Origin of the sequence: Rhodococcus sp. NCIMB 12038, from assembly GCF_002165735.1 — a bacterium.
Classification (GTDB): domain Bacteria; phylum Actinomycetota; class Actinomycetes; order Mycobacteriales; family Mycobacteriaceae; genus Rhodococcus_F.
In genome coordinates this window covers 227,502-284,576 of the sequence record NZ_NHML01000009.1, presented here as the reverse complement: position 1 = coordinate 284,576, position 57,075 = coordinate 227,502, and the positions used below count along the sequence as shown (strand labels likewise).

Annotated in this window: 52 protein-coding genes (2 of these 52 running past the window's edge); 34 read left to right on the top strand and 18 right to left on the bottom strand. The window is 69.0% G+C overall.

Annotation, left to right across the window (positions count from 1 at the left end; genetic code table 11):
• On the top strand, positions 1-693 hold the end of the coding sequence (locus CA951_RS16350) for a branched-chain amino acid ABC transporter permease/ATP-binding protein (protein ID WP_087557815.1). 2,019 nt of this gene lie to the left of the window's left edge; only the last 693 of its 2,712 coding nucleotides appear in the window; the start codon falls outside the window, past its left edge; the stop codon is at positions 691-693.
• A complete protein-coding gene (locus tag CA951_RS16345; protein WP_087557814.1) occupies positions 690-1,448 on the top strand; it encodes an ABC transporter ATP-binding protein in 759 nt (252 codons plus the stop codon). The genes CA951_RS16350 and CA951_RS16345 overlap by 4 nt, the downstream gene beginning before the upstream one ends.
• Before the next feature lie 706 nt (positions 1,449-2,154).
• On the opposite strand, the gene CA951_RS16340 is transcribed toward CA951_RS16345, so the two are convergent.
• Positions 2,155-3,411 (bottom strand): ABC transporter substrate-binding protein, encoded by a 1,257-nt coding sequence (locus CA951_RS16340; RefSeq protein WP_179220211.1) that lies wholly within the window; start codon positions 3,409-3,411, stop codon positions 2,155-2,157.
• Positions 3,412-3,688: 277 nt separating this feature from the next.
• Between CA951_RS16340 and CA951_RS16335 the strand changes: the two genes are divergently transcribed.
• Positions 3,689-4,225, top strand: a complete 537-nt coding sequence (locus CA951_RS16335) for a nuclear transport factor 2 family protein (RefSeq protein ID WP_087557812.1) — start codon at positions 3,689-3,691, stop codon at positions 4,223-4,225.
• A gap of 52 nt (positions 4,226-4,277) precedes the next feature.
• Here CA951_RS16335 and CA951_RS16330 read toward each other — a convergent pair whose 3' ends face one another.
• The 3 genes from CA951_RS16330 to CA951_RS16320 all read right to left on the bottom strand — a co-directional run bounded on the left by CA951_RS16330 (position 4,278) and on the right by CA951_RS16320 (position 6,709).
• Entirely contained in the window at positions 4,278-5,054 is a 777-nt protein-coding gene (locus CA951_RS16330; protein WP_179220210.1) for an SDR family NAD(P)-dependent oxidoreductase, read from the bottom strand.
• Positions 5,051-5,266, bottom strand: a complete 216-nt coding sequence (locus CA951_RS16325; RefSeq protein ID WP_087557810.1) for a ferredoxin — start codon at positions 5,264-5,266, stop codon at positions 5,051-5,053. Before CA951_RS16325 ends, CA951_RS16330 begins: the two co-directional genes overlap by 4 nt.
• A gap of 90 nt (positions 5,267-5,356) precedes the next feature.
• Positions 5,357-6,709 (bottom strand): epoxyqueuosine reductase, encoded by a 1,353-nt coding sequence (locus CA951_RS16320; protein ID WP_143543061.1) that lies wholly within the window; start codon positions 6,707-6,709, stop codon positions 5,357-5,359.
• A 56-nt stretch (positions 6,710-6,765) separates the two neighbouring features.
• Between CA951_RS16320 and CA951_RS16315 the strand changes: the two genes are divergently transcribed.
• The gene (locus CA951_RS16315; RefSeq protein WP_087557808.1) at positions 6,766-7,752 is read left to right on the top strand and encodes a PDR/VanB family oxidoreductase; all 987 of its coding nucleotides are present in this window, start codon (positions 6,766-6,768) and stop codon (positions 7,750-7,752) included.
• Between the two features lie 28 nt (positions 7,753-7,780).
• Positions 7,781-9,049, top strand: coding sequence for a cytochrome P450 (locus CA951_RS16310; protein ID WP_087557807.1), 1,269 nt, complete (start codon positions 7,781-7,783; stop codon positions 9,047-9,049).
• Positions 9,050-9,115: 66 nt separating this feature from the next.
• Here CA951_RS16310 and CA951_RS16305 read toward each other — a convergent pair whose 3' ends face one another.
• Positions 9,116-10,228 carry an amidohydrolase family protein gene (locus tag CA951_RS16305; protein WP_087557806.1) on the bottom strand — a complete coding sequence of 371 codons (1,113 nt, stop codon included), beginning with the start codon at positions 10,226-10,228 and terminating at the stop codon, positions 9,116-9,118.
• Positions 10,225-10,701, bottom strand: coding sequence for a Rieske (2Fe-2S) protein (locus CA951_RS16300; protein ID WP_256973795.1), 477 nt, complete (start codon positions 10,699-10,701; stop codon positions 10,225-10,227). The genes CA951_RS16305 and CA951_RS16300 overlap by 4 nt, the downstream gene beginning before the upstream one ends.
• A gap of 92 nt (positions 10,702-10,793) precedes the next feature.
• Between CA951_RS16300 and CA951_RS16295 the strand changes: the two genes are divergently transcribed.
• Positions 10,794-13,217: a CoA transferase gene (locus CA951_RS16295; protein ID WP_087557805.1), complete on the top strand. Its 2,424-nt coding sequence runs from the start codon at positions 10,794-10,796 to the stop codon at positions 13,215-13,217.
• A 15-nt stretch (positions 13,218-13,232) separates the two neighbouring features.
• Here CA951_RS16295 and CA951_RS16290 read toward each other — a convergent pair whose 3' ends face one another.
• Entirely contained in the window at positions 13,233-14,525 is a 1,293-nt protein-coding gene (locus CA951_RS16290) for an ABC transporter substrate-binding protein (RefSeq protein WP_143543060.1), read from the bottom strand.
• 132 nt (positions 14,526-14,657) lie between these two features.
• Positions 14,658-15,827, bottom strand: a complete 1,170-nt coding sequence (locus CA951_RS16285) for an amidohydrolase family protein (protein ID WP_179220209.1) — start codon at positions 15,825-15,827, stop codon at positions 14,658-14,660.
• A 102-nt stretch (positions 15,828-15,929) separates the two neighbouring features.
• Between CA951_RS16285 and CA951_RS16280 the strand changes: the two genes are divergently transcribed.
• The 9 genes from CA951_RS16280 (at position 15,930) to CA951_RS16240 (ending at position 23,645) form a co-directional block, all read left to right on the top strand.
• Positions 15,930-16,424, top strand: coding sequence for a VOC family protein (locus CA951_RS16280; protein WP_087557802.1), 495 nt, complete (start codon positions 15,930-15,932; stop codon positions 16,422-16,424).
• A 101-nt stretch (positions 16,425-16,525) separates the two neighbouring features.
• Positions 16,526-17,026 (top strand): nuclear transport factor 2 family protein, encoded by a 501-nt coding sequence (locus CA951_RS16275; RefSeq protein ID WP_087557801.1) that lies wholly within the window; start codon positions 16,526-16,528, stop codon positions 17,024-17,026.
• Positions 17,023-18,267, top strand: a complete 1,245-nt coding sequence (locus tag CA951_RS16270) for a CaiB/BaiF CoA-transferase family protein (protein ID WP_087557800.1) — start codon at positions 17,023-17,025, stop codon at positions 18,265-18,267. Before CA951_RS16275 ends, CA951_RS16270 begins: the two co-directional genes overlap by 4 nt.
• On the top strand, positions 18,267-19,124 hold the full coding sequence (locus CA951_RS16265) for an enoyl-CoA hydratase-related protein (RefSeq protein ID WP_218780495.1): 858 nt from the start codon (positions 18,267-18,269) through the stop codon (positions 19,122-19,124). The genes CA951_RS16270 and CA951_RS16265 overlap by 1 nt, the downstream gene beginning before the upstream one ends.
• Positions 19,121-19,666, top strand: a complete 546-nt coding sequence (locus tag CA951_RS16260; RefSeq protein ID WP_087557798.1) for a VOC family protein — start codon at positions 19,121-19,123, stop codon at positions 19,664-19,666. Before CA951_RS16265 ends, CA951_RS16260 begins: the two co-directional genes overlap by 4 nt.
• Entirely contained in the window at positions 19,666-21,489 is a 1,824-nt protein-coding gene (locus CA951_RS16255) for an NAD(P)/FAD-dependent oxidoreductase (protein WP_087557797.1), read from the top strand. The genes CA951_RS16260 and CA951_RS16255 overlap by 1 nt, the downstream gene beginning before the upstream one ends.
• A gap of 54 nt (positions 21,490-21,543) precedes the next feature.
• Positions 21,544-22,683: an NAD-dependent epimerase/dehydratase family protein gene (locus CA951_RS16250; RefSeq protein WP_087557796.1), complete on the top strand. Its 1,140-nt coding sequence runs from the start codon at positions 21,544-21,546 to the stop codon at positions 22,681-22,683.
• Positions 22,680-23,174, top strand: coding sequence for a MaoC family dehydratase N-terminal domain-containing protein (locus CA951_RS16245; RefSeq protein ID WP_256973793.1), 495 nt, complete (start codon positions 22,680-22,682; stop codon positions 23,172-23,174). The genes CA951_RS16250 and CA951_RS16245 overlap by 4 nt, the downstream gene beginning before the upstream one ends.
• 15 nt (positions 23,175-23,189) lie before the next feature.
• Positions 23,190-23,645 (top strand): MaoC/PaaZ C-terminal domain-containing protein, encoded by a 456-nt coding sequence (locus tag CA951_RS16240; RefSeq protein WP_087557795.1) that lies wholly within the window; start codon positions 23,190-23,192, stop codon positions 23,643-23,645.
• On the opposite strand, the gene CA951_RS16235 is transcribed toward CA951_RS16240, so the two are convergent.
• Positions 23,636-25,945 carry a CoA transferase gene (locus tag CA951_RS16235; protein WP_087557794.1) on the bottom strand — a complete coding sequence of 770 codons (2,310 nt, stop codon included), beginning with the start codon at positions 25,943-25,945 and terminating at the stop codon, positions 23,636-23,638. The genes CA951_RS16240 and CA951_RS16235 overlap by 10 nt on opposite strands.
• Before the next feature lie 70 nt (positions 25,946-26,015).
• Between CA951_RS16235 and CA951_RS16230 the strand changes: the two genes are divergently transcribed.
• From CA951_RS16230 to CA951_RS16220, 3 genes are all read left to right on the top strand, one after another.
• Positions 26,016-27,473, top strand: coding sequence for an aldehyde dehydrogenase (locus CA951_RS16230; protein WP_218780494.1), 1,458 nt, complete (start codon positions 26,016-26,018; stop codon positions 27,471-27,473).
• 49 nt (positions 27,474-27,522) lie between these two features.
• Complete coding sequence (locus tag CA951_RS16225; RefSeq protein WP_087557793.1) at positions 27,523-27,993, top strand: MarR family winged helix-turn-helix transcriptional regulator; 471 nt, start codon at positions 27,523-27,525, stop codon at positions 27,991-27,993.
• Positions 27,994-28,096: 103 nt separating this feature from the next.
• Positions 28,097-29,821 (top strand): amidohydrolase family protein, encoded by a 1,725-nt coding sequence (locus tag CA951_RS16220; RefSeq protein ID WP_087557792.1) that lies wholly within the window; start codon positions 28,097-28,099, stop codon positions 29,819-29,821.
• 80 nt (positions 29,822-29,901) lie between these two features.
• Here the strand turns inward: CA951_RS16220 and CA951_RS16215 are convergent, their stop codons facing one another.
• Positions 29,902-30,465 carry a nuclear transport factor 2 family protein gene (locus tag CA951_RS16215; RefSeq protein WP_087557857.1) on the bottom strand — a complete coding sequence of 188 codons (564 nt, stop codon included), beginning with the start codon at positions 30,463-30,465 and terminating at the stop codon, positions 29,902-29,904.
• Between the two features lie 62 nt (positions 30,466-30,527).
• On the opposite strand from CA951_RS16215, the gene CA951_RS16210 reads away from it, so the two are divergent.
• The 3 genes from CA951_RS16210 (at position 30,528) to CA951_RS16200 (ending at position 33,159) form a co-directional block, all read left to right on the top strand.
• Positions 30,528-31,595 (top strand): aldo/keto reductase, encoded by a 1,068-nt coding sequence (locus CA951_RS16210; protein ID WP_218780493.1) that lies wholly within the window; start codon positions 30,528-30,530, stop codon positions 31,593-31,595.
• Positions 31,596-31,679: 84 nt separating this feature from the next.
• Entirely contained in the window at positions 31,680-32,885 is a 1,206-nt protein-coding gene (locus CA951_RS16205; RefSeq protein ID WP_087557790.1) for a cytochrome P450, read from the top strand.
• A 46-nt stretch (positions 32,886-32,931) separates the two neighbouring features.
• Positions 32,932-33,159 carry a ferredoxin gene (locus tag CA951_RS16200; protein ID WP_236581220.1) on the top strand — a complete coding sequence of 76 codons (228 nt, stop codon included), beginning with the start codon at positions 32,932-32,934 and terminating at the stop codon, positions 33,157-33,159.
• Between the two features lie 118 nt (positions 33,160-33,277).
• On the opposite strand, the gene CA951_RS16195 is transcribed toward CA951_RS16200, so the two are convergent.
• From CA951_RS16195 to CA951_RS16185, 3 genes are all read right to left on the bottom strand, one after another.
• The gene (locus CA951_RS16195) at positions 33,278-34,903 is read right to left on the bottom strand and encodes a GMC family oxidoreductase (RefSeq protein WP_087557789.1); all 1,626 of its coding nucleotides are present in this window, start codon (positions 34,901-34,903) and stop codon (positions 33,278-33,280) included.
• 20 nt (positions 34,904-34,923) lie between these two features.
• Positions 34,924-36,108: an epoxide hydrolase family protein gene (locus CA951_RS16190; RefSeq protein ID WP_087557788.1), complete on the bottom strand. Its 1,185-nt coding sequence runs from the start codon at positions 36,106-36,108 to the stop codon at positions 34,924-34,926.
• A 95-nt stretch (positions 36,109-36,203) separates the two neighbouring features.
• Positions 36,204-37,856, bottom strand: a complete 1,653-nt coding sequence (locus tag CA951_RS16185; protein WP_087557787.1) for an NAD(P)/FAD-dependent oxidoreductase — start codon at positions 37,854-37,856, stop codon at positions 36,204-36,206.
• Positions 37,857-38,111: 255 nt separating this feature from the next.
• Between CA951_RS16185 and CA951_RS16180 the strand changes: the two genes are divergently transcribed.
• Genes CA951_RS16180 through CA951_RS16165 form a run of 4 tightly spaced genes read left to right on the top strand, consistent with a single transcriptional unit; the run spans position 38,112 to position 43,731 of the window.
• Positions 38,112-39,572 carry an NAD(P)/FAD-dependent oxidoreductase gene (locus CA951_RS16180; protein WP_179220208.1) on the top strand — a complete coding sequence of 487 codons (1,461 nt, stop codon included), beginning with the start codon at positions 38,112-38,114 and terminating at the stop codon, positions 39,570-39,572.
• A 42-nt stretch (positions 39,573-39,614) separates the two neighbouring features.
• Positions 39,615-42,185: a CoA transferase gene (locus CA951_RS16175; RefSeq protein WP_087557785.1), complete on the top strand. Its 2,571-nt coding sequence runs from the start codon at positions 39,615-39,617 to the stop codon at positions 42,183-42,185.
• Positions 42,185-43,336, top strand: a complete 1,152-nt coding sequence (locus CA951_RS16170; RefSeq protein WP_087557784.1) for a thiolase family protein — start codon at positions 42,185-42,187, stop codon at positions 43,334-43,336. Before CA951_RS16175 ends, CA951_RS16170 begins: the two co-directional genes overlap by 1 nt.
• Positions 43,333-43,731 carry a Zn-ribbon domain-containing OB-fold protein gene (locus CA951_RS16165; RefSeq protein ID WP_179220207.1) on the top strand — a complete coding sequence of 133 codons (399 nt, stop codon included), beginning with the start codon at positions 43,333-43,335 and terminating at the stop codon, positions 43,729-43,731. The genes CA951_RS16170 and CA951_RS16165 overlap by 4 nt, the downstream gene beginning before the upstream one ends.
• 61 nt (positions 43,732-43,792) lie before the next feature.
• Here the strand turns inward: CA951_RS16165 and CA951_RS16160 are convergent, their stop codons facing one another.
• The 3 genes from CA951_RS16160 to CA951_RS16150 are packed head-to-tail and all read right to left on the bottom strand — an operon-like array spanning position 43,793 to position 46,437.
• On the bottom strand, positions 43,793-44,989 hold the full coding sequence (locus tag CA951_RS16160; RefSeq protein ID WP_087557782.1) for a cytochrome P450: 1,197 nt from the start codon (positions 44,987-44,989) through the stop codon (positions 43,793-43,795).
• A gap of 21 nt (positions 44,990-45,010) precedes the next feature.
• Positions 45,011-45,226, bottom strand: a complete 216-nt coding sequence (locus CA951_RS16155) for a ferredoxin (RefSeq protein ID WP_087557781.1) — start codon at positions 45,224-45,226, stop codon at positions 45,011-45,013.
• A 2-nt stretch (positions 45,227-45,228) separates the two neighbouring features.
• Positions 45,229-46,437, bottom strand: a complete 1,209-nt coding sequence (locus CA951_RS16150) for a cytochrome P450 (protein WP_087557780.1) — start codon at positions 46,435-46,437, stop codon at positions 45,229-45,231.
• A gap of 205 nt (positions 46,438-46,642) precedes the next feature.
• Between CA951_RS16150 and CA951_RS16145 the strand changes: the two genes are divergently transcribed.
• The 7 genes from CA951_RS16145 to CA951_RS16115 all read left to right on the top strand — a co-directional run bounded on the left by CA951_RS16145 (position 46,643) and on the right by CA951_RS16115 (position 54,481).
• Positions 46,643-48,238, top strand: a complete 1,596-nt coding sequence (locus CA951_RS16145) for an FAD-dependent oxidoreductase (protein WP_087557779.1) — start codon at positions 46,643-46,645, stop codon at positions 48,236-48,238.
• A complete protein-coding gene (locus CA951_RS16140) occupies positions 48,235-49,080 on the top strand; it encodes an alpha/beta fold hydrolase (RefSeq protein WP_087557778.1) in 846 nt (281 codons plus the stop codon). Before CA951_RS16145 ends, CA951_RS16140 begins: the two co-directional genes overlap by 4 nt.
• The gene (locus tag CA951_RS16135; protein ID WP_087557777.1) at positions 49,077-49,490 is read left to right on the top strand and encodes a hypothetical protein; all 414 of its coding nucleotides are present in this window, start codon (positions 49,077-49,079) and stop codon (positions 49,488-49,490) included. The genes CA951_RS16140 and CA951_RS16135 overlap by 4 nt, the downstream gene beginning before the upstream one ends.
• A 3-nt stretch (positions 49,491-49,493) precedes the next feature.
• On the top strand, positions 49,494-50,639 hold the full coding sequence (locus tag CA951_RS16130; protein ID WP_087557776.1) for an epoxide hydrolase family protein: 1,146 nt from the start codon (positions 49,494-49,496) through the stop codon (positions 50,637-50,639).
• 140 nt (positions 50,640-50,779) lie between these two features.
• Entirely contained in the window at positions 50,780-50,983 is a 204-nt protein-coding gene (locus tag CA951_RS16125) for a hypothetical protein (protein ID WP_143543059.1), read from the top strand.
• 109 nt (positions 50,984-51,092) lie between these two features.
• Entirely contained in the window at positions 51,093-52,346 is a 1,254-nt protein-coding gene (locus CA951_RS16120) for a bifunctional glycosyltransferase family 2/GtrA family protein (RefSeq protein WP_087557774.1), read from the top strand.
• Entirely contained in the window at positions 52,343-54,481 is a 2,139-nt protein-coding gene (locus tag CA951_RS16115; RefSeq protein ID WP_087557773.1) for a glycosyltransferase family 39 protein, read from the top strand. The genes CA951_RS16120 and CA951_RS16115 overlap by 4 nt, the downstream gene beginning before the upstream one ends.
• Before the next feature lie 59 nt (positions 54,482-54,540).
• Here the strand turns inward: CA951_RS16115 and CA951_RS16110 are convergent, their stop codons facing one another.
• Together CA951_RS16110 and CA951_RS16105 are read right to left on the bottom strand one after the other, a co-directional pair.
• Positions 54,541-54,939 (bottom strand): hypothetical protein, encoded by a 399-nt coding sequence (locus tag CA951_RS16110; protein ID WP_087557772.1) that lies wholly within the window; start codon positions 54,937-54,939, stop codon positions 54,541-54,543.
• Entirely contained in the window at positions 54,923-55,309 is a 387-nt protein-coding gene (locus CA951_RS16105; RefSeq protein ID WP_087557771.1) for a hypothetical protein, read from the bottom strand. Before CA951_RS16105 ends, CA951_RS16110 begins: the two co-directional genes overlap by 17 nt.
• Before the next feature lie 99 nt (positions 55,310-55,408).
• On the opposite strand from CA951_RS16105, the gene CA951_RS16100 reads away from it, so the two are divergent.
• The gene (locus CA951_RS16100; protein ID WP_179220206.1) at positions 55,409-56,548 is read left to right on the top strand and encodes an acyl-CoA dehydrogenase family protein; all 1,140 of its coding nucleotides are present in this window, start codon (positions 55,409-55,411) and stop codon (positions 56,546-56,548) included.
• 122 nt (positions 56,549-56,670) lie between these two features.
• Positions 56,671-57,075, top strand: the 5' portion of a protein-coding gene (locus CA951_RS16095) for an enoyl-CoA hydratase/isomerase family protein (protein WP_087557770.1). 384 nt of this gene lie beyond the right edge of the window; the window shows 405 of its 789 coding nt (coding positions 1-405); the start codon lies at positions 56,671-56,673; its stop codon lies beyond the right edge, outside the window.

The following is a 57,075-nucleotide window of genomic DNA, read 5'->3' as shown; positions in this document are numbered from 1 at the left end:
GGTGCGGGAAAGACCACGCTGTTCAACGCGGCGAGTGGCCTGCTCACCCCGACCACCGGCCAGGTCATGCTGCACGGCCAGGACGTCACCGGCCTCGGCGCCGCCGCCCGAGGCCGCCGCGGTCTCGGCCGGACCTTCCAGCTCATGCAGTTGGCGGATTCGCTCACGGTGGCGCAGAACGTCGCGCTCGGCGTCGAGTCCGGCATGGCCGGCTCCAGCCTGCGTGGTCAACTGATGGCGACCCGGAAGGAACGCAGGGCGACCCTGGAAGCGGCCGAGTACGCGATGGAGCTGTGTGGGATCGCAGACCTGCGTGACGTGAACGCGGGCGAGCTCTCCACCGGACAGCGGCGCCTCGTCGAGCTGGCCCGCTGCCTCAGCGGCCCCTTCGACGTCCTGCTGTTGGACGAGCCGTCCTCCGGCCTGGATCCGGTCGAGACGGAGAAATTCGGCGAGACCCTGACCCAGATCGTCAAGACGCGCGGCTGCGGCATCCTGCTGGTCGAGCACGACATGGCTCTCGTGCTCAGGATCTGCGCCCAGATCCATGTCCTCGACTTCGGCAAGATGCTCTTCCACGGCACACCGAGCGAGGTCCGCAACAGCCCCGTCGTCCAGGCGGCGTATCTCGGCTCCGAGGCGGACGCCGAGATCGAGATCGCCGACGACCTCATCGAGGAGATGGTCCGATGACCGAACGAACGACAACGATCGAGGCCGCAGGGGGAATCGCTCTCACCGGAAAGCCGGCCCTCGAACTGCGCAACGTCAACGCCAGCTACGGGACCACCTCGGTGCTGCGGGATGTGTCCCTGCGGGTGGAGCCGGGTTCGGTGACGGCCCTGATCGGCCCGAACGGTGCCGGCAAGACCACGTCGCTGCGCGTCGCCTCGGGGCTGATTCGACCCTCGTCGGGCCAGGTGCTCATCGACGGTGACGAGGTCACCCGGACCTCGGCGGCGCGGCGCTCGCGCGCGGGCCTGTGCCACGTGCCCGAGGGCCGGGGCGTCTACCGCAACCTCACCGTGCGGGAGAACTTGTTGATGCAGTCCAACGCATTCAACGCCCAGGAGAGCATCGAGATCGCGACCGGCGTCTTCCCGCGTCTGGGGGAGCGGCTGAACCAGAAGGCCGGCACCATGTCTGGCGGTGAGCAGCAGATGCTCGCGCTGTCGGCCGCCTACGTCGCCAACCCGCGTCTGGTTCTCGTCGACGAGCCCTCGCTCGGACTGGCGCCGATCATCGTGGACCTGGTCTTCGACTTCCTCCGCACCCTGCGAGAGAAGGGCGTCGCGCTACTCCTCGTCGACCAGTACGCGCTGCGCACCCTGTCGATCGCCGACCACGCCTACGTGCTGCGCCGCGGCGAGATCGCCTACGACGGCAGCGCTGAGACCCTGCTTCAGGGCAACGTGCTCGAGCAGTACATCGGCGACGGCGCTGCCTGAGTCCCTCCCACGGACGCAAGTGAGCCCGCCCCCTGATCGGGGGGCGGGCTCAGTTGCGTTGAGCCTCATCGTGGTCCAGGTCGTTCGAGCTACGCCACGGGAACGGAGCCGCGGCGGGCATGCACCGGCACGCCACCCTGAGCCGTACGTAGGAAACGGTCGAAGGCCCGCGGCCCACCGGAGGAGATAGGAAAAGGCCCGCGCCCCCCGGATGGAGGACGCGGGCCTTCGGTGATGCGTGTGCGGTGGATCAGATAGCGAGGCCGGGCAGCTACCCCCCGCAGGTGCTGGCGAGGTCGCCCGTCGCACTGTTGCCGGATGTTGCCGGCGCGATGCCCTTGGGGCCGTCGTCGCCGGCGTTGAAAGTGAACCGAGCGTGGACGGGGACCAATCGACCCCGACCGCGACGGTCGCCGATCCCGGGGTCGACGGTGGCCGATCCCGGGTCACAGTCGGCGACGAGTTCAGTCTGGCCGCGAGGACGTCAAACGTGACCGGCTGCCACAGCCGCGCCGTCAACTCGGTGCCGGCCGCCGCGATCAGGTCGAGCGGGTTATTTTGTGGCGCTGAATGATCCGGTTGGCGAAATGTGGAGATGAGTGCGGCTATGCGCCCGCACACACCCTGTGTCCTACGGTGGAAATAGGCAAAGGCCCACGCCCTCCGGATGGAGGACGCGGGCCTTCGGTGATGCGTGTGCGGTGGATCAGATGCCGAGGCCGGGCAGGTAGCCCCCGCAGGTGCTGGCGAGGTCGCCCGTCGCACTGTTGCCGGACGTTGCCGGCGCGATGCCCTTGGGGTTGTCGTCGCCGGCGTTGAAAGTGAACAGCCAGTTGCAGCCGACCGGCTTGGAGGCCTGGCCCTTGGTGTAGGTGATCGGCTCGGGCAGCAGGCCGTCGAGGGTCTCGTCCTTGATGGTGTACATCGCGTCCATCACCGTCGACCGGTTGATCTCGGCCGGCTTGGCGTTCTCCAGTGCCTTCTGAAGCAGTTCGAAGCTGGACCAGATGGAGGTGGAGTTGCCCGAGGTGTAGACGCCGTCGGGCGAGTACTTGTTCATGGCGTCGCGGTAGGCCACGACCTTCGCGTCGTCGGACCACCACGGGAAGCCTTGCGTGCCGCCGGCCGACTTGAAGCCCGAGACCTTGCTGAACGCCTCCTGGTCGAAACCTGAGTTGATGACCGAGAAGATGCCGTCGTAGCCCTGCTGCAGGCAGTCGGTCGCGACACGGGCGCCGACGGCATAGCCGATGTTGAAGGCGATCGCATCGGTGTCCTTGCCGGTGAAGGCCAGGCACTGGGCGGTGTAGTCGCTGGCCGTCGCCGAGAACTGCTGCACGCCGGTCGCGTCCATGCCGATGGACTTGACGTAGTCCTCGGCCTTTTCACCGTTGGTCGCGCAGACGGCGACCTCGGCGCAGGCGGCCCAGCCGAAGCTCTTCGCACCTGCCGCCTTGGACTGGTCGATGTAGGACTTGATGGTGTAGTCCGAGCCGGAGACGTTCTGGAAGACGCCGGGGACTTGCGACCAGAGCAGGTCGCTGGAGCCGCCGCCACTGATCACCGGGACCGGAGTGTCCTTGAACAGGTCAGCCATCGCCCCCTCGGCGACCAGATCGGTCATGAAGATGGCGTCGACGCTGTCGTCGGCGAGGAATGCCTTGGCCGCCGAGGTGGCGCCCGGAACGGTGTTCTTGGAGTCGACAATTTCGATCTCGACCGGGTGACCGAGGATGCCGCCGCTTGCGTTGGTGGACTCCTGCCAGGCGTGTGCGACGGCCTCGGCCGCGAGACCGTTCGAGGCCTGCGCGCCGGACTTGGAAGCGACATAGCCGATCTTGATCGGTGTTCCGGTCAAGCTCGACGAGCTGCTGCCGCTGTCGGGGCCGGAGGTGGATGTGTCGTTGCTGCTGCCGCCGCACGCTGCGAGTGCCACGCTGGCCACGCTGGCCACGGCGAACACGGCACCGACCCGCGTTGCCTTTTTGAGGGTGAGAATCCTGGATGACACCGATGCTCCTCGTGTGTTCGGGTCCCGTCATCGGGCGACGGGTGTCCTCTGCAGGAAACATAGATGAGACGAGCATCACTTGTCTACTTATTACATAATAGTAAACGCACTTGTTTACGACTTCGAAAGAGAGAAACCGCACGTGCTGGACGAGGTGGGCCCACCACGCTAGCCTCCTTTAAGCATAAGTTGACAACAACTGACGACGTTCTGGCTGAAGGGGCGATACATGACTGCCACGCTTGATCTGGCGCTGCTTGCCGACAAGATGGAGCTCACCGAACTGGTGGCGAAACTCGAGCGCGCCGTGGACCGGATGGACCGCGAGGGGATCCTGGCCTGCTACTCCGAGACGTCCTTCGACGACCACGGTCGCTTCCGGGGGAGCCGCGAGGAGTTCGCCGAGTTCATCTGTGACAACCCCGGTTTCACGTCGGCCTCCAGCTTCATCTACCACCTGATGGGCCAGTCGATCTTCGAGGTCGAGGGCGACGAGGCATACGGCGAGTCGTACTTCGCCTACTGGATGCAGACCGCCGAAGACCGGCTCTACCAGTCGATCGGGCGCTATCTCGATTACTTCCAGCGCACCGAGGACGGCTGGAAGATCACCTACCGCCGCGTGGTGATGGAGTGGGACGGGACGGTGCCCTGCCAGAATGCCGTGCCGGGCGGCCACTTCCGGGGCACGCGCGACCAGAACGATCCGCTCTACAAGCGCCTGAAGTGGCCGGAGAACCCGGAGACCGCGACGTCGATCGGCTGAGGCTCCCATGCCTGGCGGCGGGCTCAGCCGATCGACCCGGTCCTGCTTCGGTTCAGATCGAGAGTCCGCCGTCGGCCACGACGATCTGCCCCGTCACGAACGAGGCGTCCCGAGAGAGTAGGAACGCCACCACGGCGGCGACCTCCTCCGGGTCCGAGATGCGGCCCATCGGGATGCGCGTCCGCAGCCGCTCCTCGCCCTCGGGGTCGAGCAGCCGGTCGATCATCGCCGTGCGCATGTGCCCGGGTCCGACCGCATTCACCCGCACCCCGTCGGCCGCATGGTCGCGGGCCGCCGACCGGGTCAGGCCGAGCACCCCGTGCTTGGCCGCAGCATAGGAGGCGATTCCCCGCGTCTGGACCGTCGTGGCTGCGTAGGAGGCGACGTTGACGATCGCGCCGCGACCGGCCGCGACCATCGCTCCGAGTTCCGCACGCTGGCAGCGGAATACGGCCGTCAGGTCCAGTGCGATCGTGTCGTTCCACAGCTCGTCCGGATACTCGGCCGCCGGTCGCGGTGCTGGGCTGACTCCGGCGTTGTTCACGGCGCCGTCGAGCCGGCCGAATTCGGCCAGGGTCGCCTCCACCAGGCGCTCCGGATGGGCGGGGTCGGTGATGTCGCCGGGAACGCTGAGGCATTTCCCGCCGTGCCGGCGCACCTCTTCGGCCACTTCCGCACAGCGGTCCGCGCGCCGGCCTGTGACCACCACGTCGGCGCCCTCCGCGGCGAGTCGCAGTGCGCAGGCCTCGCCCAGGCCGCTGGTCGCCCCGGTCACCAGGACCACGTGGTCGTCGAACCGGCGGCAGGCCCCGTTCACGGGCGCGTTCACCCGCGCAGGCTGATCGCCTGCATGGGGCACATGTCGACGGCGGTGGCCGCCGCCTCGGCGTCGGCCTCGGTGAGGTCGGCGGAGACGTACTCGTCCTGGGCCGTGGACCGGAACGACAGCAGGCCCTCGTCGGTGAGCGAGAAGAGGGACGGCGTGGCGAACGTGCACTGACCGTGGTTTTCACACTGGTTGAGGTCGACGACGAGCTTCATGGGCTTCTCCTGGGTTTTCAAAAGGATGTGGTTTTTCAGAGGATGTGGGTTATTCGAGGATGGACGTCGTCATGCGGGGGTTTCGTCGGCTCAATAGCCGAGCGCCTCGGTGTTCGTCCCGGTCGGGTCCACCCAGTCCAGCGGCACCTTGCGGTCCGGGTCGAACTCGAAGCCCGGCGTCTCGAAGACCTCGGGAGCGAGCCGGGGCCGCTCACCGGGCCCGTAGTGCCTGCCGTCCAGTGGCCAGTCGAAGCCCTCCAGGTCGTCGGTGTCCTTGCCCAGGACGCGGCCGGTGGCCTCGAACTCCTGGAGTACGGCGGGGAGGCCGTACCGCTGCACGGGGCACACCTTCATGCAGACCGAGCAGCCGGCGGTCTTGCCCATCACCGGCAGGCAGCGCTTGGTGTTGAGCTTCGCCTTGACGACGCCGCGGCTCTCCTTGCGGATCGCCGGGATCGCGCCCGCCGGACACCGGCGCACGCAGATCTGGCACTTGTCGCACACCCCCTCGATTCCGAAGTCCACCGGAGTGTCGTGGAGGAACGGCGCGTCGGTCGACATCACCTCGATGCGACAGCGCGACCCGGCGTTCGGGGTCAACAGCTGTCCGTTGAGGCCGAGCTGGCCCAGCCCTGCCTGGACGGCGTACGGGATCACCATGGACTCGCCCACGAAGCCTTCGGCCCTGGCGGCGTAGCCCTGTTCCCGGATCCAGTCGGCGAGCAGGCGCATCCGGTCCTCGAGTCCCGCGTACGCGGAGAGGGCGGCCTTCTCCGACCGCAGGCTCGGGCACATCTGGGTGGAGTCGAAGTTCTGCTCGACGATGCCGACGATGATCGTGTCGCCGACGGCGAGGCCGTGGTACTCGGCGTAGTTGCACTTGATGTCGTAGGCGGTCACGCCGACCGCGGCGAGGCCGAGGCGCGCCGCCTCGCGCTTCATTGCCTCGGTGAGTGCTGCCGGCGTCACCCGCGCGGCCGGTGCGGTGGCGTCGGGGCGGCGGTTGGCCTGCGCGCGGCGGCGGGCGGCGCCCTGGACACGGGGCGACGTCGAGAGCAGCGAGATCCACATGTGCCCGGTGGGGCTGTGCTCTCCGCGCATCTCCGGGTGGAGGCGGATGAAGTCGTGCAGCGGAGCCTCGTCGAACGCGCGCTGCTGCGCTTCGGGAATCAGTTGGACGCCGGGGCCGGTGCGCAGCTCGTCGGCCGGTGCCGGGACCGGGGTGCTCCAGGGGCGACCGTGCGGTGCGCGCCTCGGGTGGGCCCAGATCGGTAGTCGCGGGATCCACCACATCTTCGGGCGATACGGCAGCGTCTTGCGCGCGACGGGGTAGAGCAGAGTGCTGAGCTGATGTCCCCACTTCAGCGCTGCGCGCTGCAGGCCGTTGCGGGTGAACTCTCCGGCCATCTTCGCTACCCTCTCGTCGATCAATGTTATGTACATAACATGTTACTATGATTTCTAATGTTTTTACAGCAACGATGTCGAAGGTTATCGAGATGACACAGACCGGAGTACTGAGGGATCCCCTGTCGGCCGACCCGGATCGGCTGTTCGATGCGACCGTGCGAGCAGTCGTCGCCGAGGCCGACGGTGTGCGCTCGTTCGAGTTGGTGCGCGCAGACGGGGGTGTGATGCCCGCGTGGACGCCCGGTGCGCACGTCGATCTGGTGCTCGGGAACGGCGTCGAGCGGCAGTACTCGCTGTGCGGCGATCCGGCCGACCTGTCGTCGTGGCGGGTGGCCGTCCTGCGCGAGCCGGAGAGCAGGGGCGGTTCGTCGTACCTGCACGACACGGTCGCGGCCGGACACGCCGTCCGCCTGCGCGGCCCCCGCAACGAGTTCGCGCTGGAGGAAGCCACGCGCCACCTCTTCATCGCCGGTGGCATCGGCATCACGCCGCTGCTGACCATGATCGCCGAGCTGGAGGGCCGTGGGGCCGACTGGCGGCTGGTCTACGGTGGCAGGCGCCGGGCGTCGATGGCCTTCCGCGGCGAGTTGGAGCGCTACGGGGACCGGGTCACGCTGTGGCCCGAGGACGAGCGCGGCCTGATCGACTTGGCCGGACTGCTCGGCGAGCCGGTCGAGGACACGGCGGTCTACTGCTGCGGTCCCGGCGTGCTGATCGACGCGGTCGAGGCGCAGTGCGCCGAGTGGCCCACCGGAGCCCTGCACGTCGAGCGATTCCGGCCCAAGGAAGGTGCCCTCGACGGCCCGACGACCTCCTTCGAGGTGGTGCTCGACGCGTCCGGCCTCACCATGACGGTGGGTCCCGACGAGTCCATCGCCGACGTCCTCGAGCGTGCAGGCGTAGACATTTTCACGTCCTGCCGCGAGGGCACCTGCGGTACCTGCGAGACTGCCGTCCTGGGTGGCGAGCCCGACCATCGCGACTCCCTGCTGACCGAGGACGAGCGGACCGCGAACGACGTGATGATGATCTGCTGCTCCCGCTCCAAGGGCCCGCGCCTCGTCCTCGACCTGTGAGTCCCCGAACCGACAGAGAGGCACGCCGATGACCGTCGCCGCGACCGGTGCCCGACTGGGCGACCTCGAGGAGCGGGCCAGCCGCTTCTTCGCGCTCGACCCCGAGATGCTGGCCGATCCCTGGTCGCTCTACGCCGAACTGCGCGCGCACGCGCCCGTGCTGCGCGTCGGGCCGGTCGTGGTGGTCTCGCGATACGACGACATCAAGGCGATCTTCCGCGACCCCGAGCGCTTCTCCAACCGGCGGCAGACCGGCTCCCGCGTCACCGAGAAGCGGGCCGCCCTGGGCGGCGACGAGCTGGCGATGTACGACCATCTCATCGAGCACGACTCCCATCATCTCGGACTGAACGACCCACCGGACCACAGCCGGCTGCGCCGCTTCGTCGCCCGGGCCTTCTCGGTGCGGGCCATCGACGCGCTGCGCAGTGAGGCCGAGGAGATCGCCGAGGAGTTGCTCGACGGCATCGCCGCCACGGGCGAGGACCCGTTCGACCTGGGCGCGCTCTCCTTCTACCTGCCGTTCCGGGTGGTCTGCCGGATGCTGCGCATCCCCGACATCGACGTCGAGTCCTTCCGCGGCTGGGCACTGGCCGCGCGCCGCGGGCTGGGCACCAACTACGAGAACCTCGCCGAGGCGTACGACGCGGTCCGCAACATCGAGGCGTACGTCCACGACGTGATTCGCTCACGCCGGCCGGGAAGCGCCGCCGACGGACCCGGCGACGACCTGGTCTCCAACCTGCTCGCAGCGGGGGAGGACGGCACCGGACTCAGCGACGCCGAGCTGACCACGATGTTCACCGTGATGCTCACCTCGGGCAACGCGAACGACATGATCTCCAACGCGGTGATCGCCCTGGACGCCTTCCCCGAGCAGCGAACCCTGCTGCACGAGCGCCCCGAATTGACGAGCAACGCGATCGAGGAGTTCTTCCGCTACTGCCCGTCCGCACACGGCGTGCACCGCGCGGTCGCGGTCGATACCGAAATCGACGGGTTCGAGGTGCGTACCGGCGAGACGCTCCGCCTGCTCGTCGCCTCGGCCAACCACGACCCGGCCCGGTTCCCCGACCCCGAGCGGCTCGACATCGAGCGTGAGGATGCCAAGCACCACGTCGACTTCGGGTTCGGGATCCACACCTGCCTGGGGCAGTGGCTCGCTCGACTCGACATCGAGGTCGGGCTGACCGCACTCTATCGGCGTTACCCGGACCTTCGCGTCGCCGGTGAGTTCGACTACCGCCCGGAGTACAACTTCCGCGGTCCGGTGCGGCTTCGGGTCTCGGGCCGCTGACGCTGCCCCCGACACGCTGATCGGCGGGTCCACGTACGCGACGTACGGGGCCCGCCGATCGCCGTCTCAGAGGCGATACCAGGACCGGGCGTTCTCTGCCATGGTCTTGGCCCGCATCGACTCCGGCATCGCGCTCAGCAACTGGGCCAGGTCGTCGTCGTGCGCGTGCGGATAGTCGGTGGCGAACATCAGCAGGTCCTCGCTGCGCAGCCACCCGATCGCCTTCTCCAGCAACGAGGTCGGCCCGGCCTCGGTGGGTGCGGTGGAGAAGCGGAAGTGCCTGCGCACCAAGTCGAACGGCGGCTCGGTCAGCCACGGCACCTCGCGACGGAGCCCCTTCCAGTCCTTGTTCATCCGCCAGCCCCATGCGGGCAGCCACAGGAACCCGCCTTCGAGGACGGAGACGCGCAGGTCTGGGACGACCTGGAAGAGGCCCTCGGCGACCATGCTGGTGATCTGGCTGCCGAAGGCCTGCCACTCGGCGGCGTATTCCTCGATGAAGTACGACGGATAGCCCGTGGTCGACGGCACGCCGTCGGCGGTGCCCCCGTAGTGCAGTCCGGCGACCAGGCCGTGCTCGGCCATCGCCTCGAAGACCGGGAAGAACATCCGCCGGCCCCACAGGGCGTCGGTGCGCACCGGCAGGAGCACCTGCACGATTCCCGGGTGCGAGCCGACCCGCTCGATCTCCCTGATCATGGAGGCCGGGTCGCGGGCGGGCAGCACCATCGAGGCACGCAGCCGGGAGTCCTTGTTCAGCCACTCCTCGATCAGCCAGTCGTTGACGGCGCCTGCCATTGCGTTGTGCCAATCGGGCTGGCGGATGCTGTCGATGCCGTAGTAGCAGTTGAGGATTGCGCGATCGACGTCCCACGGATCGAGGACGTGCCGTCGCAGCAGGTCCACGTCCGAGGCCGGCGTGCGGCCGTCGGCGGGCCGCCACTGCGGCCTGCAGGTGCGCGGCGAGTTCGGCGGGTAGTGCGACAGCGGACCCTGCGGCTGCTTCCAGTTCCGCTCGGTGCACCAGTCGACCCACTGCTGAGCGAGGTAGGGGAAGAGCGTCTCGGCACTCGGCACCTGGGCGTGCACATCGACGTCGATGACGCTGCCGGTCCACAGCGTCTCGCGGCCCGCGCGGTCGACGACGGGCTCGATCAGGGGAGTGGTCAGGGTGGTCATGCAGTCTCCTGCTTCTCGGTGCGGGCCGCCTGGGCGCGCTGCGGGCGGAGATCGACGACGAGGTAGTCGTCCTCGACCTGGACGCAGACCGTCTCGGCCCGGAGCGGTCCGGGCTGCATCCCGGCGATGGTCGCGCCGCTCTCGACGTCGACCTTGTAGGGCCGCCCGCGCATCCCCACCGGGTCGAAGTAGGACTGGCCGGTGGTCACGTCGAACTCCCAGCCGTGCCACGGGCAGACCAGGAAGGTCTGCTCGGTGTCGTAGTGGTACTCGCCCGGGACGGCCGCCGTCACCCGTGGCAGGAACCGCCCCGCGCACAGGTCGGCGCCGCGGTGCGGGCATCGGTTGAGCAGGCCGTAGTAGCGGCCCTTGACGTTGAAGATCGCGATCGAGCGGCCGCCCGCCTCGACGGCCATCTTCTCCCCGTCGGCGAGATCGGCCGCCTTACCGACGACGTACCTTCTGGTGCTCACCTGACCTCCTGACTTGCTCCGTCGAATTCGGATCTTGTTTTGTTTCTATTGTGCAGAAATGATGTAGCTATGTATATAGAGGGCGTGGCCCGATGACAACCGGTGCGCTGAGCGGGTTGCGCGTCCTGGATCTCGGCCATTACCTGGCCGGTCCCATGCTGGCGATGTTCCTCGGCGACAACGGCGCCGACGTGATCCACATCGACCCTCCGGACGGCCCGCGGTGGGACTCGCCGGCGAACGCTGCGCTGTATCGCAACAAGCGGCAGCTCCGCCTCGATCTCCACGACCCGGCGGCCGTCGCCCGTGCGGCAGCGTTGGCCGAGTCCGCCGACGTCGTGGTCGACAACTTCCGCCCCGGGGTCCTGGAGCGACTGGGTCTGGACCCGGCGGCGATCCGCGAGCGCGCACCGCAGCTGGTGTGGTGCTCGCTGCCGGGCTTCCCCCGCGACGATCCTCGGGCCGAGCTGCCCGGCTGGGACGGCCTGCTCGCCGCGGCGACCGGCCTGTACCCGGCGCGGCACGGTGAGGTCGACGGTGACCCCGTCTTCAGCGCGCTCCCGATGGCTTCGACCTTCGCGGCCTTCATGGCGTCGCATCGGGTGGCCGGCGCACTGCTCACCCGCGCCTCCACCGGCCGGGGTGCGTGGATCGAGGTCTCGCTCTACGAGGCGGCCTTCCAGGCGGTGGGCTCCTACGCCGAGGTCCCCGTCTCCCGCAAGACCGACAACCCGATCTACGCGCGCCTGCACCGGATGCTCCAGACCGCGCGGGCGGCCGACGGGACCCACCTCTACTTCGACACGCCGCTGCGCGGCCTGCAGCGGTTCCTCGACCGGTTCCTTCCGCAGTACCGGCTCGTCGATCTCGACGACTCCACCTGCGAGCAGATGGTGCGGGACCTGGTGGAGCTGATCGGCACCCGGTCCGGCCGGGACTGGGAACGCATCTGCCAGGAAGAGCTCCAGGGTGCCTTCGGGCTGTGCCAGAGCACCCGGGCGTGGCTCGCCGACGACCATGCGCGCGCCAGTCGGTCGGTCATCGAGGTCGCCGACCCCGTGCTCGGTGCGACGGTCCAGCCGGGATTCCCGGTGCTGCTCTCGGAGAGTCGGCCCCAGCTGTGCCGGGGCCGTTCCGCGCGGCCCGACGGCGCCGGCCCAGAGGCGGACATCGACTGGATCGGGGAGGGGTTCTCCTGGTCGAGCGACAGGCGGTTGCGTCACGACCTCGCCCTGGACGGTGTTCGGGTGCTCGACTGCGCCAGTCTGCTTGCCGGACCGACGAGTACGCGTGTGCTGGCGCAGTACGGCGCCGACGTGCTCAAGGTCGACAGTCCGGCGGTGACCGCGAGCCGCGCCGACCCGCTGACCGACGACCGGTCCGCCTTCAACGGCCATCGCACGGTCAGTAGTGGCAAGCGGATGGCGTTTCTCGACCTGAAGGACGAGAGGATCCAGGGACTGCTGCCGGATCTGATCGGCGCGATGGACATCGTCCATCACAACTTCACGCCGGCCGCGGCCGAAAGGCTCGGTCTCGGCGCCGAGCGGGTTCGCGAACTGAATCCGGCCGCGATCTACTCCACGATGTCGCTGCACTCCCACGGCGGCTCCCGGGCCGACTACCGGGGTCACGAGCCGCTCGCGCAGATGGTGACCGGCATGGGCGTCCGCGCCGGTGGTGAGGGCCCACCGCGGATGCTCGGCGTCGTGGTCAACGACCATGCGGCCGGGCACCTGAACGCCTTCGGCATCATGCTCGCGCTCCTGGACCGGCTGCGCACCGGTGCGGGGCAGCAGGTCAACGCGTCGCTGTCGCGGACCGCCACGCTGCATCAGCTGCCGTTCGCGATCGGGTACGACGGCAGGTCGTGGGACGAGCCGAGTGGGCCCGAGGCCACGGGCCGCCATGCGCTGGACCGGCTCTACCGTGCCCGAGACGGCTGGTTCTACCTGGCCGCAGGGTCGGACGGGCGGGACCTGCTCGCACAGGTCGACGGGCTCGAGGAGTCGGTCGCGGTGCCGGACGGACAACTCGGCGCGTGGCTGGTGCCACGCTTCGCTGCGCGCAGCGTCGCCGAGGCGGTGGCCGAGCTGCGCGCCGCCGGGATCGGCGCGCATCGCTACGTGCCGGTGATCGACCTCGTCGAGGACCCGACCGCGCTTCGGCGTGGGCTGCTGGCTGTCGTCGACCATCCGGGCATCGGGCGCGCGTTCGGGATCGGGCATCCGGTCTTCGGGGCATTCGAGGACTCGGCGCGTCCGTTCCTGACCGCCCGGCGACCAGGCCTGGACACCGTCGACGTACTGGAGGAGCTGGGCGCCGGTCGCCTGCTGGACGACCTGATCGGATCGGGAGCGGTCGCCGTGGGCGAGAACCCGGTGGTGAACGTCACCGACACTCCCGGCTACTGGTCGAGTGGCTCGATCGAGTCCTACACCACCCCGGCGCGACTGGCCCGAACGATCGAGGTGATCAGATCTGGTCAGCCGCGCCGGATTCGTCGCGCGCCGTAGATATTTCGTCGAGCGTCAGCTGCCGACGCTGTTCCCGCAGGTGCTCGCCAGGTCTCCGGTCGCGCCGTTGCCGGACTTCGCGGGCTCGATGCTCGTCGGCTCGTCGTCGCCGGCGTCGAACTTCAGGAACCAGCTGCACTCGACGGGCCGCGAGGGCTCGCCCTTGGCGTAGGTCACCGGCTGGGCGAGGAGGCCGCCGAGCGTCTCGTCCTTCACCTGGTACATCGCGTCCATCACCGTGGCGCGGTCGATCGTCGCGGGCTTCGCGTCGTCGAGGGCCTTCTTCAGGAGCTCGAAGGACGACCAGATCGCCGTCGCGTTACCGGACTGCCAGGCACCGTCGGGGGAGTACTTCGCCATCGCGTCGCGGTACGTCGCCACGGCGGGATCGTCGGCCCACCAGGGGAAGCCCTCGGTGCTGCCGTAGGACTTGAAGCCGCTGACCTTGCCGAAGGCGCTCTGGTCGAACCCGGAGTTCGCGGTCAGGAAGGTGCCGGAGTACCCCTGCCGGAGGCAGTCCGTGGCGAAGCGGGTGCCGGTCGTGTAGCCGGCGTACATCGCGATGCCGTCGGTGCCCTTGCCTGCGAACGACAGGCAGGGGGCGGTGTAGTCGGAGGCGCTCGCGGAGATCAGCTGGGTGCCGACCGGGGCGACGCCGAGCGTCTCGGCGTAGGCCGAGCCCTTGTTGCTGTTCTCCTGACAGTTCGCCACCTCGGAGCAGACCGCCCACCCGAGCTTCTCGGTGCCTGCGGCCTTCGCGACGTCGGCGAACACCCGCGCCGCGTACTCGGCACCGGACACGTCCTGGAAGAGCCCCGGCACGGTGGTCCACGGCACGTTCGTGGCGCCGTTCGCGCTGATGACCGCGACATCGGTATTGCTGAATGTGTCCGTCATCGCCGACTCGGCGACCAGATCGGTCATGAAGACGGCGTCGACGTCGGAGTCGCCCATGAAGCCCTTCACGACCGACGTCGCGCCCGGCACGGTGTTCTTGGTGTCCGTCACCGTGATCTCGACCGGATGACCGAGGATGCCGCCGTGCGCGTTGGTGTACTCCTGCCATGCGTGGGCGACGGCCTTGCCGCCGAGTCCGTTGCTGGCCTGCGCCCCCGACATCGAGGCGGCGTATCCGATCTCGATCGGGGTCCCGCTCAGGGCGGCCGCCGGGCTGTCGCCGCCGCCGGCCGTCTGCTCGGAGCCCGACGTGTTGTCGGCGCCGCAGCCGGCGAGTGTCACCGTCGCCAGTGCCGCCAGAGCGCCGGCGACCCGCGCTGTTCTCCTTCGACCGTTCACCTTTACTGTCACGCTTCTCCTCGCGTTCCATCCGGCCTCACCACCCGCGGTGCGGCACCGAGGGCAGCCTAGGCCCGCTATCCAGCTATGTCCATGTTAGTAGAATTACTACAAATAGATTGCAGGAACAGAGTTGTGCCGAGGTCAGACCGCGAGGCCCCGGCCGGGAAGCAGCGGAATGCCGTACAGCTCGCCGGCCACGCCGCCCAGGACGGCGGCCCGGCGCTCGACACTCAGGTTGCGCGGCAGCGCCGCCGGCTCGTCGAAGTCCCAGTGCGGGTAGTCCGAGGAGTACATCAGCTTCTCGCCCAGGCCCGAGGCCAGGAATGCGTCGTAGAGCTCGTCGAGGTGGGCGTGGTCCTCCGGCTCCTCCATCGGCTGGGTGGTGAAGTAGAAGTGGTCGCGGAGATACTCCGAGGGCGCCTTGGCCAGGTGCGCGACCTCGCCGCCCATCGTGCGGGCCGCGGCGTCCAGGCGCCACGACAGCGGCAGCGCCCACGACCAGCCGAGCTCCACCAGGACGATCGCGAGATTCGGGAAGCGGTCGAAAACGCCCTCGAAGATGAAGCTGGCCACCATCGGGAAGTTGAACGCCGCGTAGTCGCAGTGCTCCTCGTAGTAGTAGCTCGGCGAGCCCGACGGGGTGACCCGGTTTCCGGTCATCACGTGGAAGGTCACCGGCAGCCCGTAGTGCTCGCAGGCCTCGTAGATCGGCCAGTACGACGGGTGGCCCGGCGGGCGCAGGTTGTCCGGCGCGAGCATGATCTGCTTCATCCGGTCTCCGTACGGCCGGTCCTGCTCCTTCCAGAACTCGATCTCCCGCACGGCCAGCTCGGGCAGCTCGTAGGGCAGGTTGATCGAGGCGTACCAGCGCGGGTCCCGGGCCAGCCAGTTGTCGCACCGGTGCTCGTTGAGCGCCCGGCAGTACGCCGCCGAGAAGCCGGTCGGCTGCCCCTTCATTCCCGCGGAAGAGAAGGCGCCCAGGTCGTTGAGCAGGCCCGCGCTGATCTGGTAGTTGTCGAGCAGCTGTTCGGCGGCGAAGAGCGGGTCGCTCCCCGGCGCGCCGCCGCCGGGAGGCTCGGTGTCCCAGCGCTGGCCGTACTCCCGCGGCCGGGGCCGGTCGCCACCGGCCCAGCCGCCGCGGGCGACACCCACCTCGGCGGCATGCCGCTGCCAGCGCTGCGGCAGGTACGAGAGCACGCCGGCACCGCGCTGCTGGTGCTCGCGAATCTTGAGCGGGTGGACGTCGCAGTCGATGATCCCGAGCGTGCGCCCGGTCTCCGCGGTGCCGAGATCGGGCAGCGTGGCAGTCAAGGGTCCTCCTGGGACGGGCGGTCGCGCTGAGGCGCCCGGCCGGCTAAGTGATGAGTCTATGGTGATCATGTTATCCACGTCACTTGCCGAAAGGGAACCCTCATGAAGCTCTCCTCCCACATCGCCATCGGGGTCAGCGACCTGGAACGCTCGCTGGCGTTCTACCGCGACGCGCTCGGGATGACGGTGATCCGCGACGCGACCAACGAGCCGCCGGCGGACGCGCTCTACGGGCCCGAGGTGGGCTCGACCCAGCGTCGTGAGGTGATGCTGAGGTTCGGCGGCAACGACGGGGAGGGATACGGTGACCGGCTCTTCCTGGCGATCTCGCAGTCCGAGGAACTGGCCGGAAATTCGCCGCTCCACCTGGGCCAGATCGGCATTCACCACATCGGGTTCTGGGTCGACGACATCCCGGCGCTGGCGACGCGGCTGCGCTCGGCCGGCTACGAGCCGATCTCGGTCAAGGACACCACCGGAGTCGGATACGGCGAGAGCGCCGACCAGCCGATGCGGGCGATGTTCGTCAAGGACCCCGACGGCACGATCCTGCAGTTCGACGAGCGGGTAGGCGTCGCGGCCGACGGCTGCTGCTGAGACGCCCTCGTCACTTCTGCAAGCGTGTTGCAGTGATGTCTTGCAAGCATGGTGCTGTGATGTACAGTGCGTAGAAGGGCGACTCGAAAGGACGATGCACCGTGGAGGACCGGCTGGCAATGCTGGAGGCTCGGCTGCGCGAGCTGGAGGACGAGCGGGAGATCCGTGAGCTGCTCGCCCGATACGGCTACTACGCCGATGCTCCGCTCGACGAGGAGTACTTCGCGCTCTTCACCGACGACTGCATCATGGACGTCTCCGCCGGACGCGGGGACGACCCCTACGAGGTGGTCCGGTGGGAGGGGCTCGCCGCGATGCGCGAGTTCCTCTCGGTACGGACAGCCGCCCACGACAACGGCTTCTACGGCCGCAGCATGCATGTGCAGGGCAACAACCTGTCGATCAAGGTGACCGGTGACGACGCCGTGGCCAACGGCTACTCGTTCATCTTCCACCAGGACGGCCCCACCCTGAAGCTGCTCAGCGCCTCGATCAACGAGTGGGCGTTCCGCCGCGAGGCCGGCCGCTGGCGGATCCAGATGCGCAAGCGCCGCATGCCCGGTGCCCCCGACGCCGCCGAGCTTCTGAGGGCAGCGGAGTGACCGGGGCCCTGGACGGCGTGCGGGTCATCGACCTCTCGCGCGTCCTCGCGGGCCCGTACTGCACCCAGATGCTGGCCGACCACGGTGCGGAGGTGGTCAAGGTCGAGCCCGTCGCCGGTGACCTGACCCGCACCTGGGGGCCGGCGCGTCCCGACGGCGTGAGTTCCTACTACGCGGGGCTCAACCGCAACAAGCAGCACCTGAGCGCCGATCTCTCGGCGCCCGACGGCCGCGCGCTCGTGCTACGGCTGCTCGAGGGCGCCGACGTCCTGGTGGAGAACTTCAAGCCCGGCGTGATGGATCGCTGGGGACTGGACGCGGCATCGCTCCTGGAGCGGTTTCCCCGGTTGGTCTACTGCCGGATCACCGCGTTCGGGACCGACGGCCCGATGGCGGGTCTGCCCGGGTACGACGCCGTGATCCAGGCGCACGCCGGCATCATGCACCTCAACGGCGAGCCTCATGGCGGCCCGGTGCGGGTGCCGATGCCGATCACCGATCTCACCGCCGGTCTGCTCGCCCTTTCCGGCGTGCTGCTGGCGCTCCACGAACGCACCGCGTCCGGCCGTGGCCAGCTCGTCGAGCTGACCCTGGCCGACGGCGCGGTCAGCCTGCTGCACCCCGTCGCGGCGAACTACTTCATGACGGGCGAACCCCCGCGCCGCCTCGGCAGCGGCCACCCGAACATCGCCCCCTGCGAGGTGTTCGACTCGCCGGCGGGCGAGGTGTACGTCGCGGCAGGCTCCGACCGGCAGTTCGCGCTGCTCGCGGACTTCCTGGGGGAGCCGGGCCTGGCCACCGACCCGCGCTACCGCACCAACGCCGACAGGCTTGCGAACCGGCACGACCTCAACGCGGACCTGGCTGCCCTGGTCTCCGGACTCGACCCAGACGCCGACATCGCACGCGAGATGATCGCCAAGGGCGTGCCTGCCAGCGTGGTGCGCCCGGTCGAGGACGTACTCGACGACCCGTACCTGACCGAACACGGCATGGTGACCGAGGCAGGCGGCGTCCGGATGCTCGGCGTTCCGGTGCGGCTGGCGCGGACACCCGGAGCGGTGCGCACCCCGCCACGATCGCAGGGCGCCGACACCCGCGCCGTGCTGGCGGCCGCCGGTGTGACCGCAGCCCAGATCGAGGACCTGATCGACCGTGGGGTCGTCGTGACCACCGACAGTTCCACCCCCTTCCAGCCCGACACCGGGCAGAGCCATGAGCACAGATTCGAGGAGAACTAGTGGAGTTCGAAAACATCCTGTACGGCGTAGAGGACCGGATCGCGACGATCACCCTCAACCGCCCGGAGAAGCGCAATGCGCTCAGCCCCGCGTTGCGGCGCGAGGTGGTAGCGGCACTCAAGACTGCCGAGGCCGACGACGAGGTCACCCTCATCCTGATCCAGGGTGCGGGTGAGGCGTTCTGCGCCGGCTACGACATGAACAGCTACGCAGGCGGCCAGGCCAACCCGGAGCGGCCGGACGGGTGGAACCACTCCGAGCTCTTCGAATCCTGGACCGGGCAGTTCCCGCGCAGTTGCCTGCGCGACTGGATGACCATCTGGGACCTGCTCAAGCCGGTGGTCGCCAAGGTGCACGGCTACGCGCTGGCCGGCGGCTCGGAGCTGATGTCGATGTGCGACATCGTCTTCGCCGCCGACGACTGCGTGATGGGTTACCCGCCCACCCGGGCGCAGTCCACCCCCGACATCGAGTACTTCCCCTGGAAGATGTCGATGGCGCAGGCGAAGTACATGCAGCTGGGCGGTCACTCGGTGACCGGGCAGCGTGCCGCGGAGATGGGCTGGATCGCCAAGAGTTACCCGGCCGCGGAGCTCGACGAACAGGTCATGCGCGAGCTGCGCCCGATGGCCAAGCTGCACCCGGCGATGCTCTCGGCCAACAAGATCGCGCTCAACCAGACCTACGAGGCGATGGGCTTCCGGTCCGCGCTGCAGTCGTCGGTCCCGTGGTACGTGCTCGCCCAGGGCTTCCGGCCCGGTTCGGGCGAGTTCAAGACCAGGGCGGCCCGCGACGGGCTCAAGTCGGCGCTGCAATGGCGTGACGGTGACTTCAAGGAAGAGGGGTTCGTGCTGTGACGACGGCCGAGGACAATCGCGCCCAGGCGGACACCAGGATCGCCGTCGGGAGCCTGAACCACGTCGCGCTCGGCGTCCGTGACCTCGAGGCCTCCGTGCGGTTCTACGTCGAAGGGCTGGGCATGCGCCAGACCCTGACGAAGGAAACCAGCGACCTGACGCCGTCGCTCATGCGGCTGCCGGCCCACGCCAAGGCGACCACCGTCTTCGTGCAGGGAGCCTCGCGGGTCGGGCAGATCGAGCTCGCGCAGTGGAACCTGCCGGAGAACGACGAAGGCCGGCCCAAGCGACCGGGCGACATCGGCATGGGCCAGCTGTCCTTCCCGGTCGACCCCGACCACATCGGCGCTCTCCACGACCGGCTGGTCGCGATGGGCTACGAGGTCTACTCCGAGCCCACCACCAGCATCATCAAGAACTACGGTCCGGTGACGCTCTTCCTCTGCGAGGACCCGGACGGAAACCAGGTGGAGCTGATCGCACTGCCCTCGGCCGAGACGGTGCGGGAGTTCCGCGCTCGGGCAGGAAAGGACGAGACCTGATGACCGAGCTCGACGACGCACCGGTCCTGACGCGGCTGGAGCCCGACCACCGGACGGTGGTGCAGGAGTGGCTCGACGGCATGAACCGCGCGCTGGCCGGTGCTGATCGGACCGGTGTGCGTGCGTTGCTCTCGGCCGACCCCTGGTGGCGCGACATCTACGCCCTCAGCTGGGACCTGGTCGCACTGCACGGCGCCGACGACATCGTCGACGCGCTCACGAGCGCGCTGGAGGACACCGGATTCGGCGGTCTCCGGCTCGACGAGTCCTGGCCGGTTTCGTTCAACGGGGCCTACATCGAGGCGATCTACCACTTCGAGACCCGGGTCTCGACCGGCCGTGGCGTGGTCCGCCTGGTGCAGGAGGACGACGGTGCGTGGCGGTCCTGGGTCGTTTCCACCAGCCTCGAGGCGCTGCGCGACTTCCCCGCGCCGGTGGTCTCGATCGACGACGCCGCCAAGGACGAGCACAATTCGCCGTCGGTGCCGGGCGCCCGCCGCTCCCTGGACGAGGTCCGGGCCGAGCGCAGCGAGTACCGCTCCGCAGACCCCAGCGTCCTCATCATCGGTGCCGGACACTCCGGCCTGTTCCTGGCCGCCCGGCTGGGACAGCTCGGCGTCTCCACGCTGCTCGTCGATCGCCACGCGCGCGCCGGCGACAACTGGCGGCTGCGCTACAACGGGCTGCTGTTGCACGACACGAAATGGGCGACCCAGTTCCCCTACCTGCCCTATCCGAGCACCTGGCCGCTCTTCACCCCGAAGGAGAAGCTCGCCGACTGGATGGAGTCCTACGTCACCCTGATGGACCTCGACCTGTGGACCAGCACGAACGTTCACAGCGCCGCGTATGACGAGGCGCAGGGACACTGGACCGTCGAGCTCGACCACGGCGGCGAGCGGCGCACCCTCCACCCGCAGCACCTGGTCTTCGCCACCGGCCGCGAGACGATCGCGCACCAGCCCGTGGTTGAGGGCATGGAGAAGTTCACCGGAACCGTCGTTCACTCCAGCACGCACCTGGGCGGCGAGGCACTGCGGGGCAAGAAGGTCGTGGTGGTCGGAGCCGGCGCGAGCGCACACGACATCGCCCAGGACGCCTACGAGCACGAGGCCGCCTCGATCACGATGGTCCAGCGCAGTCCCGTTCTGGTCTTCTCCCAGCGGCACGGCCTGAAGAATATCTTCGGCACCTACTACGGCGAGAACGGTCCGGAGTCCAGCACCGCCGACCTCCTCGCCAGCGCGAACCCGCTCGCGCTCAGCACCGGGCTGGCGCCGGTCGTGACCCGCAGGATCGCCGAACTCGACGCCGAGATGCTGGCAGGTCTGGAGGCGGCGGGTTTCCGCACCACCCTCGGACCGGGTGACGCAGGTCAGACCTACTTGACCACGCGAGGCGGCGGTGCGGTCTACATCGACAAGGGCAACTGCGCGCTGATCATCAACGGCGAGATCCGGATCCAGCCGGGCGAGATCGAGCGGTTCACCGCGAACGGCGTGGTCTACCGCGACGGAACCGAGGAGGCCGCCGACGTGGTCGTCTTCTGCACCGGCTTCCGCAACATGCGCGAGGTGGCACGCCCGATCGTCGGGGACGAGGTGGCAGACGCGCTGGCAACGGTCTGGAACGTCGACGACCGCGGCGAGCTCCGGACGACGCTGCGTCACTCCGGCCACCAGAAGCTCTGGTTCATGGCCAACGGCCTGCGCCTGGCGCGGTTCTTCTCCCAGCACGTCGCGCTGCTCATCAAGGCGATGAACGAGGGTCTGATCGACCCGAGCATCAACGTGGAGAAGAAGAAGCAGGAGCACGCCGGCTGAAGCCGGCTACCGAGGGAACGACACGGCGCCGCCGACCGACGAAGGGATCGCCGCATGAGTCAATCCAGAGCGCTGCTGGTCGGCGGCAGCGGTCCGACCGGCCCGCACGTGGCCGCCGGGCTCGCCGAGCGTGGCTACGCGGTCACCCTCTTGCACCGTGGCACGCACGAGCTGCCGGAGCTGGATGCGTACGAGCACATCCACGCCGACCCGCACTTCCGTGAGTCGCTGGACGAGGCGCTCGCCGGGCGCTCGTACGACGTCGTGGTCGCCGCGTACGGCCGGCTCCGGGTGGTGGCCGACGCCGTTGCGGGGCACTGCGGATCCCTGGTCGCCGTCAGTGGACTGCCCGCCTACGCCGGCTACCACGAGCCCGGACGTCTTGCACCACAAGGGATGCCGGTCCAGGCCCGGGAGGACGCCGCCGACGTCGGACGGGCGACGCGCCCCGAGGACATCGCGACGGAGGGCGGCGGCGAGGCGTTCTCCCGAAAGATCCGCGCGGCGGAGCAGCACGTGCTCGATTTGCACGAGCACGCTGCCTTCTCCGCCTCGATCTTCCGCTATCCCTCGATCTACGGACCGCGCCAGGTCTACCCGCGGGAGTGGTCGGTGGCCCGGCGTGTCCTCGACGGCCGTGACCGAATCATTTTGGCCGACAACGGACTTACCGTCACGATGCGCTGTGCCGCGGTGAACGCCGCGGCCTACCTACTTGCGGCCGTCGACCGGCCGGACGCCGCGGCCGGTGAGATCTTCAACATCGGCGACCGCGACCAGCTCTCGATGCGTCAGTGGGTCGAGATCTGCGCGGCGGCGGCCGGAGGTGCGCTGCACCCCGTCTCGCTGCCTTTCGACCTGGCGGGCCCCGGCCGTGGTCTCTACCCGCTCTCCCACGACGATCATCTGCTGGTCGACGTCCACAAGGCCGCGGATCTGCTGGGCTACGTCGAGCCGAAGCCGGCCGTGGTGGCGTTGACCGAGACGGTGCGCTGGTACGTCGAGCATCCGCCGGTCGAGGGGGCTGCCGATGCGCTGGCCGACCGCTTCGACTACGCGGAGGAGGACCGCGTCGTCGAGGCGTACCGTCGCGCGACGGCGGCACTGCGCGCCGAGCATCCGCCGACCACGAGGGTCGTTCACCCCTATGCCCACCCCACGGTCGCCGGGCAGCGCGACCACCGCGACCGATGAGCCTGGTCAGCGAGCAGATGCGGGCCTCGCTGGACGCTGTGGCCGACTGGCGGGTGTCGTTCCCCGTCGCCGCCTCCGACATCCGGCGGTGGGCGATCGCCGTCTACTACCCCGATCCGCCGCCGGCGCGCTTCGTCGTCCCCGGCGGCGGCCTGCTCGTGGCGCCCGAGGAGTTCAATCCCTTCGCCTGGATCGTGGCCGACCGGATGGTGCCCGCGGTGGCGCCGTTGCAGCGCGACACCGACCGGCTGGAGAAGGCGATCGGCATCGCCGGCCCCGGACTGCGCCACCAGATCAACGGAGGCAGCGAGGTCGTCTACGGCGCCCCGATACGCGCGGGCGACGTGATCCGCTCCGAGACCCGCCTGCACTCCTACCTCGAGAAGGCCGGACGGATGGGGCCGATGCTGGTCACGGTCACCGAGGTGGAGTGGACCAACCAGGACGGCGCTCGCGTCAAGCTCGGCCACGACACCTCGATTCGCTACTGACCCGGAGGAGCCACGATGAGCGCCAGAATTGAGGTGCGGGTCGGCGACGTGATCGCAGCCGGTCCGCGCCGCACCGGATACCCCGAGTGGAACCGCTTCGCGGCCGTCAACGACGAGTTCGTGCCGATCCACATGGACGACGACGAGGGTCGCAGGGCCGGCTACCCCGGTGCCATCGCGATGGGCAGGCTGCAGTGGTCCTACGCCCACCGGATGCTGCGCGAGTGGCTGCCCGGGGCTCGGGTGGTCGCACTGGCCCTGCAATTCCGCGGACCGACGCTGCGCGGCGCGCTCTTCGACGTCAAGGCCCGGGTCACCGAGGTGCGCGAGGAGGCAGGGGACCGCGTGGTCGACCTCGCACTGTGGATCGAGGACGAGGCGGGCACCGTACTCGCGCCCGGTACGGCGACCGTCGCGGTGCCCGCCAGGCGCCGCGACGGTCGCGCGTCGGCGGCCGCGGATCAGCGGTAGCCCACGCCCACGACCGAGTGCATCGGCTCGCCCACGACGACCACGCCGGCGCCGATCAGCTCCTCGATCTCCGCACCCGACAGTCCCGCCTCGCCGAGCAGCTCGCGACTGAACTCGCCGTGGCCGGTCGCCCGCATGACCGGGTACGGCGCATGCCCGCTGAAGGTGACCAGGCGGTGGGGAAGGAAGGTCGAGTTGCCGTCCGGCCAGACCAGCTCGGTGACGTGGCCGTCGGCCAGCAGCTCGGGGTCGTTCACCACCTCGCGGAAGTCACGTGCACGGACCGCGGCGCCGCCGGCCCGGGTCACGGCCGCCACCACGTCGGCCGAGGTGAGCCCGCTGATCGCCGTCCCGATGAGTTCGGCGAGCGCGTCCGCACCCTCCTCGGCGCCGGAGACCTCCGGCAGCAACCCTGCGTCGACCGCCTGTGCCGCCGAGTGCAGGTGCACTCTGACCCAGCCGTCCGCGCACGGGTAGAACCGGGACAGCGGTCCGGGCCCGGGGAAGTCCCGGCCACCGGTCTCGGCGGGCGGCCTGCCGGCGTAGCGGACCAGCTCACCGCTCTGCATGAACGTGGCGGCGACGGCCAGCGAAGAGGTGACGTGCTGCCCGCCGCGGCCGGCGGCACGCTGATAGAGCGCCGCGCAGGTGCCGAGCGCGGCCAGGCACGCGACCGTCACGTCGTTGATCGCCAGCGTGGAGAAGACCGGCTCGGCGCTGCCGCCCTGGGCCTTCATGATCCCGGTCAGCGCCTGGACCACCGGGTCGTAACCGGGCTGACTGCCGAGCGGACCGTCGGCGCCGTACCCCGTGATCGAGGTGGTGACGATGTCGGGCCGGCACTCGGCGAGCGTCGCGTGGTCGATGTGCAGGCGCTCGAGGACGCCCGGTCGGTAGTTGTCGAGCACGACGTCACTGGCCGCCACGAGCCGCAGGAAGGCGTCGTATCCCTGCGGATCGCGCAGGTTGATGCCGAGCCCGCGCTGGCCACGGGCGATGCCGTAGCCACGCACCCGCAGCTCGTCGCCGGTCACCGTCTCCACCTTCGCCACGTCCGCGCCGAGCGCGGCGAGCAACATTCCGGCGTACGGCCCGGCCAGCACCGTGCCGAGATCGGCGACCTTGATGCCGGCCAGGGGACCGGTTCCGGCGGGCAGCGCGTCCAGTGGCGCGGGGAGGCCGGCGCGCGGCGCGGCCCAATCGGCGTCGTCGGCGAAGATCCGCGCCCGGTGCTCGCGAAGCCCACCGCGGGACAGCTCGGCGCCGACCCCGCCGGTCACGGCGTCGCCGACGAGCGGGTCCCCGAGCTCGACGCGCTGACCCAGCGCGGCGACCTGCGGATGGTCGAGCCAGTCGTCGCGGTCGCCCACGAGGCTGACCGGGCACCCGGCGGCGGTGAGCTCCTCGAGCCACACGGCGCGGGTACGGCGCGAGAACGCCTCGGCCAGTCGCGCGCGCACCCAGTCCCTGTTGCCGGGGGCGTAGAGCCGCTCGCGCACACCGTCGATCCGCGGGTCGACGACGATGTCGGTGGTGCCGAGGTGCTCGAACGCGATGTCCTGGAACTTCGAGCCGAGCGCGCCGAGGAACAGCCATTCGCCGTCGGCGCAGCGGTAGGTCCCGAACGTCGGGTTGGGGCCGCCGGGGCCGACGGTGGTCGCCGGGAGCGGCTCGGTCGGGCTGACCAGCATGGTGGTGATCGTGGTGACCATCGAGCCGTGCAGCGGGTCGACCACCACTCGCTGGCCGCGGCCGGTGCGGATCTTCTCGACCAGCGCGGCGATGCCACAGGTGGCGCCCCAGGCGCCCTGCATGGAGGACAGGAAGGGGTAGACCTCGTCGACCGGCCCGCCGCTGAACGAGGTCTGCCGCCGCGCTGCACCGAAGTCGGCGGAGACCATCCGGTCGCGGGTGTAGGGGTCGAGGCCGTCCTGCTCGTCGTGCCACAACGGTAGGTGCAGGTGGACCAGGCCGGCCGGAGGCTCGTCGTCGAGGCCGAGGCCCAGTGCGGCCGCCGTGCGGGCGTCGGTGGTGAGCACCAGGTCGGCGTCCGCAACCAGGGCCGAGCCGCGCTCACGCGGGACGATCGTCTTGTTGCGATGCCAGGCCACGGCCCCGGGCAGGTCCGCGTCCGAGGGGTCGTCGAGCCGGATGACCTCGGCTCCGTAGTCGCCGAGTGCCATCCCGGCCAGCGGGCCCGCCACGCCCCGGCTCGCGTCGAGCACTCGCACGCCGTCCAGCGCCGGACGCTCCGAGGTCATCTGGGTCGTGTCGTCCACGGTCAGCCTCTCGATCTTCATAATAGTTCTGCTAACTATTTGCAATCTACATCACTAGTAATGGACGCGGTAAAATAGTTGTGTTCAAGACATGGTTGAATCGAAGTACCCCGACACGTCCCAGGAGGCGCACATGGTCCGCGAGCTGAACCACTGGATCGACGGCAAGAGCGTTCCGCGAGGAGATCAGGAGGCGCTGACCGTCTCCGGCCCCTTCGACCGCAGCCCGATCGCCCGGGTCGCTCTCGGCAGCCGCGACCACGTCGACCTGGCCGTGGACGCCGCACGTCGTGCCGCCCGCGCGTGGGCGGATCGAGCACCGGTCGAGCGTGGCCGGCTGCTGGCGGCGGTCGCGCGTGCGCTGCGCGAGCGGGCCCAGGAGTTCGTCGACGTCGAGGTCGAAGAGACGGGCAAGCTCGTCGCCGAGATGCGCGGCGGCCTCCAGGTCGCCGCCGACTACTTCGAGTACTACGGCGGCGTGGTCCGGGCACTGTTCGGGGAGACGATCAACCTCGGCGCAGGCGACCACGCGTTCACCAGCCGCGAGCCGTACGGCGTGGTGGCCGTGATCACCCCGTGGAACGGGCCGCTGACCCAGGCGGCCCGCGGCCTGGCGGCCGCACTGGCCGCCGGCAACACCGTGGTGATCAAGCCCTCGGAGTTCACTTCCGGCACCACCGTGATGCTGGCGCAGCTCTGCGAGGAGATGGGCGTCCCGGCCGGGGTGGTCAACGTGGTGCTGGGCGCCGGGCCGGAGGTCGGCGGCACTCTGGTCGAGCACCCGTCGGTGCGACTGGTCGCGTTCACCGGCTCGGTCGTCACCGGCAGGCGGGTGGCCGAGAGCGCTGCCCGACGGCTGATCCCGACGATCCTGGAGCTGGGCGGCAAGTCCGCCAACGTGGTCTTCGCGGACGCCGACCTGGATCGGGTGGTCGACAGCGCGCTGACCATCTGCACCGGCGCGGGTCAGCAGTGCGCGGCGCTGAGCAGGCTGCTGGTCCAGGAGGAGGTCCACGACGCACTGCTCGAGCGCGTGGCGGCACAGATGCGGGCCAGGGTCCCTGGGGAGCGGCTGGCGCCGATGACCACGGAGGCGCAGTTCGAGAAGGTGATCGAGTACTTCGACGTCGCCGCGCAGGACGGCGCTCGTCTGGTGACCGGGGGGCACGCAGCGGGCGGCGCGCAGGCCGCGGGACGCTACGTGGAGCCGACGGTGTACGCCGACGTGACGCCCGAGATGCGGATCTTCCAGGAGGAGGTCTTCGGCCCGGTCCTCGCCGTGAGTCGCTTCGCGACCGAGGGGGAGGCGATCGAGCTGGCCAACGACTCCGAGTACGGCCTGGTGGCCGGTGTCTGGACCGGTGACTCCGCCCGCGCGCTGCGGGTGGCCTCGCGGCTCGAAGCCGGCCAGGTGATCGTCAACGGTGGTCGCACCGGGATCGAGACGCCGTTCGGCGGCTACAAGGCGAGCGGGCTGGGGCGCGAGAAGGGCTTCGAGTCGCTGCTGCACTACACGCAGCTGAAGACCACGGTCGTCTCGACCCGGTGAGCGGTGGTTCCCGCACGGACACCGCGCAGCGGTGTGCTATCCATGCGCCATGTCTCGTGACCAGGACCTGACCAGCGTGGACGAGCTGCTGCTGCGGCTCGTCCGCTCGGTACGGCGACCGTCGTACCGCCGGCGCATCCTCGACGGCGTCTCCCACATCCCGGGGACCGAGGCGCTCCGCGTGCTTCGCGCTGTCGAGCTGCGTGAGCAGCGCGGGCTGCGGCCCTCCATCAGCGACGTGGCCGATGATCTCGAGATCGAGCAGTCGAGCGCCAGTCGTGCGGTCAACGCCGCCGTCGAGCGCGACCTGGTGGTCCGGGCCCCCGATGCCGACGATCTGCGTCGTGCCGTGCTCCGGCTCACCGAGGCCGGACGAGGTGCGCTGAGCACGGCCACCGCGAACCGGATGGCGCTGATCGAGGAGATCACCGCCGACTGGCCGGCCGCGGACCTGCACGACCTGGCCCGGCTGCTGGAGCGGTTCGTGGCTCGCTACGAGGCGGTCGAGCCGCCGCTCTGATCGTCTGGTCCCCCAGCGCTATCGTGTTGCAAATGATTTACATGCAGCCTACATGCATCTAGAGTTCCATCATTACTCCATAGCAGAACGGCAGGGAGAAGTGATGAGCACAGCTGAGTACGACCTCGTGATCCGCGGTGGTGAGGTGCACGACGGCACCGGTGCCGAGGGAAGAGTTGCCGACATCGCGGTCAAGGACGGCGTCATCGCCGTCGTCGGGGAGGTCGCCGGACGTGGTGCCGAGGAGATCGACGCGACCGGCCGGATCGTGACGCCGGGCTTCGTCGACATCCACACCCATTACGACGGGCAGGCGGTCTGGGACGACGCCACCGCCCCCTCGTCGCACCACGGCGTGACGACAGTGGTGATGGGAAACTGCGGCGTCGGCTTCGCGCCGTGCAAGCCGGAGCACCGCGACGGGCTGATCGAGCTGATGGAGGGCGTCGAGGACATCCCGGCACCCGTCATGCACCAGGGCCTGACCTGGACGTGGGAGACGTTCGCGGAATACCTCGACGTTCTGGAGCGCACCCCGCGCGACATCGATATCTGTGCCCTGGTGCCGCACGCGCCGGTACGAGTTCATGTGATGGGAGAGCGGGCGTTCAGGCTGCTGCCTGCGCTGCCCGAGGACGTCGAGCAGATGCGTGTCATCGTCGCCGACGCGATCCGCGCCGGCGCGTGGGGCGTGTCGACCAGCCGGTCGACGGCGCACAAGAGCGTCGCCGGGGACTACACCCCGACGCTCCTCGCCCGCGAGCGTGAGATCGTCGGCCTGGCCATGGGCATGGCCGATGCCGGCCGGGGTCTCTTCGAGTTCGTCGCCGAGGTGCAGGATCCCGACGTGATCGGCGAGTTCGAGATGGTCCGCCGCGCGCTGAAGAAGTCGGGTCTGCCGGGCGTCTACAGCCTGGTGCAGAGCGGTCAGACGGCGGATGCGAATCAGGACCTGTGGCGTGACCTGCTGAAGTACTCCGGATCGGCGAAGGACGACGGCGTCGACCTGCGCCCGGTCGTCGCGCCGCGAGCGGTCGGCCTGCTGATGGGGCTGGAGGGAAGCCAGAACCCGTTCTCCGCCACGCCGAGCTACCGCGCGATCGCCGATCTTCCGTTGGCCGAGCGAGTGGCGCGGATGCGCGATCCCGAGGTGCGCCGTCAGATCCTCTCGGAGGACCCGTACGCCGAAAGCGCCTGGCCGCTATTGCAGTTCCTTTCCTACAGCAGGATGTACCGCTTCGAGAACCCGCCGAACTACACCCCCGACATCGCAAACTCGCTGCAGGCGATCGCCGACCGCAAGGGGCGTCCGGTGCCGGAGGTGGTCTACGACGTCCTCCTCGAAGACGAGGGGATGGGCTTCATCCACGTCCCGTTCGCCAACTACGCCAGCGGCGACCTGCGGGTCTGCCAGGAGATGCTGGAGGACCCCAACTCGATCATGGGCCTGGGCGACGGTGGCGCGCATGTCGGCTTCATCCTCGATGCCGGCTTCCAGACCTGGATGCTGACCTATTGGGTCAAGGAGCGCGGGGTGATGGCGCTGTCGGAGGCGATCCGCCGGATGACGTCCGACACCGCGGACGTGATGGGCCTGGCCGACCGTGGCCGGATCCGTGAGGGACTGCGGGCCGACCTCAATGTGATCGACCTCGGCCGGCTCACGTTCGGTTCGCCGTACATCGCCCACGACCTGCCCACCGGCGGCAAGCGGCTGATGCAGAAGGCGGTCGGTTACGAGCACACGATCGTCGCGGGCCAGACCGTCTACCGCGACGGCGAGGACACCGGGGCCCGGCCGGGACGGCTCGTCCGCTCCGGTCGCTGACGGCGCTTCGCCGGGCCGGCCACCGGGGTCTGCCCATCAGGATGTCGACGGGCGTCGACGGCCCGGCGTAGCGGCCCTGCTCACGGTTCGAGCGTGAGCCGCTCGTCGGTGAGAAGCGGTCGGGCGTAGGAGGTGTCGCTGCGGTCGCGCGCGACAGTGCCGTTCTGTCTGCGGTCGACCGGCGGCAGGTCGGGGGTCGTGACGCCACCGGTCCACTCCACCATCGAGATGCGGTGGGCGATGCGCCATTCGCCGTCGCGGCGTTCGAACCGGTCGACGTACCGCCCACCGTGCAGTGTGACGGGCGTACCCGACCGGTTCTGCCCGACCATCACGAAGTAGGTCTCGGTGTGGGCCACGTCGCCGTCGATCTCACAGGTGTGGTTGGTGATGTAGTGCTGCTCGCCGTGATGGCTTGCCCGGTGGCCGGCGAACGCCCAGGGGATGAACTCCTCGACCGTGCCGCGGAAGATGCCGTGGTCGTCGATCGCGCCGGGGTGGTACGCGGAGCGCAGCAGGTCCTCGTCGAGCCGGTCGACGCCGCGGGTGTAGCGCAGCAGCGCGTCGTGGATCTCCTGGCGGTCGAGCAGCTCCTGGAGGCGGCGGGGGTCGGGTGCTCGGTGGCGTGTGTCGGTCGTGGTCATGTCGATGACGTTAATCATGTTGTAGTTGTCATACAATGGCTTACAGCCGCTATCGTGGCCGGATGAGCGACTTACCTGTGATGAACTACCGCCTCCTGGGCCGCAGCGGCCTGCGGGTCTCCGATCTGGCCCTCGGCACGATGACCTTCGGGGCCACCACCGGCTGGGGAGTCGAGGAGCGGACGACCCGCGAGCTGTACGAGCTGTACCGCGAGGCGGGCGGCAATTATCTCGACACCGCCAACCAGTACGCCGCGGGGGCGAGCGAACGGATCGTCGGCGAGCTGGTCGCGGGTCACCGTGACGAGGTGGTGATCGCCTCGAAGTACACCAACGCCGCGCCCGGCAACGGCGACCCCAACGCCGGCGGCAACCAGCGCAAGAACATGATCGCGTCGGTCGAGGCATCCCTGCGCCGCCTGGGCACCGACCATCTCGACCTGTACATCGTCCACTCCTGGGATCTGCTCACGCCGGTCGAGGAGGTGATGCGCGGTCTCGACGACCTGGTGCGCGCGGGCAAGGTCCTCTACGTCGGTGTCTCCAACACCCCGGCCTGGGTGATCGCCCGCGCCAACACCCTGGCCGAGCTGCGCGGCTGGACTCGGTACGTCGGCCTGCAGATCGAGTACAGCCTGCTCGGCCGCAGCGCCGAGGCCGAGTACATGCCGATGGCGGCAGAACTCGGGCTCAGCGTGCTGGCCTGGTCACCGCTGAAGAATGGTCTCCTCACCGGAAAATACGCCGACGGCGGCGGACGTGACTCGAGGCTGTCCAGCGAGGTGTGGGGCTCTCCGGCGATGGCGTGGGCCGACCCCCATGGCAATGCTGCGGGCCCGGTCGTCGAGACTCTGGTCGCAATGGCCGCCGAGCTCGGCGCGACCCCGGCCCAGCTCGCGCTGGCGTGGCTGCGTCACCGGGAGGTCCACGTGGTGCCGATCGTGGGCGCCACCAACCCGGGCCAGCTGCGCGACAACCTCGGCTGTCTGCGGCTGGCGCTGACTCCGGAGCAGGTGGCTCGGCTCGACGAGGCGAGCGCCGTACCGCTGGCTTATCCGCATCACTATCTGGCCAGCCCGATGGCTCGCTCGTACCGCTCCGCAGGGATGTACGACCGGATCGGCCGATGACGGTGTCACCCCCCTTCAATTGTGTTCTTGCTTACAATCAATTATGTTAGAAGAAACTCTACATAATAAGGAAAAGGTTTGACGATGACTTCGATGCTGGAGCGAGCGGAGACCAACGGTCTGCCGATCCATCGCCTCGACCTGGAGACCGACGAGCGACTGGGCGTCGATCCCTTTGCCGTCTGGGATGAGGCGACCAAGGTCGGCGGCCTGTTCTACAGCCCGGTCAACCGCGGCTATCTGGTTGCTGCCGACTACGACACGGTCAAGCACGTGCTGCAGGACCCGCACACCTGGTCGAACCTGCCGAGCTCGATCGTCTACACGAAGCAGGAGGTCATTCTCGACGTCCCGCCGATCACCATGGACCCGCCGGTGCACACCAAGTACCGCAGGGCGCTCGCGCCGCTGTTCGGGCCGAAGGCCGTGGCACACCTCGAGCCACGCATCATCGAGATCTGCCACGAGCTGATCGACTCGATCGTGGCCAAGGGCAGCTGCGACTACGCCAAGGACTTCGCCGCCAAGTTGCCGGCTCTCTTCTTTCTCGAGTGGCTGGGCATCGGCACCGAGGACGTCGACCGGATGTTCCACCTCGCCGAGCGCGCCACCTTCGAGTTTCCCACCCAGGAGGAGCGCGACGACATCGAGTCGCAGATCGACACGATCGTGCGCGGCGCGATGCACGACCGGCGCACCAACCCGCAGCCCGGTGACCTGGCCACCGCCTTCGTGAACATGCGCGTCGACGGCGAGGAGATCCCCGAGGACCTGCTGGTCGGGATGGCGAAGCTCGCGTTCATCGCCGGCCAGGAGACCACGTCCAGTCAGCTCGGCTTCATCATGTGGCACCTCGCCAAAAACCGTGCGGATCGACAGTTCCTCATCGACGACCCGACCCGGATCCCCGGTGCGATCGAGGAGCTGATGCGCTTCTACAACACGGGCGGCTCGGCAGGCCGGGTGGCCAAGCAGGATGCCGAGATCAACGGGTTCCCGGTCAAGGCCGGGGACCGGATCTTCATCGCCCGCTGCGGCGCGGACCGGCAGTTGGCCCCCGACGTGCAGCTGACCCGAACCGGTGTTCCGCACTCGGCCTTCGGCCTCGGTGTGCACCGCTGCCTGGGCTCCCATGTGGCCCGCCTGGAGATGCGCATCGGGCTCGAGGTCTGGCACGAGCGGATCGGGGAGTACCGGATGCCCGACGACTTCGTCGAGAACTTCCGCTACGGCAGCTTCATGCAGCAGCTCCACCACCTGCCCCTCGAGTTCGAGGTCGCTTCCCGCTGAGGCGGGGGCACCCGACCTCGACCCGACTTCACGAAAGGGAAGCACGATGACCGAGAGCACCACCGACGAGAAGCAGTGCCTGCGATTCAGCATCGACACCGACCTGTGTGTCGGCCACGGCCGCTGCTACACGCTCGCGCCCAACTGGTTCGACACCGACGACATCGGCTACGGCCAGGTGAAGGACGTCGCGATAGGCCTCGACGAGCGCGGCGCGGCCGAAGACGTCGCGGCCGCCTGCCCGGAGGGCGCGATCAGGCTCGACCTGTCCTGAGGCTTTCGGCGGGAGTCCGGAAGGACTCCCGCCGAGCCGGACGGTATGAACCAACCGAATAAACGAAAAGGAGCCCGGGCCGATGGCCCGGGCTCCTTCCTTTCGGTTCGCGTCGCGGTCAGCGCCGCTCGGCCAGGATGATGTCGGCCGCGATCCAGGCCAGCGCCATCGTGGGCGCATTGTTGTTGCCCGACGGCTGATCCCGGAAGACCGACGCGTCGATCACCCGCAGTCCCTGTGTGCCCCGGACCCGCAGCGAGGCGTCGACCACGTCGTCCTCGTCGGGGCCCATCGCACAGGTGCCCAGGCCGTGTGCGCCGGCGTTGCCGTGGTTGATGCCGTACTGGATGATCTCGTCGTCCTCGGCGATCTGCGGGCCGGGCTGGAGTTCCTCGACGACGTACTTGGCGAACGGCGCGGTGGCGGTGATCTCGCGCGCCTTGCGCAGCGTCTTGACCAGCATCCGCCGGTCCTCCTCGGTGCTGAGGAAGTTGGGCTCGAGCCGCGGTACGGAGTCCAGCCCGGGGCCCGTGATGTGCAGCGAGCCTTGACTGGTCGGGTACATCGGGAGCGCGACGTACTTGGCGCCGGGGAACTTGTCGACCACCATCCGGCCGGTCATCGGGTTGACATCCGAGGTGGAGATCGGGGTGAAGAAGCACTGCGTGTCGGGGTACTCCGAGGCCGGGTCCGACTTGTAGATCGCGCTCAGCGCGTAGCCGCCGTGCGCGACCATGCCGCGACGGGTGAGCAGGTATTTGAAGCCGGACCACAGGTAGCGGGGGGTGGAGGAGGCTTCGGTGTTGTAGCCCTTGACCCCGGCGAGCCGGTACTGCAGCAGGATGCCGCGGTGTTCCTTGAAGTTCTCCCCGACCTTGGGGCTGGTCACGCGGCACTTCACGCCTGCCTTCGCCAGGATCTCCGGGTTGCCGATGCCGGAGCGCTCCAGCAGCAGCGGTGAGTCGAACGCGCCGCCGGTGACCAGTACCTCGCGGCGCGCGGTGTACGTGACCAGGCTGCTGTCCTTCCGCCGGCAGGAGACGCCGGTGACGCGGGTGCCGTCCAGCACCAGCCGTTCGGCCTCGGTGTGGGTGACGACGGTCAGGTTCTTGCGACGCCGTGCCGGGCGCAGGTAGGCACGCGCCGCGCTCATCCGGGTGCCCTTGCGGGTGTTGGAGGCGACGTAGGACGTGCGCTCGCCGCCGCTACCGTTCATGTCCTCCTCGAACGGCACCCCGCTCTGCGCGAAGGATGCGATCAGTGCGTCGCAGGTGGCCTCGCGGGGGCCGGCGATCTCGATGTCGACCGCGCCCGCACCGCCGCGGGTGGCGCTCGGCCCCAACTCGTGGCGCTCCATCTTGCGGAAGGCGTCGAGGAACCGCTGCCAGTTCCAACCGGCGTTCCCGGCCTTCTCCCAGGCGTCGTAGGAGTTGGCCCAGCCGCGGTTCCAGACCATGCCGTTGATGGTCGTCGAGCCGCCGATGACCCGGCCGCGCGGCAGGTGCTCTACGTGGCCGTCGGGGAACTGCACCGTTGCGAACGTCTTGGAGTACTTGGGGTTGGTGAGGGTGAAGTAGAAACCCTTCGGCACCAGGTGGATCAGGTTCGCGTCGCCGCCGCCTGCCTCGATGAGCAGTACGGTGTTGCGCGGGTCCTCGGTGAGCCGGTTGGCCAGGAGGCAACCGGCCGCGCCGGCGCCGACGATGATGTAGTCGAAGCTCGTGGACTTCGGTGGGCGGGGCATGCGGTGTCCTTTCGGCGCTCTCAGCGCAGGTTGCGGAAGGTGTCGCGGATGTCGGTGACCACGTCGTCGGGTCGCTCCATCGCGCCGAAGTGGCCGCCGACGTCGTGCACCCGCTGGTGGGCGATCTCGGCGTACATGGCGGGCAGCCAGTCGAACGAGGCCCCCGGTGGGTTGTCGTCGCGGAAGATCGACAGACCGGCCGGGGCCTGGATTGCCGGCGTGCGGTCATGGGCCGGCTGCCACGGATTGGTGGCCGCTTCGTAGTAGAACCGCGCCGCGCTGGGGTAGCTCTGGGTGATCCAGTAGAGCATCGTCGAGGTGATCAGGAAGTCCGGGGAGAAGACGTCCTCGAGCGGCTGTGCCGGGTCCATCCAGGCGAGCCTGCGTTCGGTGAGCCAGGCGAGCAGGCCTGCGGGGGAGTCGTTCATCCCGTGCGCGATGGTCTGCGGATGCACGATCTGCGGCACGAGGTGGCCGACCCGGCGCTTCTCCCACGCCACCACCGCGGCGCGGTTCTCCGGGGTGGCCGCGTCCGCGGCCTTCTGGAGCAGGTTCCACGGCCGATCGGAGTTCCAGCCGGCGGGGAACGAGATCAGGCTGGTGAGGTGGATGCCGAGCAGATTGTCGACGTACTTGTGGCCGAGCTGAGCAGTGACCTGGGCGCCCCAGTCACCCCCGTGCGCTGCGAACCGCTCGTAGCCGAGGACGTCGCGCATCAGCTGCACCCACAGGTCGGCGGTGGTGACGAAGTTGAGGCCCGAGCGGCTCAACGGCGAGGAGAACGCGAAGCCCGGCAGCGAGGGGATCACCACGTCGAACGCGTCGGCCGGATCCCCGCCGAAGGATGCCGGGTCGGTGAGCGGGCCGATCATCCGGTGGAAGTCCCAGAACGTCCACGGGAAGCCGTGGGTGAGCAGGAGCGGCGTCGGGTCGGGGCCGGTGCCGCGGACGTGCACGTAGTGGATCGGCTGGCCGTCGACGTCCACGCGGAACATCGGCAGCTGGTTGAGGGCGGTTTCCTGGGCCCGCCAGTCGTAGCCGGTGCGCCAGTGTTCGACCAGGCCCCGCAGCCGTTCGGTGGAGACTCCGTAGCGGCCGTCGCCGTTGCCGACATCGGGCGCGAACCGGGTCGACGCCAGCCGGCGGTCGAGGTCGGCGAGATCCTCGTCGGACACGTCGACACGGAAGGGAACGGGCGAGGTCATGGTGCTCCTGGGCAGCTGGGAGGTGGAGATGGTGGGGTGCGGGCCACGGACCGGGGCAATATCACGGCCCGTGACCCGCCGTCGAGGGGCCGGTCTCAGTGGACGAGGAACCCGCGGTAGTCGTCGTCGCGGGCGTTCTCGAGGTTCTGGACGAACTCCGGCAGCGATCCGATGTAGGCGACGTAGACGCGGGGCTTCCCGGGGATGTTGTCGCCGAAGAAGATCGACTTCGCAGTCGCCTGCAGGGTGCCGGCGGCGGTGTCGGCGACCTGCTTCGTCCAGACGGCCTCGGCCTCGGGGTCGGCGTCGATCCGGTTCCAGCCCTTGGTGAAGAAGTCGTCGACGACCTTGGTGACCCACTCCACCACGGGCTCGGAGCAGCGTGGGCCGTTGCCGTGGCCGCCCTTGCCGTGCGGACCACCCTCGATGAAGAGGTTCGGGAAGCCGGCGACCTGCATGCCCATGTACGTGTGCGGGCCGTCCTTCCACTTGTCGCGCATCGTCTGCCCGCCGAGGCCACGGATGTCGATCTTGTTCAGCGCACCGGTGAAGGCGTCGAAGCCGGTGGCGAAAATGATCGTGTCCACCTCGACCTCGCCCTGCTCGGTGAGGACGCCCTTCTCGGTGAACTCCTTGATCGGGTTCTCCTTGAGCAGGATCAGGTCGACGTTGTCCTTGTTGTAGGTCTCGTAGTAGTTGGTCTCGCAGGGCACCCGCTTGGTGCCGAAGTAATGGTCGTTCGGGATCAGCTTCTCGGCGATCTCGGGGTTGTCGACCCGCTCGCGGATCTTCTCGGCGAGGAACTCGCAGTAGACCTTGTTCGCCTCGGCGTCGTAGGCCAGGTCGTTGTAGAGCCCGATCCACTTGGTGAAGCCCGGTGAGTGGAACGCCTCCTCGTAGCGGGCGTCGCGCACCTCGGGCGCGACCTCGGTGGACTTCACCGGGTCCCAGCTGTGCAGGAAGCCGCTGAAGGTTTGCCGCAGGTACGGGAACATGTCCTGGTAGCCGGCGCGGATGGCGGCCATGTCGTCGTCGGAGAGCGGACGGTTACGCAGCGGGACGGCCCAGTTGGCGGTGCGCTGGAAGACCGTCAGGTGGCCGGCGGTCTTGGCGACCTCGGGGATCACCTGGACGCCGGTGGCGCCGGTGCCGATCACCGCGATCCGCTTGCCCTCGAAGCCGATCTGCTTGTCCTTGGGCCACAGCGAGGTGTGGTACCACTCGCCCTGGAACCGATCCAGGCCGGGGATGCGCGGGAAGTTCGGGTCGGAGAGGATGCCGGTCGCCATGATCACGAAGCGCGCGCGGTACACCTCGCCTGTCGTCGAGTGCAGCGTCCAGCTGTCGGTCTCCTCGTCGAAGACCATGCTCTCGATCCGGGTGTCGAAGTCGATGTCGCGACGCAGGTCGAGCTTGTCCGCGACGTGGTTGTAGTAGGACTCGAGCTCGGGCTGACCGGCGAACATCTCCTTCCAGCGCCACTCCTCGAGCAGCTCCTCGTCGAAGGAGTACTGGTAGGAATGCGACTCCGAGTCGAGCCGGGCGCCGGGGTAGGCGTTCCAGTACCAGGTGCCGCCGACGCCGGAGCCGGCCTCGATGACCCGAACCGACCGACCGAGCTCGCGCACCAGCTTCAGCTGGTACATCCCGGTCAGGCCGGCACCCACGATGACGACGTCGTAGGAGCGCACTCCCGCCTCGTCCGGCTGGCCTCCTGACACGTCGGGCCTGGTCGCGATCTCGGTCATGGTTCCTCCAATAGAAGTCGGTGCCGACGGCCGGTTGTGCGCGGCCAGTCGTGGTCGTCCAGTTCTGATGCTATCCGGTACCTCGGTCAAAACACCACTGTCGGATAGGTTCAAACATAATAAGCAGTGGTCGACGTCTCGGATTGCGGCACAGGGCCGATGCCCTTGCGGGCTGGTCCGAGTCCATCTTCCAATCATGTTATAGTACTGCTACTAACGCGTTTACGTTGTAGCTGGGAGGTCAGTCCTGTGAGAGTGGGCATCATTGGTGCAGGTATGTCGGGGCTGTTCCTCGCGCATCACCTTGCCGAGGCAGGGATCGAATATCAGATCTTCGAGAAGCGGGCCGGCGTCGGTGGCACCTGGTACGACAACACATACCCGGGTCTGCACGTCGACGTGATCACCCGCTCCTACGAGTTCCCGTTCGCGCGGAAGAACTACTGGTCGAAGCGGTATGCGCCGGGCTCGGAGATCCGCCGCTACCTGACCGACTTCGCGCAGGAGCAAGGCGTCGTCCGGCACATACGATTCAACACCGAGGTGCGGCAGGCCGAGTGGGAGGACGACGCCTGGACGCTCACCCTGCCCGACGGCAGCACCGAGGTCTTCGACGTCGTCGTCGCCGCGACCGGCTTCCTGCACGTGCCCAAGCGACCGACCTTCCCGGGCACCGACACGTTCGAGGGCCACAGTTGGCACTCCTCCGAGTGGGACCACGGCGTCGACCTGACCGGCAAGCGGATCGGCGTCGTGGGCACCGGTTCCAGCGGCATCCAGATCGTCAGCGAGCTGGGCAAGCAGAACCACGACGTCAAGCACTTCATCCGGACGCCGCAATGGATCCAGATCCGGCAGAACAAGAAGATCTCGCCGCTGGAGCGGGTGCTGCTGCGGGTGCCCGCACTGGCCGGCTACTGGGACCGGCGGGTCGCCACGCTGCGTGTGGCCACCGAGGGCTCCGAGACCTGGCGGCTGATCCCCGGCGACGAGCGGACGGTCCAGACCCAGCGCTTCTACGACGAGCTCGCCGAGGCCGTCCCGGACCCTGTCCTGCGGGAGAAGCTCACGCCGAAGGACCCCCCGGGCTGCAAGCGGATCCCGAAGTCGCCCGACTACTACCAGGTCGTCCAGCGACCCAACGTCACACCGGTCTTCGGCGGCGTCCAGCGGGTCGTGCCGAACGGCATCGTGGACCCCGACGGCACGCTGCACGAGCTCGACGTGATCGTCTACGCGACCGGCTTCGACACGCACGCCTACATGCGGCCGATGGAGGTCGTCGGACCCGACGGCCTGACCGTCGAGGAGATGTGGGCCGACGGCGTCTACAGCTACCGCGGCATGGGCCTGCCGGGCATGCCCAACTTCTTCCTGCTCAACGGCCCGTTCGCCCCGGTCAACTCGGTGGCCATCCCGACCTGCCTGCGCGACGAGGTCGGTTTCCTGATGCGGCTGCTGGACACCATGCAGCGTGAAGGGCGGGCGCTGGCGCCTTCCGCGGAGTCGACCGCGGCCTTCTGCGACACCGTTCGGTCGGCGCTTCCCGGCACCACCTATTCGCTGTGCGACAACTGGTACACCGACAAGGGCGGGGTCGCCATCATCTGGCCCTTCACCCGCCAGCAGCACGCCGATCAGTACGCCGACGCCGACATCGCCGACTTCGAGCGATTCCCTGCGCGTCGCGAGCTCGCGGCGCCCGTCCGAGCCTGACGGCACTGGATCGCGTCCTGACGAAATGACTGGAGAACCCCGATGACTACATCCCAGACAACCGAAGACCAGGCCAAGCCGGGTGCACTCGCAGGCATACGCATCGTCGAGGTCGGCGACCGGATCGGCGAGTACTGCGGAATGGTGCTGGCAGGCCTCGGCGCCGAGGTGATCAAGGTCGAGCCGCCCGAGGGCGCCGAGAGCCGCCGGATGGGTCCGTTCGTCGACGACGTCCCGGACCCCGAGCGCTCGCTGCACTTCTGGACCTACAACCGCGGCAAGCGCTCCGTCGTACTCGACCTCGAGACGCCCGAGGGCCGAGCCGGGTTCGTCGAACTGGTCGGCGCCTGCGACGTGCTGCTCGACGCGACGCCGCTGGGCTACCTCGAAGAGCGGGACCTCGGCAGCGCCACGTTGCGCGACCGGGACCCCGCCCTCGTGGTCGCGCGGATCACCCCCTTCGGCGAGGAGGGGCCGCGCAAGGACTGGAAGGCCAGCGACCTGGTCCACCTGGCCCTCGGTGGCCAGGTGATGAACAACGGCTACGACCCGGATCCGTCGGGGAAATACGACCTGCCGCCGGTGGCACCTCAACTGGACCACTCCTACGCCGTCGCCGGCGAGCAACTCGCCTTCACCGTCGTCGCCGCGCTGATCAGCAGGCGTCACACCGGTCAGGGGCAGCACCTCTCCTGCGCGGTGCACGAGGCGATGGCGAAGAACACCGAGGGCGACCTGATGTCGTGGGTCTGCCTGCGCACGCCGTTCCACCGTCAGACCTGTCGCCACTCCGCGCCGGGGGTCTCCATCCACCGCTCGATCTTCCAGACCAAGGACGGCCGCTGGATCCTGGCCTCCACGCGCAACGCCAAGCTGCTCGGCCCATTCCTGGACGGCTACGGGATCGGCGACGAGATCAGCGACGGCAGCGACGAGAAGAACAAGGACTCCCGCGTGCTGCCGGGCATGGAGGGCGGCGCCGCTAGCAACATGGACGCGGTCGAGCACACTGTGCGCCGCTACCTCTTCGACGACGTGCCGTGGCGCGAGGCCCAGGAAGCCGGCCTCATGTGGGTCCCGGTGCGCAAGCCCCACGAGTCGGCCTACGACGAGCACTGGCTCGAACGTGGCACCTACGGTGACATCGAGCACCCGGAGCTGGGTCGCTCGCTGCGCTACCCGCTGAGCAAGTGGATCTCGACCGAGAACGGCTGGGTCACACCCACTCCTGCCCCCAAGCTCGACGAGCACCGCGACCTGCGGTTGAGTCTGACACCCCGGCCGATCGAGCGGGTGCCGCTCATCCTGCCCGAGCGGCTATCCAGCCATGGCAAGCCGTGGGCACTCCAGGGGGTGCGCATTCTGGACTTCACCTGGATGCTCGCCTCGGCAGGCGCCACCCGGTTCCTGGCCTCCCTGGGCGCCGACGTGATCAAGGTCGAGTGGCACAAGAACCTCGACCCTCGCCGCGGTGGCAACCCGGTCGGCGGACGTGCGGCGCGCGAGCGGGCGACCGGCCCGGTGCCCTCGCAGTGGCCCGCCGACCTCGGCGGCCCGGTCGGGGCGCAGTACAACAACAAGAACCCAGGCAAACGCGGCATCTCGCTCAACGTGAAGCACCCCAAGGGCCTCGAGCTGGCCCGCCGGATGGTCGCGGAGAGCACCATCGTCGCGGAGGGCTTCTCACCGGGCGTGATGGAGAGCTGGGGACTGGGCTACGACGAGCTGCGCAAGATCAAGTCCGACATCATCTATGCCAAGCAGTCGGGCATGGGCACGAAGGGCATCTACGGCCGGTTTCGCACCATCGGTCCGGTGGCACAGGCGTTCGCAGGCACCTCGGAGATGAGCGGCCTCGGCGACCCGTTCCCGCCTGCCGGCTGGGGCTACTCCTACCTGGACTGGTACGGCGCCTACAGCTTCGCGCTGGCCCTGCTGAGCGCCGTCTACCACCACGACGTGACCGGACAGGGACAGGCGATCGACGCCTCGCAGAGCGAGGTGGGCATCTTCATGACCGGTGTTCCGGCCCTGGACTACCAGGTCAACGGCCGGGTCTGGGAGCGGGCGGGCAACCGCTCGCCGTACGCGACCGCCGCGCCCGAGGGGCTCTACCGTACCCGGGGGGACGACCGCTGGATCGCCATCACGTGTCAGAGCGAGGGCGACTGGATCGCCCTCGCCAAGGAGGCGTGCCATGTCGAGTGGCTCTCGCAGGCGGAGTTCGCGACCGCCGAGGACCGGCACCGCAACCGCGAGGCGCTCGACGCGCTGATCCAGGGATGGACGTCGGAGCAGGAGCCGTTCGAGCTGATGCAGCGGCTCCAGGCGGTCGGCGTACCCGCCGGTGTCGCCCAGACCGCGCAGGATCGGGTGGAGAACGACCCGCAGTTGCAGGCGATGGAGTGGCTGACCGAGCTCGACGCCACCAACTTCGGCCACTGGCCGGTGGCGGCTCCCTCGGTGAAGATGAGCGACACGCCGCAGCACGCAGGCGGCCAGGTCGGCCGCGGCGCCCCGACGTACGGCGAGCACAACTACGACGTCTACGAGGAACTGCTCGGACTGAGCCGCGACGAGGTCGACGAACTGGCAGCGGAGGACGCGATCTGATGGCGGCAGCACAGCTGGGCGGCGCGATCCGCGGGCGGACCGCGATCGTCGCCGCCGGCAACACCGCCCAGGGCACGATCCCGGGCATTTCCGCCGACGAACTGGCGGTCGAGGGTCTGCGGATCACCTTGGCGGAGGCCGGCATCGACAAGTCGGAGATCGACGGGCTGATCACCTGCAAGTCGTTCGGCGGCTTCGGGATCGACACGGAGATCGGCCGGCTGGCGGGCCTCAACCCGGCCTACAGCGCCACCCTCGACTACGGCACGTGCAACTTCTCCCTGCACCTGGCGTGCGCGGTGATCGACGCGGGTCTGGCGAGCGTGGTCGCAATTGTCTACGGGACCAACCAGCGCAGCGCAGGGAACAAGTTCGGCCATCCCCTGGGGCGCCAGGACGAGGCGTCGGTCTACGGCTTCCTGAATGTCGCCGGTCCGGCGGCGATGGCGTTCCGCAGGCACCAGCACCTCTACGGCACCACCGAGGCGGATCTGGCCGAGGTCTCGGTCTCCCAGCGCCGGTATGCGGTGGACAACCCGTTGGCGATCTTCCGGGAGCCGACGTCGGTCGAGGATTACCTGGCGGCCCCGTACCTGGTGGCGCCGCTGCGCCGCCCGGACCTGTGCATGATCTCGGACGGCGCGGCCTGCCTGATCGTGGCTCGGGCCGATCGGGCGGCGGAGCTGACCGACAAGCCGGTGCACGTGATGGGCATCGCCCAGCAGACGGGTCTGCGCGACCGGCAGAACGCCGACCAGTGGCTGCGGCCCTGGATCCAGCAGGTGGCCGAGCGGATCTATCCGGCCGCCGGCATCGAACGGGACGCGGTGGACGCCCTCTACATCCAGGACCCGACCAGCATCTGGGTCCTCCAGATGCTCGAGTACTACGGCTTCGTCGAGCCGGGCGGTGTCGGGGAGGCGTTCCGGTCGGGTGCCGTCGGCCATGGTGGGCGGCTTCCGCTCAACACCAACGGCGGCCAGCTCTCCGAGGCGTACATGTGGGGATTCCTCCACCTGTGCGAGGCGGTCAGACAGCTGCGCGGCGAGGCGGGGGCGCGACAGATCGAGGGCCTGCGCACGGCGCAGTACTGCTCGACGTTCGGATTCATGAAGGCAGCCAGCACGATCTTGTCGACGGAGGCGTCGTGAGCGGATATGAGACCCCGGAGACCCAGGACGACTCCCGGTTCTGGGACGCGGCGACGGAGGGCAGGCTGGTCTTCCAGCGGTGCGACAGCTGCGCATTCGTGCGCTGGCCTGCCGCCGGCGTCTGCCCCGAGTGCATGGACCGGGGATACACGTGGGAGGAGGTGGCTCCGCGAGGCACGGTGTGGAGCTACGCCGTCTACCACCGGGCCTATGCCGGTTACCTGCGCGAGCGGGTCCCGTACGACGTGGCCCTCGTCGAACTCGAGTGTGGGGTGCGGCTGCTGACCACCCTGACCGGCTTCGACGACGACGCCGACCCGATGGGCGCCGCGGTCGTCGCCCACTTCGAGACGGTCGGCGAGCACCAGCACGTTCCGGTCTTCGGGCCGGCCTGAGACCGACGTCGCCGAGGTGGTGCTCTTCCTCGGCGACGCCCGGGAGTCGCGAGTGGGCCGGTCAGCGACCGGGCAGTGCCGCGGGCACCGACCGATAGAAGAAGCCCACACCCACGTGCTCCGACCGCACCGTGCGATCGAGGTCGATCCGGTGGCCCGGCAGCAGGTCGAGGACGGCCTCCATCTCCAGGCGGAGGACCAACCGCGCCAGGTGCAGGCCCATGCAGCGGTGCACGCCCCAGCCGAATGCGACGCTCTTGGACCGATCGCGATCCAGGTCGATCCGCTCCGGGTCCGGGAACGCGGCGGGGTCGTGGTTGGCCGCCATGTTGACGAACAGCGCCCAGTCACCGGTCCGCATGCCCACCTCGCCGAGGTGGGTGTCCTCGGTGACCCGTCGGGCCACGGCGGTGACAGGTGTGTAGATGCGGATCACCTCGTCGATTGCGGCCGGGATCAGGTCCCGGTCGGCAACGAGGCGCTCGTGGAGTGCGGGCTCCCGCGCCATCTGCACGAGCAGTGCGGTGAGCGCGCCGCTGGTGGTGTGGAAGCCGGCGAGCAGGAGGAAGACGACGGTGTCGCTCACCTCCTCGTCGCTCATCGGCTCGCCGTCCACGATCGGCTCGGTGGCGAGCACTGTCATCAGGTCCGCACGGGGATGTGTCCGCCGGTCCTCGGCCTCGAGGAGGATCTGCTCGCGGATCCAGCGGTTGCCCGCGGCGTTCTGCTCGATGATCGAGGGATCGGTGCTCGCCTGGTTGCGCAGACCGCGTGCCATCACCTCGAGCAGTTCCTCGCGCCGCGACCTGTCCCAGCCGAGGATGCCCAGCGTGACCGCGCCGGGGGAGACGTCCGCGAGGTCGGAGACGAAGTCCCAGCTGCCGCGCTCGGCGAGGCCGGTGACGATCTCGGTGACCAGGGTCGCGATTTCGGGCTCGCGCCGGGTCACCTCCGCCTTGCTGAACCACGTGTTCAACACCCGTCGGTACGTCGAGTGCAGCGGCGGATCAACGCCCACCGGGATGTGGCGGGTGCCGAACGGGTTGGCCGGGATGGCGGGACCGAAGCTCGAGGAAAACCGGCCGTAGTCGGCCAGTCCGTCGATGATGTGCTGGTGGTCGGTGACCACCCAGAACCCGTCGTGGGCGGTCGACCAGGCGATCGGCGCCTCGGCGCGCATATCCGCCAGCGTCTCGAACGGACGCAACGCGAACTCCGCCGAGTGGTGTGAGAAGTCGGTGACGATCGGGTCGGACATCGCGGCTCCCGGAGGTAGTGGTCAGGGCTGGTCGGTGACGCTGATGGCCAGGCGCGGACAGCCGTCGACCGCGCGCTCGACGAGCGCGCGGTGGTCCTCGGAGACCTCGCCGTCGGGTCGGAGGGCGTCGGCGAGCACCCGGGCCTGGTCGTTCTCGTCGAGATCGAAGGTCAGCGGAGCGAGCGCCTCGCACACGGCGTTCCCCTCGCACAGCTCGCGGTCGATGCTGATTCGCATGCTCACGCCCCCTTGGGCAGATCGGCGGGCACGGACAGGTAGAAGTAGCCCTGACCCATGTGGTGGGAGAGCACCGAGTTCTCCAGGTCGATCCGGTAGCCGGGCAGAAGGTCGAAGACGGCCTCCACCTCGACCCGCAGGATGAGCCTGGCCAGGTGCAGGCCGAGGCAGCGGTGTACGCCCCAGCCGAACGCGACGCTCTTCGCGCGGTTGCGGTCGAGGTCGACTGTCTCCGGGTCGGAGAAAGCGGCCGGGTCGTGGTTGGCCGCCATGTTCACGAAGAGGGTCCAGTCGCCCTCGCGCATTCGGGCGCCGCCGAATTCGGTGTCTGCGGTGACCTTGCGTGCGTGTGCGGTGGCGGGGGAGTAGATCCGGATGATCTCCTCGATCGCGTTCGGGATCAGGTCGCGGTCCTGTTGCAGTCGGATCTTGTCGTCGGGGTGGCGCTCCAGGTGGGTCATCAGCGCGGTGAAGGCGCCGCTGGTCGTGTGGAAGCCGGCGAGCAGGAGCAGAACGACGCAGTCGCACAGTTCCTCGTCGGTGAGCGGCTGCCCATCCGCGATCGGCTGGGTGGCGAGCACCGTCATGAGGTCGTCGCGCGGCGTGGCCCGGCGGTCGTTGGCCTCGGCGAGGATCTGCTCGCGGATCCAGCGGTTGCCTGCGGCGTTCTGCTCGATGGCGTCGGGATCGGTGCTGGCCTGGTTGCGCAGCGCCTGGGTCATCACGTCGAGCAGCTCCAGCCGCCGTTCGGTGTTCCAGCCGAGGATGCCCAGCGTGACGGCGCCGGGTGAGACGTTGGCGAGGTCCGCGACGAAATCCCAGCTTCCGCGCTCGGCAAGGCCGGACACGATGCCGCGCACCATCTCCTCGATCTGCGGGGTGCGGGCGGTGATGTTGGCCTTGCTGTACCAGTCGTTGAGCACCTTGCGGTACACGCTGTGCACGGGTGGGTCCATCGCGACCGGGATGTGACGGGTGCCGAAGGGGTTGGCGGGGATCGCGGGCCCGGACGACGAGGAGAACGTCGCGTAGTCGGCGAGCCCGTCGACGACGTGCTCGTGATCGGTGACCACCCAGAATCCCCCGTGTGCGGTCGACCAGGCGATCGGAGCCTCGTTGCGCAACTCCTCGAGTACCTGGAACGGGCGTTCGGCAAAGTCTGGTGAGTGGTGATCGAAGTCGGTCAGGACGGCGTCGGTGGGGGCGGGCATCGGTCTCCTCAGGCACTCCGGGGTCACGTCATTACAATGCTTCAACATAACTGTGGCATCAGTAGAAAATCTTGTCAACGACCGAGATGGACTAATTGCTCGCCATCTCAGTTGTGTTGAGTTATCGTGTACTAATTGTGTCCGACGTACTTGCCGATGAGCGCGTCGCGAGTGCCACCCACCCGAATACGGAGAGCTCAAGCACATGACGTTCGTGATCTCGCAGGGATGCTGTAACGACGGGTCGTGCATCGCCGTCTGCCCCGTCCAGTGCATCCGCCCCCGTCCCGGCGACCCCGACTTCACCACCACCGAGCAGCTGTACATCGACCCGGCCACCTGCATCGACTGCGGCGCCTGCATGGACGAGTGCCCGGTCGAGGCGGTGCACTCCGACTGGGACCTGCCCGAAGAGCTGTCGGACTACATGGCGATCAACGCCGAGTACTTCTCGACCAACCCCCTCGTCGGGGTCGGCGCGCCGACCTTCACCCGCCGAGTGCTGCCGCAGGACAAGGCAGCGCTGAGCGTCGCCATCGTCGGCACCGGGCCCGCGGCGTGCTACGCGGCCGCCACGCTCAGCGATATCAAGGGCGTCTCGGTCACGATGCTCGAGCGGCTGCCCACGCCATTCGGGCTGGTGCGTGCCGGTGTCGCTCCGGACCATGCCAAGACGAAGAAGATCGTCGACCGGTTCGCCGGTGTGCTGTCCCGGCCCAACGTGACCTGCTACTTCAACGTGGAGGTCGGCAAAGACATCGCGGTCGAGGAGCTGCTCGAGTACCACCATGCCGTGCTCTGGGCCGGCGGTGCGAGGGACGACCGCAAGCTCGGCATTCCCGGCGAGGACCTTCCCGGGGTGCACGCCGCCCGGACGTTCGTCGCTTGGTACAACGGCCACCCCGACCACTCGACCGAGAGCTTCGACCTCAGCGGCGAGCGGGTCGTGGTGATCGGTAACGGCAACGTCGCCCTCGACGTCGCGCGGACGCTGCTGCGTCCGGCCGACGACTTCCACGCCACCGAGATGGCCCAGCACGCCATCGCCGCACTCGCCGGGAGCAGCATCAGCGAGGTGGTCGTCGCCGCCAGGCGCGGCGCCGAGCACGGAGCGTTCTCCCAGGGTGAGCTGCTGGCGCTGGAGAAGCTCGAAGGGATTGCCGTCGTCGCCGAGCGCGACGAGGTGGCGGACCACGGTAGTGGGCGCAAGCACGAGGTGTTGCTGCGCGCCGTGGACCGTGACGGTGCAGAAGGGCCGGCGATCCGGTTCCGGTTCGGTCTCGAGCCGATCTCGGTCGAAGGCTCGGACGGGGTCGAGGCGATCACCTTCCGTCGTCCCGACGGGACAACCGAGCGGGTCGAGACCTCGCTGGTGCTGCGCGCCATCGGCTACCGCGGCACCGCGGTCGCAGGCCTGCCGTTCGACGAGACGACCGCGACCCTGCCGAACGATGCAGGCCGCGTCGTCGACCCCGAACGCGACGAGGCGGTACCGGGCCTCTACTGCTCCGGCTGGATCAAGCGCGGGCCGCGCGGGATCATCGGCAGCAACAAGCAGGACGCCGAGGAGACCGTCGACAGCGTCCTCCACGATCTCGCCGCCGGTCGGCTCTCGGATCCGTGCCGCACGCCCGACGAGCTGGAGAAGTTGCTCGCGGACCGGGTCGAGGACCTGCTCGACAAGGCAGCCTGGGGGCGGATCGACCTGGAGGAGAAGCGCCGGGGACGGGAAAGCGCGCGGCCGCGGCAGAAGCTGGTGACCATCCCCGAGCTGCTCGCGGCATCCCGGGCGCAGGCATGACCGCAGGGCCGGCAGGGGCCACTCGAGCGGTCGAGGTGGTCGAGGTCGGGGGCGTCGGAATCGCCTACCGACGTCTCGGGTCGCCCGAGGCCGACACCGTGCTCCTCGTCCATGGCGGGGCCGCACACTCCGGCTGGTGGACCGAGGTTGCTCCCGTGCTGGCCCGCGAGCACCACGTCGTGGTGGCCGACCTGAGCGGGCACGGCGACAGCGGGCACCGGCCGGCCTACCGCGCCGAGCTCTGGGCCGAGGAGATGGCTGCCGTGTTGCGCGCCGCTGGAGCAGGCGCGGGCGACGGAGCCGGCCCCTCGGCGGTGGTGGGCCACAGCATGGGAGGTCTGGTCGCTGCCGCGACGGCCGCCCGGTTCCCCGAACTCGTCGGCAGGCTGGTCCTGGTCGACACGCGGTTGCCCCTGCGGGAGCTCCCGCCGCCGACCACGCCGGCACGGGTCTTCGCCTCCGCGCAGGAGGCGCTCGACCGGTTCCGGCTGCTGCCCGACCGGACGAACGCCGACCCGCAGCTGCTGCAGGAGATCGCCCGCTCCGGGCTCGTCGAGACCGGCCCGGGGTGGCGGTGGAAGTTCGACCCGGCTGCGCGTCGTCGGCTGAGCAACGACGGCGTACGTGCGGACCTGTCGTCGGTGCTCTGCCCGGTCGGTTACCTGTACGGCGCGCAGACCGACATGGGTGGCCCGGAATCGGTGTCCTGCCTGGAGAAGTGGCTGGGGCACGCGGTACCGGTCGAGGTGGTACCCGATGCGTTCCACCATGTCCCGCTCGACCAGCCGACACGCTGTGCGGAGGCGATCTCGCGCATGCTCACCGGGCTGGTCGACCGATGAGCGGGTGGCGGGCGGTCGCGGACCTGATCGCGCGGTGGCTGGCGCCGCCGTATCCGCCGCTGATCGCCGGGGAGCGCTACATCTGCGACCTGAGCGGGGTCGGAAAGCGCCTTGCGGATCTCCGGTTCCTGCGGCTCGACGAGTGGGTGGAGGCGTGCGGCGAGGGCGTGCTGCACCAGGGCGGCTCGGCTGTGTTCGTCGGTGCGCGGGGCGACCGTGTCGAGATCTCCCGGGCGAACGTGTTGTGGCGGCACGACGAGCATCCGCGGATCGTGGCGGCCACGGGCAGTCTCGCGGTGCCGCTGGTCCCGCCCCGACGCCTGCCGACGCCGGTCTGGCGTGTCGGCTCGACGCGTATCGACGTGCCCGGGATGGTCGAGTTGGGTCGCTTGATCGACGGAGGGCAGTGAGCGGTGGGCGGCGAGATCACGCCGTTCGAGGTCCACGTCGAGGACGGCGTGCTCGACGACCTTCGGCAGCGGCTGGCATCGACGAGATGGCCCGACCAGATCCCGGGCTCGGGATGGGAGCGCGGAGCCGACAGCGGCTACCTGCGCGCCCTGGTCGACTACTGGCGCGACGACTTCGACTGGCGCGCGGCCGAGCGCGTGCAGAACACGTGGCCGCAGTTCCTCACCACGCTCGACGGGGCACGCGTCCATTTCTTCCACGTGCGCTCGCCGCATCCCGGGGCGAGGCCGCTGTTGCTGACGCACGGGTGGCCGAGCACGCCGCTGGAGTTCCTCGAGGTGATCGGTCCGCTGACGGATCCGACGGCGTACGGCGGACGAGCCGAGGACGCCTGCCACGTGGTCGCGCCGTCGCTGCCCGGGTTTGGCTGGAGCTTGCCGACGACCGAGGGCGGCTGGCATCCGGGCCGCATCGCGCGCGCCTGGCTCGAGCTGATGGCGCGCCTGGGATACGAGCGGTTCGCGGCCCACGGGACCGACTGGGGATCGGTGGTCTCCACCGAGATGGCCCGGGAGGCGCCCGAGCGACTGGCCGGCCTCCACCTCACCCTTCTCATGAGCGGACTGCGCCCTCGGAACGGTGTGCTCACGCCGGAGGAGGAGCACCAGCAGCAGGCGAACGAGGCACTGCGCGCGACCGAACTCGGCTACGTGATGCTCCAGTCGACCAAGCCCCAGACGCTCTCGTACGCACTCGCGGATTCGCCCGTCGGTCAGGCGGCGTGGATCGTGGAGAAGCTGCGCACGTGGACCGACTGCGCGGGGGACCTGGAATCGGTCCTGAGCAGGGACGAGATCCTCGCCAGCGTGACGACCTTCTGGGCGACCGGGACCGGTGGCTCGTCGGGACGGCTCTACCACGAGGCACGTCTGGCCGCACTCGGATCCACCCCGCGGCAGGGCCGGATCGGGGTGCCCACCGCGGTCGCCCTGTTCCCTCGGGAGCTCTATCCGACGTCTCGGCGGATCGCCTCGGAGCACTACAACATCGTGCGCTGGACGCCGATGGCACGAGGCGGCCACTTCGGCGCGTGGGAGCAGCCGGAGCTTCTGGTCGCCGACCTGCGTGCCTTCCTCGCCGGACTCTAGGGCGCTGGAGTGTTCACAAGTGGAGATACCCGAGGAGAAGTCATGAAATCCGTAGTCCGATGAGCCCGCACCGCAACGCCACCCGCACCGGTGTGAGGCGATACCCGCGACGACCCAGGAAACCGACGGAGTCGCAGATCATGGTCGATTTCGCTTCGATGTGGCAGCCGTGGGGAGGGGCGCCCGACGACGACATCCTCGTCCGCTTCGGCCTGCCCGAGCACGCGTTCTACAAGCGGCTGGCCAACATCCTCATCCGTGGTCGTGCTCGGCTCACGCCGTACCGAGCGAGGGCGCTCGGCGAACTGTGCGAACAGAAGCTCTCGATCTCCGCCCACCCGTGAGTACTTACTAACCGCCGGCGGTTGATAAGTACTCACGGGTGCGAAGCACACAGGAAACTCCCAGCCTCCGTCCAGAGTGATCGCAGTGTCCGGGCCGAATCTTGGACGCATGACGACGAATTCCCTCTCCCGAGCACCGGGCGCCATGGGACGACTCGAGACTTCCGGAACCTCCGAGACCGCGCCCGTGCTCGACGTTGTCGTGCCGGTCTACAACGAGGAAGCCGGACTCGAGCGTTGCGTGCGCCGGCTGCGGCGGCACCTCGACGAGAACGTTCCCTACACCGCCCGCATCACCATCGCCGACAATGCCAGCGTCGACGCCACCCTCGTGGTGGCCCACCGCCTGGCCGCCGAGATCGACGGCGTCCATGTCGTGCACCTCGACGAGAAGGGACGCGGCCGCGCCCTGCGCGCGGTGTGGAGTGCGTCCGACGCCGAGGTGGTGGCGTACATGGACGTCGACCTGTCGACGGACCTCAACGCCCTGATGCCGCTGATCGCCCCGCTGCTGTCGGGGCATTCGGACCTCGCCATCGGGTCGCGGCTCGCCCGCTCCTCGCGGGTGGTCCGGGGCCCGAAGCGCGAGTTCATCTCCCGCAGCTACAACCTCATCCTCCGCAGCGCGCTGCACGCGCGGTTCTCCGACGCGCAGTGCGGGTTCAAGGCGATGCGGGCGGATGTCGCGCAGCGCCTGCTGCCGCTGGTCGAGGACACCGGTTGGTTCTTCGACACGGAGTTGCTGGTGCTCGCGGAACGCGCGGGCCTGCGCATCCACGAGGTCCCCGTCGACTGGGTGGACGACCCGGACAGTCGCGTCGACATCGTCGCGACCGCGGTCGCCGACCTCAAGGGTGTGTGGCGGGTGGGCCGGGCGCTGTCCACCGGATCGCTGCCGATCGGCAGCCTGCGGGACAGCTTCGGGCGCGAGCCGCTGGTGCCCGGGGTGCCCCGCGGCATGGTCGGGCAGCTGGCCCGGTTCGCGGTGATCGGGGTCGCCTCCACCGTCGCGTACGCGCTGCTCTACCTGCTTCTGCATCCGGTCCTGGGCGCGCAGTGGGCCAACGCTGTCGCACTGCTCGTCACGGCCGTGCTCAACACGGCCGCGAACCGCGCGTTCACGTTCGGGGTCCGCGGATCCGAAGGCGCCGCCCGGCATCAATTACAGGGTCTGCTCGTGTTCGCGTGCGGACTGTTCCTCACCAGCGGTTCCCTGTTCGTCCTGCACTCGGCGGCCCCGGACGCGTCCAAGCACGTCGAACTCGCCGTCCTCGTCCTCGCCAATCTCGTTGCCACCATCAGCCGTTTCATAGCCCTTCGCTGGGTGTTCCGGAACGCTCGCCCCGAAGGAGTTCACGCATGACGACGACCCTCGAACAGCCGAAGGTCGAAACCCCCGAACCTCCTCCCGCACGGCGGAGGTGGGAGCCCTGGGCGCTCGCCGCACTGCTCGTCGGGACGGCGGTCGCGTACATCTGGGGGCTCGGCGCCTCCGGCTGGGCCAACTCGTTCTACGCCGCCGCGGTCCAGGCGGGTTCGGAGTCGTGGAAGGCGTTCTTCTTCGGATCCTCCGACGCGGCCAACTCCATCACCGTCGACAAGCCGCCGATGTCGCTGTGGGTGATGTCGCTGTCGGTCCGGATCTTCGGCCTCAGCTCCTGGGCGATGCTGGTGCCGCAGGCGCTGCTCGGTGTCGGTTCCGTCGCCCTGCTGTACGCCGCGGTGAAGCGGTGGTTCGGTGCCGCGGCCGGTCTGCTCGCCGGTCTCGTGCTCGCGCTGACGCCGATCGCGGCGTTGATGTTCCGGTTCAACAACCCCGACGCACTGCTGGTGCTGCTGATGATCGCGTCCGTGTGGGCGCTGCTGCGCGCCGTGGAGGACGGACGCACCCGGTGGATGGTGCTGACCGGTGTGTTCGTCGGGTTGGGGTTCCTGACCAAGCAGCTTCAGGTGATGCTCGTCGTCCCGCCGCTCGCGCTGACCTACCTCTTCGCGGGACCGCCGAAGTTCGGCAAACGCCTCGCCCAGTGCTTCGCCGCGCTCGGCGCGATGATCGTCTCCGCGGGCTGGTGGTTGCTGACCGTCGAACTGTGGCCGGCGTCGTCGCGGCCCTGGATCGGCGGTTCGCAGAACAACTCGATCCTCGAACTCACGCTCGGCTACAACGGTCTCGGCCGGTTGAACGGTGAGGAGACCGGCAGCGTCATGCCCGGTGGTGGTCGCGGGGACGCCGCGGCGGCGATGGGCGGCGCCGGCGAGGCCATGACCGGCGGCGCCGTGCCCGGCGGCGGGATGCCCGGCGGCGCCGTGCCCGGCGGCGGGATGCCCGGCGGCGGAATGTGGGGCAGCACCGGCATCACGCGCTTGTTCGAGTCGGCTCAGGGCGGTCAGATCGCCTGGCTGATCCCGGCGGCGCTGATCCTGCTGGTCGCCGGTCTCGCGCTGCGCGGCAGGGCGGCACGCACCGACACGCAACGTGCGTCGTTCGTCGTGTGGGGACTGTGGCTGCTCGTCACCGGATTGACGTTCAGCTTCATGGCCGGAATCTTCCACGCGTACTACACCGTTGCGCTCGCACCGGCGGTGGCCGCGCTGGTGGCGATCGGTTCGGTGACGCTGTGGCGTCGACGGGACAGCCTGTGGGTGCGGGCGGTTCTCGCCGTGACACTCCTGGCCACCGCGGCCATGTCCTGGGTTCTGCTCGGGCGCAGCGCGTCGTTCGTGCCGTGGCTGAAGTGGGCCGTGGTCGTCGCCGGTGTTCTCGCCGCCGTGGCCGTGCTGATCCCGGCGCTGACCAGGGGCCGGATCGCGGCCGTCGTCACGCTGGCCGCACTGTTCACCGGGCTCGCCGGACCGACGGCGTACGCCGTCGACACGATCGCGACGCCGCACACCGGTTCGATCGTCTCGGCCGGACCCAATGTCGAGGGCGGACGCGGGGGCTTCGGCGGAATGGGTGGCCCCGGCGGCATGGACGGTGCCGGACGCATGGGCGGACGCACCGACGGCACAGCCGCGCCCACGATGCCGGGCGGTGCTGCCCCCGGCGCGGCAGGAGCGGCTGCTCCTGGGACCGCGGCCGGTGCGACGGCCGGTGCCGGCGACGGCATGGGCGGCATGGGAGCCATGGGCGGCGCTGCCGGGGGACTTCTCTCGGGCAGCAACCCCGGCGAGGAACTGGTGTCGCTGCTGGAGCAGGATGCCGGCAACTACACCTGGGTGGCGGCGGCCATCGGATCCAACAGTGCGTCCGGGTACCAGCTGGCCACCGAGGACCCGGTCATGCCGATCGGCGGGTTCAACGGCAGCGATCCGTCACCGACGCTCGAGCAGTTCCAGCAGTACGTGGCGGACGGCAAGATCCACTACTTCATCGCCGGCGGCCGAGGCGGCGGAATGGGTGGCGACGGCACCGCGTCGGAGATCTCCACCTGGGTGCAGGCGAACTTCACCGCCGTCACCGTGGACGGCGTGACCCTGTACGACCTCACGTCCTGATCGACACCGGCAGTGCGCACTTGCCGACCGTTCGCGGTCGGCAAGTGCGCACAGCTGTGTCAGTGGGCGAACGAGATTTCGGGGGTGCGGCAGATGAGCAACCTCCGCACGAGGCCGGACTCGTCGAGCTGCGCCGAGGTGTTGAACGACGCCTCGAATTCACCGTTCCGGGTGGTGCGCCCCAGCGCCAGTTCGACGTCACCCACCCGGGAGCCCGCGAGGATCTCGTGTACCAGCACGCTCTTCTCGCGTTGCTGCAGGTACCCGACGAGGCCTGCGCGATCGCCGACGAACTCGGCTGCTTTCCCGCCGCCGGTGGAGAATTGAATCGACATCCGGAAGTCGTCGGTGATCATCGTCAGGACACGGTCGGGATCGTCCGAGTCCATGATCGCGAACCATGCGACCAGCACGGGCGTCGGTGACGTCCTCGAGTCCAGGTCAGTCGCGCTTGTCATGTGCCAACTCCCTTGTGAGAATGCTGAATTCGGTGTCGAAGGACACTTCGTATGCGTCGATGGTGCCGTCGGCGTCGAGGTGCATGGCGGCGAGGAAGTAGCCGGTCGTCTTCGTCTCGTTCTCGACGACGGAGCCGTAGGCGAACTGGACGTCGCCGGCGCTGCTCGTCCGCAGCAGCACGTGCCGTCGATCGACCGGGGGGCGTCCCCGGAGGTAGCTGAGCATGTCGGCGCGGCTGTGGCCGCGGCGGACGGTACCGGGAAGAACTATGGCGAACTCGATCGATTCGTCGAGCAGGGCAACCGCGTCTTCGATCCGGCCGCTGTCGAGGATCGCGTAGTACTGCTCGATCACGAGTGCATCGGTCATGAAATGAACTTAGTTCAACATGGGCGGGTCTGTCGAGAGTCCTTGCCGTCTCGACTTCTGCGAAACTAAACTGAACTCACGTCAATTTAGGAGAGTTCAATGCAGTCCTCCCATTCCAGCCCCTGGCCCGAGACCGAACCCCCGGCGATGACCCCCGTCGCCGAGCACGAAGACATCCGCGACGTCATCCGCCGGCTACTCGACCGCCATTCGACGATCGAGAGCAGTCGACTCGCCGCCCGGTCGGAGTCCGGCTATTCCCCCGAGTTGTGGTCGCTGCTCGTCGAGGAGATGAACGTCGCGGCCCTGACCGTGCCGGAGGATCGCGGCGGCCTCGGGTACGGCATGGTCGAACTCGGCATCGTCCTCGAAGAGTGCGGGCGCGCGCTGGTCTGCGAACCGGTGCTCACGTCCGCCACGCTGGGAGTTCATGCCCTGCTCTCGGCCGAAAGGTCGCCCCGGGTCGACGAACTGCTCGACCGAGTCGTCCGGGGCGAACTCGTCGCGACGGTGACAGCGCTGAGCGCGCAGACCGATTTCGTCGACGCCACAGGCGTCGGCGACCGATGGTCGCTGTCCGGTCGCGCGACGAATGTCGTGCAGGGCGGCGCCGCCGATGTCGTCGTGCTGCTCGTGCACGCCGACGACGGACCCGGCCTCTACGCGGTCGATCTGCGGACCGCGCCGGTGCGGCGAACGGAACTTCCGGTGGTCGACCCCAGTCGACGGCAGGCGAATCTGCTCTTCGACGACGCGGAGGCGGTACGTCTCGCGGGACCCGGCGACGCACCGCGCGTAGTCGAATCGTTGCGGAGCCTCGGAGTGATCGGGCTGGCTTGCGAGCACGTCGGGCTGATCGACCGATTGCTGGACAGTACAAGGGAATACACCATGCATCGCCGCCAGTTCGGGCGGTCGATCGGATCCTTTCAGGCTGTCAAGCATCGACTGGCGAACACGCTCGTGGAGCTCGAGAAGGCGCGATCGGCGGCGCGGTACGCGGCCGCGGTGTTTGCGGAAGACCCGGGCGCCGCGGCGCTTCCGGCCGCCGTCGCGGGTGCGGTCTGCACCGAGGCCGTGATCGCCACCGCGATGGAGGCCGTGCAATTGCACGGGGGCGTCGGCTTCACCTGGGAACATGCGGCGCACTCCTATGTTCGCCGCGCACTCGGAGACGAACCGCTGCTGGGGGATTCGCGGGCGCACCGCGGCCGCGTCGCGGATCTCGTCGGACTCTGAAATCGGGCCGGCTGCGGCCGGCCGAATCAAAAGCTCTTCGTCCCCGCTATTGACGGAGCGCCTCCCACCCCGTAGAACTGAAGTGAATCCAGTTCAGTTTCATTCCTCGAAAGGACCCCGACATGGTGGACACCGACCACATCGTGCTCGAGAAGGACGGCGACATCGCCCGCGTGTGGCTCAACCGCCCGCACAAGAAGAACGCGGTCACCGTCGAGTTGCTGCACCGCCTCGACGAGATCATCGTCGAGGTCGACAGCGACCCCGAACTCAAGGTGCTGGTCCTGCGTGGACGTGACGGCACGTTCTGCTCGGGATTCGACCTCGACGAACTGCGGGAGAAGTACGTCGGCTCCACCACCGCGATGGATGTCGCGGTGCTGTCGGCCCGGGTGTGCGACCGCCTGTACTCGATGAACACCCCGTCCGTCGCCGTCCTCGAAGGCTTCGTCACCGCAGGCGGTTTCGAGCTGATGATCTCCTGTGACTTCGCGATCGCCGCCGAGGACGCCCGGATCGGCGACTTC

Bases quoted from the DNA above. Each gene is read 5' to 3' on its own strand.
- CA951_RS16345 (WP_087557814.1), top strand. From the start codon at position 690: ATGACCGAACGAACGACAACGATCGAGGCCGCAGGGGGAATCGCTCTC.
- CA951_RS16335 (WP_087557812.1), top strand. From the start codon at position 3,689: ATGACTGCCACGCTTGATCTGGCGCTGCTTGCCGACAAGATGGAGCTC.
- CA951_RS16325 (WP_087557810.1), bottom strand. From the start codon at position 5,266: ATGAAGCTCGTCGTCGACCTCAACCAGTGTGAAAACCACGGTCAGTGC.
- CA951_RS16320 (WP_143543061.1), bottom strand. From the start codon at position 6,709: ATGTACATAACATTGATCGACGAGAGGGTAGCGAAGATGGCCGGAGAG.
- CA951_RS16315 (WP_087557808.1), top strand. From the start codon at position 6,766: ATGACACAGACCGGAGTACTGAGGGATCCCCTGTCGGCCGACCCGGAT.
- CA951_RS16310 (WP_087557807.1), top strand. From the start codon at position 7,781: ATGACCGTCGCCGCGACCGGTGCCCGACTGGGCGACCTCGAGGAGCGG.
- CA951_RS16305 (WP_087557806.1), bottom strand. From the start codon at position 10,228: ATGACCACCCTGACCACTCCCCTGATCGAGCCCGTCGTCGACCGCGCG.
- CA951_RS16295 (WP_087557805.1), top strand. From the start codon at position 10,794: ATGACAACCGGTGCGCTGAGCGGGTTGCGCGTCCTGGATCTCGGCCAT.
- CA951_RS16280 (WP_087557802.1), top strand. From the start codon at position 15,930: ATGAAGCTCTCCTCCCACATCGCCATCGGGGTCAGCGACCTGGAACGC.
- CA951_RS16255 (WP_087557797.1), top strand. From the start codon at position 19,666: ATGACCGAGCTCGACGACGCACCGGTCCTGACGCGGCTGGAGCCCGAC.
- CA951_RS16250 (WP_087557796.1), top strand. From the start codon at position 21,544: ATGAGTCAATCCAGAGCGCTGCTGGTCGGCGGCAGCGGTCCGACCGGC.
- CA951_RS16245 (WP_256973793.1), top strand. From the start codon at position 22,680: ATGAGCCTGGTCAGCGAGCAGATGCGGGCCTCGCTGGACGCTGTGGCC.
- CA951_RS16240 (WP_087557795.1), top strand. From the start codon at position 23,190: ATGAGCGCCAGAATTGAGGTGCGGGTCGGCGACGTGATCGCAGCCGGT.
- CA951_RS16235 (WP_087557794.1), bottom strand. From the start codon at position 25,945: ATGAAGATCGAGAGGCTGACCGTGGACGACACGACCCAGATGACCTCG.
- CA951_RS16230 (WP_218780494.1), top strand. From the start codon at position 26,016: ATGGTTGAATCGAAGTACCCCGACACGTCCCAGGAGGCGCACATGGTC.
- CA951_RS16225 (WP_087557793.1), top strand. From the start codon at position 27,523: ATGTCTCGTGACCAGGACCTGACCAGCGTGGACGAGCTGCTGCTGCGG.
- CA951_RS16220 (WP_087557792.1), top strand. From the start codon at position 28,097: ATGAGCACAGCTGAGTACGACCTCGTGATCCGCGGTGGTGAGGTGCAC.
- CA951_RS16215 (WP_087557857.1), bottom strand. From the start codon at position 30,465: ATGACCACGACCGACACACGCCACCGAGCACCCGACCCCCGCCGCCTC.
- CA951_RS16210 (WP_218780493.1), top strand. From the start codon at position 30,528: ATGAGCGACTTACCTGTGATGAACTACCGCCTCCTGGGCCGCAGCGGC.
- CA951_RS16205 (WP_087557790.1), top strand. From the start codon at position 31,680: ATGACTTCGATGCTGGAGCGAGCGGAGACCAACGGTCTGCCGATCCAT.
- CA951_RS16200 (WP_236581220.1), top strand. From the start codon at position 32,932: ATGACCGAGAGCACCACCGACGAGAAGCAGTGCCTGCGATTCAGCATC.
- CA951_RS16195 (WP_087557789.1), bottom strand. From the start codon at position 34,903: ATGCCCCGCCCACCGAAGTCCACGAGCTTCGACTACATCATCGTCGGC.
- CA951_RS16190 (WP_087557788.1), bottom strand. From the start codon at position 36,108: ATGACCTCGCCCGTTCCCTTCCGTGTCGACGTGTCCGACGAGGATCTC.
- CA951_RS16185 (WP_087557787.1), bottom strand. From the start codon at position 37,856: ATGACCGAGATCGCGACCAGGCCCGACGTGTCAGGAGGCCAGCCGGAC.
- CA951_RS16175 (WP_087557785.1), top strand. From the start codon at position 39,615: ATGACTACATCCCAGACAACCGAAGACCAGGCCAAGCCGGGTGCACTC.
- CA951_RS16170 (WP_087557784.1), top strand. From the start codon at position 42,185: ATGGCGGCAGCACAGCTGGGCGGCGCGATCCGCGGGCGGACCGCGATC.
- CA951_RS16160 (WP_087557782.1), bottom strand. From the start codon at position 44,989: ATGTCCGACCCGATCGTCACCGACTTCTCACACCACTCGGCGGAGTTC.
- CA951_RS16155 (WP_087557781.1), bottom strand. From the start codon at position 45,226: ATGCGAATCAGCATCGACCGCGAGCTGTGCGAGGGGAACGCCGTGTGC.
- CA951_RS16150 (WP_087557780.1), bottom strand. From the start codon at position 46,437: ATGCCCGCCCCCACCGACGCCGTCCTGACCGACTTCGATCACCACTCA.
- CA951_RS16145 (WP_087557779.1), top strand. From the start codon at position 46,643: ATGACGTTCGTGATCTCGCAGGGATGCTGTAACGACGGGTCGTGCATC.
- CA951_RS16140 (WP_087557778.1), top strand. From the start codon at position 48,235: ATGACCGCAGGGCCGGCAGGGGCCACTCGAGCGGTCGAGGTGGTCGAG.
- CA951_RS16135 (WP_087557777.1), top strand. From the start codon at position 49,077: ATGAGCGGGTGGCGGGCGGTCGCGGACCTGATCGCGCGGTGGCTGGCG.
- CA951_RS16125 (WP_143543059.1), top strand. From the start codon at position 50,780: ATGGTCGATTTCGCTTCGATGTGGCAGCCGTGGGGAGGGGCGCCCGAC.
- CA951_RS16120 (WP_087557774.1), top strand. From the start codon at position 51,093: ATGACGACGAATTCCCTCTCCCGAGCACCGGGCGCCATGGGACGACTC.
- CA951_RS16115 (WP_087557773.1), top strand. From the start codon at position 52,343: ATGACGACGACCCTCGAACAGCCGAAGGTCGAAACCCCCGAACCTCCT.
- CA951_RS16110 (WP_087557772.1), bottom strand. From the start codon at position 54,939: ATGACAAGCGCGACTGACCTGGACTCGAGGACGTCACCGACGCCCGTG.
- CA951_RS16105 (WP_087557771.1), bottom strand. From the start codon at position 55,309: ATGACCGATGCACTCGTGATCGAGCAGTACTACGCGATCCTCGACAGC.
- CA951_RS16100 (WP_179220206.1), top strand. From the start codon at position 55,409: ATGCAGTCCTCCCATTCCAGCCCCTGGCCCGAGACCGAACCCCCGGCG.